This window comes from Hyunsoonleella aquatilis, assembly GCF_014270105.1.
In the GTDB taxonomy this organism is placed as follows: domain Bacteria; phylum Bacteroidota; class Bacteroidia; order Flavobacteriales; family Flavobacteriaceae; genus Jejuia; species Jejuia aquatilis.
The window spans coordinates 576,714-634,384 of the sequence record NZ_JACNMF010000001.1; the positions used below are offsets into that span (position 1 = coordinate 576,714).

The 57,671-nt window shown below is 35.8% G+C and carries 42 protein-coding genes (2 of these 42 cut by a window edge); 18 read left to right on the plus strand and 24 right to left on the minus strand.

Annotation, left to right across the window (positions count from 1 at the left end):
• The 7 genes from H7U19_RS02485 to H7U19_RS02510 form a co-directional block, all read left to right on the plus strand.
• Window positions 1-590: the 3' portion of a hypothetical protein gene (locus H7U19_RS02485; protein WP_186558252.1), read on the plus strand. The gene continues 43 nt to the left of window position 1, outside the view; the window shows 590 of its 633 coding nt (coding positions 44-633); its start codon lies beyond the left edge, outside the window; its stop codon occupies window positions 588-590.
• Window positions 591-598: 8 nt separating this feature from the next.
• Window positions 599-1,135: a peroxiredoxin family protein gene (locus H7U19_RS02490; RefSeq protein WP_186558253.1), complete on the plus strand. Its 537-nt coding sequence runs from the start codon at window positions 599-601 to the stop codon at window positions 1,133-1,135.
• A gap of 18 nt (window positions 1,136-1,153) precedes the next feature.
• Entirely contained in the window at window positions 1,154-1,444 is a 291-nt protein-coding gene (locus H7U19_RS16970) for a cysteine peptidase family C39 domain-containing protein (protein WP_281386117.1), read from the plus strand.
• Window positions 1,445-1,455: 11 nt separating this feature from the next.
• On the plus strand, window positions 1,456-3,339 hold the full coding sequence (locus tag H7U19_RS02495) for a peptidase domain-containing ABC transporter (protein WP_281386118.1): 1,884 nt from the start codon (window positions 1,456-1,458) through the stop codon (window positions 3,337-3,339).
• A gap of 246 nt (window positions 3,340-3,585) precedes the next feature.
• Window positions 3,586-3,780 (plus strand): hypothetical protein, encoded by a 195-nt coding sequence (locus H7U19_RS02500; RefSeq protein WP_186558254.1) that lies wholly within the window; start codon window positions 3,586-3,588, stop codon window positions 3,778-3,780.
• A gap of 67 nt (window positions 3,781-3,847) precedes the next feature.
• Entirely contained in the window at window positions 3,848-4,261 is a 414-nt protein-coding gene (locus H7U19_RS02505) for a hypothetical protein (RefSeq protein WP_186558255.1), read from the plus strand.
• Window positions 4,262-4,291: 30 nt separating this feature from the next.
• On the plus strand, window positions 4,292-4,483 hold the full coding sequence (locus H7U19_RS02510) for a hypothetical protein (RefSeq protein WP_186558256.1): 192 nt from the start codon (window positions 4,292-4,294) through the stop codon (window positions 4,481-4,483).
• A gap of 60 nt (window positions 4,484-4,543) precedes the next feature.
• On the opposite strand, the gene H7U19_RS02515 is transcribed toward H7U19_RS02510, so the two are convergent.
• Entirely contained in the window at window positions 4,544-5,728 is a 1,185-nt protein-coding gene (locus H7U19_RS02515) for a pyridoxal phosphate-dependent aminotransferase (RefSeq protein WP_186558257.1), read from the minus strand.
• 32 nt (window positions 5,729-5,760) lie between these two features.
• Window positions 5,761-6,855, minus strand: a complete 1,095-nt coding sequence (locus H7U19_RS02520; protein ID WP_186558258.1) for a fatty acid desaturase family protein — start codon at window positions 6,853-6,855, stop codon at window positions 5,761-5,763.
• Between the two features lie 148 nt (window positions 6,856-7,003).
• On the opposite strand from H7U19_RS02520, the gene rsmG reads away from it, so the two are divergent.
• Window positions 7,004-7,633, plus strand: a complete 630-nt coding sequence (rsmG, locus tag H7U19_RS02525) for a 16S rRNA (guanine(527)-N(7))-methyltransferase RsmG (RefSeq protein WP_186558259.1) — start codon at window positions 7,004-7,006, stop codon at window positions 7,631-7,633.
• 12 nt (window positions 7,634-7,645) lie between these two features.
• Here rsmG and H7U19_RS02530 read toward each other — a convergent pair whose 3' ends face one another.
• From H7U19_RS02530 to H7U19_RS02565, 8 genes are all read right to left on the minus strand, one after another.
• Complete coding sequence (locus H7U19_RS02530; RefSeq protein ID WP_186558260.1) at window positions 7,646-8,620, minus strand: tetratricopeptide repeat protein; 975 nt, start codon at window positions 8,618-8,620, stop codon at window positions 7,646-7,648.
• A gap of 133 nt (window positions 8,621-8,753) precedes the next feature.
• Entirely contained in the window at window positions 8,754-9,707 is a 954-nt protein-coding gene (locus H7U19_RS02535; RefSeq protein ID WP_186558261.1) for a tetratricopeptide repeat protein, read from the minus strand.
• 113 nt (window positions 9,708-9,820) lie between these two features.
• The gene (locus H7U19_RS02540; RefSeq protein ID WP_186558262.1) at window positions 9,821-10,822 is read right to left on the minus strand and encodes a DUF3500 domain-containing protein; all 1,002 of its coding nucleotides are present in this window, start codon (window positions 10,820-10,822) and stop codon (window positions 9,821-9,823) included.
• 83 nt (window positions 10,823-10,905) lie between these two features.
• The gene (locus H7U19_RS02545; RefSeq protein WP_186558263.1) at window positions 10,906-12,144 is read right to left on the minus strand and encodes an RNA polymerase sigma factor; all 1,239 of its coding nucleotides are present in this window, start codon (window positions 12,142-12,144) and stop codon (window positions 10,906-10,908) included.
• Window positions 12,145-12,492: a YciI family protein gene (locus H7U19_RS02550; RefSeq protein ID WP_186558264.1), complete on the minus strand. Its 348-nt coding sequence runs from the start codon at window positions 12,490-12,492 to the stop codon at window positions 12,145-12,147.
• Window positions 12,493-12,720: 228 nt separating this feature from the next.
• Window positions 12,721-13,569: a fumarylacetoacetate hydrolase family protein gene (locus H7U19_RS02555; RefSeq protein ID WP_186558265.1), complete on the minus strand. Its 849-nt coding sequence runs from the start codon at window positions 13,567-13,569 to the stop codon at window positions 12,721-12,723.
• 54 nt (window positions 13,570-13,623) lie between these two features.
• Window positions 13,624-14,403 (minus strand): SDR family NAD(P)-dependent oxidoreductase, encoded by a 780-nt coding sequence (locus H7U19_RS02560; protein WP_186558266.1) that lies wholly within the window; start codon window positions 14,401-14,403, stop codon window positions 13,624-13,626.
• Window positions 14,404-14,457: 54 nt separating this feature from the next.
• Window positions 14,458-16,125: a hypothetical protein gene (locus H7U19_RS02565; RefSeq protein WP_186558267.1), complete on the minus strand. Its 1,668-nt coding sequence runs from the start codon at window positions 16,123-16,125 to the stop codon at window positions 14,458-14,460.
• Between the two features lie 434 nt (window positions 16,126-16,559).
• On the opposite strand from H7U19_RS02565, the gene H7U19_RS02570 reads away from it, so the two are divergent.
• Entirely contained in the window at window positions 16,560-18,203 is a 1,644-nt protein-coding gene (locus H7U19_RS02570) for a sulfatase (protein ID WP_222597366.1), read from the plus strand.
• Between the two features lie 141 nt (window positions 18,204-18,344).
• Window positions 18,345-19,874 (plus strand): arylsulfatase, encoded by a 1,530-nt coding sequence (locus tag H7U19_RS02575; RefSeq protein WP_186558291.1) that lies wholly within the window; start codon window positions 18,345-18,347, stop codon window positions 19,872-19,874.
• A 413-nt stretch (window positions 19,875-20,287) separates the two neighbouring features.
• Here the strand turns inward: H7U19_RS02575 and H7U19_RS02580 are convergent, their stop codons facing one another.
• The 9 genes from H7U19_RS02580 to H7U19_RS02620 form a co-directional block, all read right to left on the minus strand.
• Window positions 20,288-23,050 (minus strand): alpha-L-rhamnosidase, encoded by a 2,763-nt coding sequence (locus H7U19_RS02580; RefSeq protein WP_186558298.1) that lies wholly within the window; start codon window positions 23,048-23,050, stop codon window positions 20,288-20,290.
• Between the two features lie 75 nt (window positions 23,051-23,125).
• Window positions 23,126-24,625, minus strand: coding sequence for a RagB/SusD family nutrient uptake outer membrane protein (locus H7U19_RS02585; RefSeq protein WP_186558300.1), 1,500 nt, complete (start codon window positions 24,623-24,625; stop codon window positions 23,126-23,128).
• Window positions 24,626-24,652: 27 nt separating this feature from the next.
• Complete coding sequence (locus H7U19_RS02590) at window positions 24,653-27,781, minus strand: SusC/RagA family TonB-linked outer membrane protein (protein WP_186558302.1); 3,129 nt, start codon at window positions 27,779-27,781, stop codon at window positions 24,653-24,655.
• A gap of 439 nt (window positions 27,782-28,220) precedes the next feature.
• Window positions 28,221-29,618: an FAD-binding oxidoreductase gene (locus H7U19_RS02595; RefSeq protein WP_186558304.1), complete on the minus strand. Its 1,398-nt coding sequence runs from the start codon at window positions 29,616-29,618 to the stop codon at window positions 28,221-28,223.
• Between the two features lie 21 nt (window positions 29,619-29,639).
• Window positions 29,640-30,485 carry an SDR family oxidoreductase gene (locus tag H7U19_RS02600; RefSeq protein ID WP_186558306.1) on the minus strand — a complete coding sequence of 282 codons (846 nt, stop codon included), beginning with the start codon at window positions 30,483-30,485 and terminating at the stop codon, window positions 29,640-29,642.
• A 12-nt stretch (window positions 30,486-30,497) separates the two neighbouring features.
• On the minus strand, window positions 30,498-31,349 hold the full coding sequence (locus tag H7U19_RS02605; protein ID WP_186558308.1) for an amidohydrolase family protein: 852 nt from the start codon (window positions 31,347-31,349) through the stop codon (window positions 30,498-30,500).
• A gap of 23 nt (window positions 31,350-31,372) precedes the next feature.
• A complete protein-coding gene (locus tag H7U19_RS02610) occupies window positions 31,373-32,410 on the minus strand; it encodes an L-rhamnose/proton symporter RhaT (RefSeq protein WP_186558309.1) in 1,038 nt (345 codons plus the stop codon).
• Window positions 32,411-32,479: 69 nt separating this feature from the next.
• Window positions 32,480-34,147, minus strand: a complete 1,668-nt coding sequence (locus H7U19_RS02615) for a PQQ-dependent sugar dehydrogenase (RefSeq protein ID WP_186558311.1) — start codon at window positions 34,145-34,147, stop codon at window positions 32,480-32,482.
• Window positions 34,148-34,209: 62 nt separating this feature from the next.
• The gene (locus tag H7U19_RS02620; RefSeq protein ID WP_186558319.1) at window positions 34,210-37,041 is read right to left on the minus strand and encodes an alpha-L-rhamnosidase; all 2,832 of its coding nucleotides are present in this window, start codon (window positions 37,039-37,041) and stop codon (window positions 34,210-34,212) included.
• Window positions 37,042-37,498: 457 nt separating this feature from the next.
• Between H7U19_RS02620 and H7U19_RS02625 the strand changes: the two genes are divergently transcribed.
• The 3 genes from H7U19_RS02625 to H7U19_RS02635 all read left to right on the plus strand — a co-directional run bounded on the left by H7U19_RS02625 (window position 37,499) and on the right by H7U19_RS02635 (window position 45,026).
• A complete protein-coding gene (locus tag H7U19_RS02625; protein ID WP_186558321.1) occupies window positions 37,499-39,031 on the plus strand; it encodes a sulfatase in 1,533 nt (510 codons plus the stop codon).
• Between the two features lie 332 nt (window positions 39,032-39,363).
• Entirely contained in the window at window positions 39,364-40,410 is a 1,047-nt protein-coding gene (locus H7U19_RS02630; protein ID WP_186558323.1) for a GntR family transcriptional regulator, read from the plus strand.
• Window positions 40,411-40,751: 341 nt separating this feature from the next.
• Entirely contained in the window at window positions 40,752-45,026 is a 4,275-nt protein-coding gene (locus tag H7U19_RS02635) for a hybrid sensor histidine kinase/response regulator transcription factor (protein WP_186558325.1), read from the plus strand.
• 457 nt (window positions 45,027-45,483) lie between these two features.
• On the opposite strand, the gene H7U19_RS02640 is transcribed toward H7U19_RS02635, so the two are convergent.
• Window positions 45,484-48,054, minus strand: coding sequence for a T9SS type A sorting domain-containing protein (locus tag H7U19_RS02640; RefSeq protein WP_186558327.1), 2,571 nt, complete (start codon window positions 48,052-48,054; stop codon window positions 45,484-45,486).
• 242 nt (window positions 48,055-48,296) lie between these two features.
• On the opposite strand from H7U19_RS02640, the gene H7U19_RS02645 reads away from it, so the two are divergent.
• On the plus strand, window positions 48,297-48,983 hold the full coding sequence (locus tag H7U19_RS02645; RefSeq protein ID WP_186558329.1) for a GNAT family N-acetyltransferase: 687 nt from the start codon (window positions 48,297-48,299) through the stop codon (window positions 48,981-48,983).
• A gap of 152 nt (window positions 48,984-49,135) precedes the next feature.
• Here H7U19_RS02645 and H7U19_RS02650 read toward each other — a convergent pair whose 3' ends face one another.
• Window positions 49,136-51,556, minus strand: a complete 2,421-nt coding sequence (locus tag H7U19_RS02650; protein ID WP_186558337.1) for a CehA/McbA family metallohydrolase — start codon at window positions 51,554-51,556, stop codon at window positions 49,136-49,138.
• A gap of 154 nt (window positions 51,557-51,710) precedes the next feature.
• Here H7U19_RS02650 and H7U19_RS02655 point away from each other — a divergent pair, with 154 nt between their 5' ends.
• Window positions 51,711-52,502: a DUF481 domain-containing protein gene (locus tag H7U19_RS02655; protein ID WP_186558339.1), complete on the plus strand. Its 792-nt coding sequence runs from the start codon at window positions 51,711-51,713 to the stop codon at window positions 52,500-52,502.
• 32 nt (window positions 52,503-52,534) lie between these two features.
• On the opposite strand, the gene pruA is transcribed toward H7U19_RS02655, so the two are convergent.
• Entirely contained in the window at window positions 52,535-54,163 is a 1,629-nt protein-coding gene (gene pruA / locus H7U19_RS02660; RefSeq protein ID WP_186558341.1) for an L-glutamate gamma-semialdehyde dehydrogenase, read from the minus strand.
• A gap of 209 nt (window positions 54,164-54,372) precedes the next feature.
• Between pruA and H7U19_RS02665 the strand changes: the two genes are divergently transcribed.
• From H7U19_RS02665 to H7U19_RS02675, 3 genes are all read left to right on the plus strand, one after another.
• Window positions 54,373-55,098 (plus strand): NRDE family protein, encoded by a 726-nt coding sequence (locus H7U19_RS02665; protein WP_186558350.1) that lies wholly within the window; start codon window positions 54,373-54,375, stop codon window positions 55,096-55,098.
• Window positions 55,091-56,083 (plus strand): DUF6695 family protein, encoded by a 993-nt coding sequence (locus H7U19_RS02670; RefSeq protein WP_186558352.1) that lies wholly within the window; start codon window positions 55,091-55,093, stop codon window positions 56,081-56,083. Before H7U19_RS02665 ends, H7U19_RS02670 begins: the two co-directional genes overlap by 8 nt.
• Window positions 56,084-56,152: 69 nt before the next feature.
• A complete protein-coding gene (locus tag H7U19_RS02675) occupies window positions 56,153-56,452 on the plus strand; it encodes a GIY-YIG nuclease family protein (RefSeq protein WP_186558354.1) in 300 nt (99 codons plus the stop codon).
• Between the two features lie 177 nt (window positions 56,453-56,629).
• Here H7U19_RS02675 and apaG read toward each other — a convergent pair whose 3' ends face one another.
• On the minus strand, window positions 56,630-57,016 hold the full coding sequence (apaG, locus tag H7U19_RS02680) for a Co2+/Mg2+ efflux protein ApaG (RefSeq protein WP_186558367.1): 387 nt from the start codon (window positions 57,014-57,016) through the stop codon (window positions 56,630-56,632).
• 83 nt (window positions 57,017-57,099) lie between these two features.
• Window positions 57,100-57,671, minus strand: partial view of a type IX secretion system plug protein gene (locus tag H7U19_RS02685; protein ID WP_186558369.1) — the final stretch only. 673 nt of this gene lie beyond the right edge of the window; 572 of the gene's 1,245 nt are visible here — the last part of the coding sequence; its start codon lies off the right edge, out of view — the gene reads right to left on this strand; it ends in the stop codon at window positions 57,100-57,102.

The following is a 57,671-nucleotide window of genomic DNA, read 5'->3' on the forward strand; positions in this document are numbered from 1 at the left end:
TATTTCTGTTTTTTGGCATTTATTCAGACTATATTATAGGAACTAAAGAAATGGTCAATGAGTTATTTTTGGAAAAACTTACTCAAAGTCAATCTCAAGAATTTTTAGAAAGTCAGAAAAAATGGAAATACCTCAGCTATGTAGCCGTTCCTTTTTTGCTACTGATTAAAACATCCGTAATATCCGTCATCCTCCACGCCGGCTGTTTCTTTTTTGAAAGGGATTTATCCTATAAAAAGCTGTTCAACATAGTGGTCAAGGCAGAGTTTGTGTTCCTGTTGGTTATTGTGTTTAAAACACTTTGGTTTTATGTGTTTCAACAGGACTATACGTTAGAAGACCTGCGGTATTTCTATCCGCTTTCAGCCATCAATATATTTGGTTATGATGATTTGCAACCGTGGTTTGTATATCCCTTGCAGGTACTCAACCTTTTTGAGTTTGCGTATTGGATCATATTGGCCTATTTGTTAGGTAAAGCCATAAACGAAAATACTGATAAGGGGCTGACTATAGTTGCCAGTAGCTATGGTATAGGCCTTCTTATTTGGGTGGTTGCCGTAATGTTTTTCACGTTAAATATGAGTTGAAAATCCGAATGAAGAAAATATTCAAGTTTGTTATACCGATACTCATCTTGGTTGTTCTATTCTTTTTGGGCTACAGTGTCATTGGCAAAATACAGTATAAAACTGAGGTTGAAAGCCTATTGCAGACCATTCCAGAGTTTCAGTTTGCAACGCTAGAGGGAATGGATTTTAGCAATTCAAATTTAAAACAAAACCTACCTACTGTATTTATCTACTTTAATACCGAATGCGGGTATTGCCAGCACGAGGCCCAAAACATAGGTAGCAACATCCCGCAATTTAAGAATGCCCAATTAATTTTTGTGTCCACCGAAACAACCGAAGCAATAGCCCAATTTGCCAAAACCTATCAATTACACAACACGCCAAATATTACGTTTTTACATGATACAGCTTATCATTTTTCTAATCGATTTGATGCTACATGCGTTCCTTACGTTTTAATATATAATGCCAAACAAGAGTTGGTTAAAAAGCATAAAGGGCAACTAAAAGCCGAAACTATCCTCAAATTAATAGAGGACAACCAATCAGTTAAAATATAGAGGAAAATCACCTTGCTCATGAAACGACAACTCCACAGCAAGCTTTCAAAACAACGTTTGGATAGCACCTTTGTATTGCAGCACGGCCAAAGCGATTGTGGTGTGGCTAGCCTGTTATCGCTCGTCCAGTTTTATGAAGGTTCGGGTTCCATTGAAAAACTTAGGGAGTTAAGTGGTACTACAAAACAAGGCACTACGCTATTGGGGCTATATCAGGCGGCCAATAGCATTGGATTTACTGCCGAGGGCAACGAAGCCGATGTTCAGGCTTTGATAGACCACAATGCACCAGTGATTTACACCTTGTAATCGAAGACAGGTTGCAGCATTATGTGGTTTGCTATGGTTTTGAAAACAATACATTTATAATTGGCGACCCCGCAAAAGGCATTGTGTATTACACAAAAAAGGAGCTGGAATCTGTTTGGAAATCCAAAACGTGTTTAACATTAGCGCCTAACCCCCAATTTGAAAAGTCAAACGACATCAAAGACCAAAAGAAAAAATGGTTTATCAATGTATTGAAAGAAGATTACAAACTTTTGGTATTTAGTTTGTTGTTAGGGGTTGGTATTGCCATTTTAGGTATGGCGATGGCCATTTTTTCGGAAAAGTTGATTGATGATATTTTACCATCCAAAGACTTAAATAAGTTGATTACCGGTATTATTTTGATTACGGTTTTGTTATTGGTAAAAGTGTTTTTTGGAGCATTAAGAAGCTATTTTTTAATACGGCAGACCAAAGATTTTAATAACAGGATTGTCGATGGGTTTTACTCGGCGCTACTGCATCTACCAAAACCATTTTTTGATACCCGTAAGATTGGGGAACTTGTAGCCAGATTAAATGATACGCAACGTGTGCAACGCGTCATAAGTCAAGTGGCAGGTAGTGTTATTATTGATGTTTTAGTTACTATTACTTCATTAGGTTTTTTGTTCTACTATTCTTGGGTAACCGGTGTAATCGCCTCGATTAGTTTGCCTTTTTATTTTCTGCTAATCTATAGTTTTAATACGCCTATTAAAATGGCCCAGAAAGAGGTAATGCAAAGCTATGCCCATAGTGAAAGCAACTATATTACGTCTATGCAAGGTATCGCAACCATAAAAAATAACAATAGGCAGGGTATTTTTAAAACCCTAAACCAAATTATATATGGTAATTATCAGAATAGCCGATTCAAATTAGGGAAAATTAATATTAGGCTTTCTGTTTTTTCGGGGATATTCGGTGTGCTTTTTTTAACAGGAATATTGACCTATGTATCCATGCAAGTATATCACGGAACGATGCAATTGGGTGAGCTTATGGCGGTTTTGGGAATTTCAGGAAGTTTGTTGCCTTCGGTAGCTAATTTGGCATTAATAGCCATACCTATAAATGAGGCTAAAATTGCTTTTAATAGGATGTTCGAATTTGCGTCTATTAAAAAAGAGCAAACTGGGAATGTGGCTATAGTTGATTTCAATTCTTTAAAAATTGAAAATCTTTCCTTTCGTTATGCTGGGCGGAGTCAATTGCTGAATAACCTCAACCTAGAAATTTATAAAAATGAATGTGTTGCCATAGTAGGCGAAAGTGGATGTGGCAAGAGTACTTTAGGGCAAATCATACAAAAATTCTATGCATTTGAAGGAGGAACTATTACCATTAATGATAGTATTAAATTCAGTGATTTAAAAACTGAAGGTTGGAGGGATGTTATCGGTGTAATTCCCCAGGACATATCGGTTTTTAATGGCACTGTAATCGATAATGTATTGATGGGAAAAGAAGATAGGCCAGAAGATGTCCTAAAGTTTTGCGAAACCCATGGATTCCATAAATTCATTGCAGATTTACCCCAAGGTTATGGTACGATTTTAGGAGAAGAAGGGGTGAATTTATCAGGTGGGCAAAAGCAATTATTAGCATTAATACGCGTACTTTATAAAAAGCCTAAATTATTGCTTTTAGATGAGTTTACATCTGCAATGGATCGTAGAACAGAGCATTTCGTGATTCATTTGCTGAATAAATTGAAAAGCGAAATGAGCATTATTTTTATTTCGCATAGGTTACATTCGTTAAGAACAATTGCTGATAGGATTTATGTAATAGAAAACGGAACCACAGTAGTATCAGGAAACCACAATAAACTCATGGAAAGTGAAAATTTCTATAGTGAATTTTGGAATCAGCTATTGGCAACAGTATAAAAAAAGACCTCGAAAGCTTTTTGGTGGCTGAGCGACTTGTGCTGAGTTAAGTCTAAGCAATTTGAAGAGCCTCTAAACAAATGCAGGAAGATATCAGGAATTCAAATATTGTATAAAATATTGTAATTTAGGCTTTAGTCTGAGGGTTTATGGAAAGAATCAAAAATTGAGTGAAAATTCTAGCCGATATGAGTAATTGTAAATCCTTAGCACAAAGTGTTTATAATTAAACATCAAAACAGATTTATGAATTATAAAGGAAAAATAGTTGTTCAAGTGATTGCTTCGATATTAGTAGGGCTCTTAGTGGCTAGATTTAGCCTGGATGGAGAACTTACTTTTAAAAATGCGTTCTTTAAATTTGACGTAATATGTCATATCTTAATGATTGTTGGCTTTTTTATGATGTCACTAGGAAAAAAGAATGCAATTGATAAATAAAGCCTTTTCCAAAGCATAGGACAATGTAAAATTAAGTATTTAGCAACTTTAGTGTAAAAGCATTCAGATGAAAGAAATCGAAATATTTAGAGAAAACAATTTTCAAACCATGCACAGGCCTTTCAAAGTCTATGTAGATGGTGATTTCATTGATTTTATTGAGCCAAAAGAAAAGACGAAAAAGTTCTTAATAGAGCCTTCTTCTAAAGAGTTAAAAATAGAGGTGGATAAGTGTAGCTCCAATAGTGTTAAATTGAATGCTGATAATTTGAAACTCAATGTTACCAGTCAAATCCAAAATGGGTTGTTCGTATTTATTTATACCACTTTTTTCGGCGGTTTAATACTTATGATGCTGGATGTTCTCAACAATCTCTACCTTTCTTTTGCCTTGTTGTTGCCCTTTGCAATAATTGTATATTGGCAGACATTGGGCAGAAAGAACTATTTACGAATCTCTAAAATGAATAGGGATGTCTAAAAGGAGCCTTTTATGTATTAATCTAACAACATGATGACAGCAAAACAATTGAAAATTTGCCTTTTTATTACTTCATTCATTGTGGTTGCGGGAACTATTTTGATACTTGCCGACTTAACGGATTTAATTGCTATCCCTGGATATTTTGATGTGGTAATATATGTTCTTTTGGCCTTCATTTCCATTCTTTTAGTTTTGATTAAAAAGAAAAGTAAGGCATAAAAAACACCCGTTAGGTTTCAAAAACCTGACAGGTCTGGATAAAAGTTTATAAAAGAGGCTTTAACTCACCACTTCTTTAATACGCTTAATAGCCTCAACAATCTCATCTTGAGAAGCAGCATAAGAAATCCGGATACAATCTGGATTTCCAAAAGCATCTCCGGTAACGGTGGCTACTAAAGCTTCTTCCAGCAAATACAATGAAAAATCGGTGGCGTTGTTAATGGTTTTGCCTCTAAGTGTTTTACCAAAGAAATGGCTGATATCAGGGAACACATAAAATGCACCATCCGGCGTGTTCGTTTGAAACCCTTCAATATCATTCAACAAATCCAGAATCAAATCACGACGCCCTTTAAAAGTGTCAATCATATATTGTACACGGGATGGTGGCTCCATCAAGGCGGTAATCACCGCACGTTGGGCGATACAGTTAGTGCCACTGGTACTTTGACCCTGTAGCTTATTACAGGCCCTAGCAATTTTTTCTGGGGCACCAATAAAACCAATACGCCATCCGGTCATTGCAAAGGCTTTTGAAACACCGTTTACAGTAATCGTTCTATCGTACATTTCAGGAAACTCTGCAATACTCGTATGGCCTTTGCCATAATTGATATGCTCATAGATTTCATCGGAAACCACATAAATTTCAGGATATTTAGCTAAAACATCAACCAAAGCCTTTAGTTCTTCTTTGCTATACACCGAACCACTTGGGTTACATGGCGAACTAAACCACATCATTTTGGTTTTAGGTGTTATAGATGCTTCCAACTGCTCGGCAGTCATTTTAAAGTCGGTATCTATTGAAGTTTCTACTTCGACAGGCACACCACCAAATAATTTCACGATATCGGCGTAGCTTACCCAATACGGACAAGGTAAAACCACTTCATCCCCATCGTTAAGCATCACCCCAGCCACATTAAACAGTGCCTGTTTAGCCCCCGTGGAAACTACCACTTGCGCCGGTGTATAAGTTAAGTTATTATCGCGCTTAAATTTGGTGATTACCGCCTCTTTCAATTCTCCATAGCCATCCACGGGCGTATAGGAATTATAGCCATCGTTAATAGCTTGAATGGCCGCATCTTTTATAAAATCAGGTACTTTAAAATCGGGCTCACCAAGGCTAAGGCCAATGATGTCTTTTCCTTCTCCTCTTAATTCCCTTGCTTTGGCTGCCATAGCTAAAGTGGCAGACGTGGACATGCTTAAAATCCTATCCGATAGTAGTTGCATTTTGGTTTAGTATGTTAATCAGTAAATATAAATTAGGCTAAACTAGGTCTATGGCCCAGCATTTTTAATTGATTGTAATGTTCGGCAACAGCTTGCCAAAAGGTATTGTATTCGTTGTAAGGTAGGCTGAACTCCTTTGCGGTTTCCTTAACTATTTTGGCAATTTTGCTATAATGAATATGGCTAATATGAGAAAACAAATGGTGCTCTACCTGTCTATTCAATCCACCTGTGTAAAAGCTGACCAACCAACTTTTTGGAGAAAAATTGGAGGTCGTAAACAATTGGTGAATTGCCCAAGTATTTTTGATATTACCCTCATTATCAGGTAAAGGCATTTCGGTATTTGGCATAACGTGCGCCAATTGGAAGATGACACTTAAAATGATGCCCGCCGTGTAGTGCATAACAATAAAGCCGATTAGCACTTCCCACCACTTAAAGCCTAGGCTCAATGGCAATACCACCCAAATGAAATAGTACACTATTTTTCCAATGACAAGTTTAGTCCATTGCGTGGCCGGATTAGGCATTTTCCCATAAGACAATTTTCGTTTTAGGTATCTGTAAGTTTGGGTAAAATCAGTGGTAATGGCCCAATTTGCAGTCAACAAGCCGTATAAAAAGAAAGCGTAATACTTCTGATATTTGTGAAAGCGGTACCACTTTGCATGCTTTGAAAATCGGATAATCCTTCCTGCGTCAATATCTTCATCATGTCCATGGATGTTGGTATATGTGTGATGTAAAACATTGTGCTGTACCTTCCAATTGTAATCGTTTCCGGCCAAAATATATATACTGCTCCCCATCAATTTATTCACCCATTTTTTGCTGGAAAACGAACCATGATTGGCATCATGCATAACATTCATGCCCACGCCCGCCATTCCAACACCAACAATCACCATTCCTAAAATTTGCGCCCAGCCGGGCAAATCAAAAGTTAAAATCAAAACTACTGGAACAATCAACAAAGCAAACATCACAACAGCTTTAGTGTATAATTTCCAGTTGCCAGTACGCTTAAGGTTATTCTCCTTAAAATAGTCATTCACCCTCTTGTTCAGGGTTTTAAAAAATTTTGCAGGATCTTTTCTTGAAAACGAAAGTGCTTGCTTACTCATAATACTACTTGGTTTAATTTGATATGTATAGCAATATAAATATTAAAAATACATCCTGCAAAGATAAATATTAATCGACGCAACAAAGCACATTTTTTGTCAAAAAATTTGTCGCGAAACCTCTATTTTTGTGCAAAATATAACAACTATGGAGTTGCTTTTAAAGTATTTTCCTAAATTATCAGAAATCCAAATCCTTCAGTTTCAACAACTGGAAAGGCTATATAAAGAGTGGAATTCGAAGATTAATGTAGTGTCCAGAAAAGATATTGATGAGTTGTATTTACGGCACGTTTTGCATTCCTTGGCTATTGCAAAAATAATCTCCTTTTCTGATGGATCAAAAATTATGGATGTGGGTACTGGCGGAGGTTTTCCGGGTATTCCATTGGCTATTATGTTTCCAAATTGTGACTTTCACCTAGTGGATAGCATTGCCAAAAAATTGAAAGTGGTGGATAATGTTGTTGAGGCCTTAGGGCTTTCTAATGTAAAAACGACGCATACTAGAGTTGAGGCTGTTACCGATACTTATGATTTTATCGTTAGTCGCGCGGTAACGGCCATGCCTGCTTTCGTAAAATGGACCAAGGGGAAAATCCAAAAGCAACATAATAATACCTTAAAAAACGGAATTCTTTATCTCAAAGGAGGGGACTTAACAGAAGAATTAAAGGAATATAAAACTGTAAAAATCTACAATCTTCCCGATTTTTTTGAAGAAGACTTTTTTGAAACAAAGAAAGTGGTACATCTGCCTATGAAATATAAACAGTAGAACTTCGATAGCTTAGAGGCTATTCAACTTATCAAAATATATAGCCAACATATTTCGCTCGTCCTCATACCAGGACGAGGTTTCAAATAAAGAGATGCTATCGAATTTATTACCCTTTGGATTGAGGATATTTTTAGCTTTATTATAGTGGGCTTTAGCTTTCTCCAAATCGTTGGCGTGAAAATGCGCGATGGCTGAACCGAACAAAGCCTCATAATCCAAAGCCTTAAAACTTAAGGCATTATCAAAACTTGAAATAGCACTATCATAATTCCGTGAAAAAAGTTCTGCCATGCCATGATAATAGTGCGCCGAGGCATTTTTATGGTCTAATTCTATAGCCTTCTGAAAGTCGTTTTTCGCCTCATCAAATTTATTGATTTCCAAATAGGCCAAGCCTCTATTATAGTATGAGAGGCTACTATTGTCAAGTTTGATGCCTGTATTATAAAACATGAATGCATATTTGTAATAGCCCAGTTTCAATAGGGTATAGCCCACATGGGTGTACAACATAAAATCGCTCGGGTCATTGGCCAGTAGAAAGTTAAATGACCTAAGTGCTGCTTTATATTTTTTCAAATTCAACTGAGTGATACCCAAATTGTAGTAGGCCTCATAAAATGTGCGATCCCAATTAATAGCTTCAACATAATCGCTATGCGCACCCTTAAAATCCCCCAAACTGAATTTGGCATTCGCTCTATTATAAAAGGAATCGGGATCAGGCTTTATGCTGATAACCGTGGTGAAATCTAATATGGCTCCAAAATAATCTTCCAGTTCAGATCTGTATAGCCCGCGATAAAAATGTGCGTTCAAATGTTTAGGATTCTCGGCAATGGCTTTGTCAAAAAAAGCGATGCTTTCATGAATGTCATTGGCTCTTAGCCCCTTTCTAAAGAGCTTGCCTGCTTGTCCGTAAGAAAAGAGCGAACAAAAAATTAAAAATGCGACTAAAATAGATACAGTTTTAACCTTTCCCATAGCATAAAGAAAATAGAAATTATACTTAGCAAAATTTTTCCTTGAAAATACGGATTTTTCGAGAAAAAAAATATTAAAATCTTCTTAAATATGCTTTTTTGGGAAATTCAGAGACGGCGTAACTGTCTTAAAACTAAAGGTTTTTAAGCTTTCCGTACATTTCCGTAAACATCTGTTTTTCGTTGACGTACCAGTAGGTATCCCTAAAAACGTTCATCCCATCGGTTTTTGAATTTACCGAAAGTATGCTTTTCGCTTTATTAAACGAAGTCTTGGCCTTTTCAAAATCCTCAGTATAATAATAAGCCATGGCCATCCCAAAGTGTGCATCGTAATCCAGATTATCTTTGTCAACAGATACTTCCCAGCTTTTGATGCTCGCATCATATTCGCCTAGCAAAAACTGACTCACACCCAAATAAAAATATGCAGGGGTATTGTTTCTGTTCCGATTTATGGCCTTGTAAAAATCGGTTTTGGCTTCTTTATAATAGTTGATTTGCAACAAGGAAACCCCTCGGTTATAATACGATTCGCTATCAGGTTTTATCAAAATACACGAAGCATAGTCCTTAAAGGCCAGTTTGTAATTTTCCAGTTCCATATAGGCTAAAGCTCTTTGCGTATAGGATTTTACATCCGTTGGGAATGCTCTGATGACTTTGGTAAAATCCTTGACGGCCTCTTCATACTTGGCCAGTTCAAGTTTCGTATTGCCAAGGTTGAAAAAGGCTCCAATAAGATCAGGGTCCATTTTAACAGCCTGTTCGTAATCAAAAAGTGCGCCTTCAAAATCCTCTAAAATAAACTTGCAGTTGCCCCGATTGTAATAACTGTCTGCATCCGGTTCAAAAAATATAATCTTGGTAAAATCCAGAATAGCCCCGTCATAATCCTCCAAGTTATATTTGGCAATCCCGCGGTAAAACAATGCATCCAAGTGTTTGGCATCAAGTTCCAAGGCTTGATCCAAAAGTTCAATTTGCTCTTGAGGATTGGGCAACCTTAAGGCCTGTCTCACCAATTTATTTGCTTGGCCAAAGGAAAGTAGGGGGAGCAGAACTAGCAGGAATATTTTTCTTTTCATTGTCAGGGTGCAATTTCAAAACTAAGATACATCAAAATTCAAACCAAAATCAATCTGATTTCAATTTATCTGTTCATAAAACGAAATAACGAGGTATTTGTTGTGCTATTAACTCAGTGTTTATGGGAAGTTTGATAATGTTCCTGAATTAAATCCCTGCCAAAATCCCCGTCAAAATCGCGCCAAACTATATGAATGTGATTTGCATTATTTTGAATGTTATCAAATTCTATAAGAAATGATTTGCCCTGAATTCTGTAATAATGGGGTGCGGTCAAGCTGATCTCTCCAGCCCAACCAAAATGGATGTCTTGTAGTTCTTCAGATGTGATGCGATTAAAAACCTCATTAAAGCGTTCCTCAACTCTATCGGAAAGGTGCAAACGGATCAAATTCAATAACAGGGATCGTTGTGTTCTGTTCAAGGTCTGCAATGGAATGCCCTCTATTTGTAAAGGGCTCACCTCTGGATCGTTACCAGTAATAATATCGCTGTAGGCTGAATTTCTTATTAAGGCACTTTTTCGTTCCTCTTCGTTTAGGGATGTCATGAATTCCAATGCCAAATCTTCTTCTGATTGGAACATGCGCTCACCTTTTCTGTCTCCAGAGCGAATAGTAGCAGGGTTGGCACCAAAAAAGCGGGGAGCAAGATGGGTCTTACCGTTTAAAACCGTAAAATTCAATGATACATGGTGGCCTTCAAAAGACCAGGCCCACAGAGGTTCTTTAAAAGGATTCCCATAAAAGCTGACATAATAAGCCCCAGAATCCCTTCTAACATAATCTCCAGATAGCTCTGCCAAAACATTCTCTAAATCGATAATTTTTAAGGTCGTATTAAACCCTGATTCACTTAGAGATGCCTTTAGCAATTCATGTAATAAAAGTTGTTGTGATGGACTCAATTGCTTAATAGCGATACCTTCCCGGGAAAACGAGGTGCTTGGAAAATAGTGCCAATCGGTTTTCTTTTCATCTTCAAAATGCAATAAAACATTTGATTTTTGTTCTTCATTTAAAGCATTTAAAAAAGTAACCGCCGGATGGTTTTCTGAACCTTGTGGAAATACCCAAAAAGTACCCAACAAAAAAATGACTAAAAAAGGTTTCATAATTGAAAATGGTTAACTCATAAGAGAAGGTTGACGGACTTAAAGTTAATAAAATTTCGCCTAAGTATTGAATGGAAAAGGCATCAAGGCATAAGCTCCTTTTTTTTCTTTTTCAAATAGGCCTTTTCGAGTTCGTTGGTCACATGACTTAGAGCCAACTCAATATTTTGAACGGCTAAGTTTTTTTCGCCGGTAGCCTCATAAAAATCCGCCAAAGTCCCATAATACAAATAGGCACGTTGTTCAAAATCTTCGGGTTTGATTTGGGAAATATAGCCTTTGGCTAGTTTATAGTCCTTAGTTTGAAGGCAGATTACTGCCATGGTCAATGCATGCGAAGGTGTAGGTTGTAGGGCATACAAACACTGATACCAATGCAGTATTTTTTTCCAATCGGTCGCCTCAAAAGTTTTGGCCTTTAAATGCTCAAAGGCGATGGCGGCCTCGTAGTGGTAGCCTGAAAATTCATTGGTTTCCACAGCTTTGTGCATCATCGTGTTACCCAATTTTATTAAAGGAAAATGCCATTTGCTGCGGTCCTGTTGCTTTAAATCCAGTAATTCGTTTTCGGCATTGGTTTTGCTTTCAATGCGGCAGGCGTGGAAACACATCAAGGCGCATAGGGCATAGGTGTCTGGGGTTCGCGTTAAGGTGTTTTTTAAAAGTAGTTGGGACAGTCGGAGGGCTTCAACACACAATTCCTTTCGGATTAAATTATCTTTTTGATTGGAATGGAAGCCCTCGTTAAAAATGAGATACAGCACTTCCATAACGCTTTCCAATCGGGGCTCCAATGATTTTCCATGCGGAATTTTAAATTTAATATCCGATTTTTGAATCGTCTTTCTGGCGCGGGACAACCGTTTTTTTATCGTGTCCTCCTTGGTCAATAATGCGGAGGCAATTTCTCTGATACTAAACCCGGAAACGGTTTTTAAAGCAAAGGAAATACGGTCGCGAGGATCCAGCGTTGGGTGGCAGGCCGTAAAAATCATGCGCAGTTGGGCATCGGCAATTTCAGTATCCAAAAACAGCTCGTTTATAGCGATGGCACCTGTGCCTTGATGGATGTTTGGGAGATATTTCTGTTCCGTTTTTAACTTTCGGAAGATATCCAATACCCTGTTTTTTGCCGCTTGGGTCAGCCATGCTTCAGGGTTATTGGGCTGTTGCAGTCGCCAGCTTAGGCTTGCTTTAATAAAGGTGTCTTGAACCGCATCTTCAATAATGTCCAGATGTTTCAGTCCAAAAATACGGGTCAATACAGAAACCATCTTTCCGCTATGGTGGCGGAAAAGATGGTCTATAAGCTTCGCATCCATTTACTGGTCAAAAACCATAATTTCACGAATCTCAACAACGCCTCCCAAATCATAATCGGGGTAATCTTCAGCAATTTTTTCCACGTCGTCAAAATCCTTGGCTTTCACGATATAATACCCACCAATAATTTCTTTTACTTCAGCGGCAGTCAAATCCGTCACCGTGCGGTTTTTACCAGAAACGCGACGTATCTGCGGGGTAAGTGCGTTGCCGTGGCTTACAATGCCCGCTTGGGTCATTTTGTCGTTCCAGGCAAACCATTTGCCCATGCGGTTTTGAAGTTCCTCTGGCGAAAGCCCCAATTCCATGTAATCGGCCTTCAAGAAAATCATCATAAAATCTTTCATAATTATATATTTTAAAGTTTATATCTGTAAGACGATTGCTAAAACAGAAAAGGGGACAACTTTTTCAAAAATAATTAATTAAGAAGTAGTTTTATGGTTTTTTTTGGTACTTGTCTACTGGCAGGCTATTGCACAATGGCGTGGTAGGGTTTTTAGTATATGCCATTCCCGCCTTTGGGCATAACTTCATAACACCTCTAAATTTATTGTGCACAAAAATTTTAAAGACTAAGCATTTACGCAAACTTGTTTCTGGCCTCCTAAACCCTCAATTTCAAGCTGGACTATATCTCCTTTTTTTAAATATTGGGGTGGATTAAAACCTAGGCCAACTCCTGGAGGTGTGCCGGTGTTTATAATATCTCCTGCTTCTAAAGTCATAAATTGAGATAAATGATGAATGACCTGACATACATCAAAAATCATAAAGCTGGTATTGCCTTTTTGTTTTTGAACTCCATTAACCGATAGTGTCATGTTTAGGTTTTGAACATCGCTAATCTCATCAGATGTCACTAAATATGGGCCTAAAGGATTGAAATTATCGCAAGATTTACCCTTGGTCCATTGGCCACCTCGTTCTAGCTGAAATGCTCTTTCCGATACATCATGAGAAGTACAATACCCTGCAATGCAGTCTTTGGCTTCTTCAATGGAGTTTAGATATCTTGTATCTTTTTTAATAATAACACCTAATTCCACTTCCCAATCTGTTTTTTCAGAATTTCTAGGGATGATAATATTGTCATAGGGACCAACTACAGTATTAGAACCTTTCTGAAATATAATAGGTTCTTCAGGAATAGCCATTCCAGATTCCTCAGCGTGATCAGAATAGTTAAGACCGATACATATTACCTTGCCTGGACGAGATACACAAGCTCCCCAACGTTCAGATTCATCTACATTGGGATAAATCGATATGTTTTTCAGACATTCATCCAACTTTTTAAGTCCTTCATTATTAAAAAAATCTTTATCCCAATCATTGAATACTGAAGATAAATCTTTACGCTGACCATTTATTAACAGCCCAGGTTTTTCTTGCCCCAGCACTCCAAAACGAATTAATTTCATTATTTTATTTTTAAAATTTGTAGATTATTTATTTGCCATACAAAGGCTAAGTTCTCAATTATTTAAACGGGTAAAACCTCCATCAATAGCGTAATCACTACCTGTAATAAATGAAGCTTCATCAGAACATAAATAGAGTAATAGGTTTGCTACTTCCTCTGGTCGCCCCATTCTACCAATTGGCTGTGACTTTGATAATTTTTCAAACATGGCCATTTCTTGACCCGGGTAGTTTTTCTTTAAAAATCCGTTTACAAAAGGTGTATGTACTCTGCCCGGGGAAATACAATTACAGCGAATATTATAGTCTAAATAGTCTTTTGCAACAGAAAGGGTCATGCCAACTACAGCGCTTTTTGTCATGCTGTAGGCAAACCTGTCCTTTATTCCTACGGACGCGGCTATTGAAGCCATATTGATAATGACACCGCCATAAGGTTTTAAAAATGGAATGGAAGATTTCATTACATAAAAAACACCTTTTACATTTACAGAAAATAGCTTATCAAAATCTTCAGTTGATGTTTTTTCTAGATTTCCTATATGAGCGATACCCGCATTATTAATAATGATATCTAGCTTTTTTTCAGAACCAGCGGCAGACTTAATCACATCATCAACCTCTTTCTTAATAGAGATGTCACATTTCTTAAAAACGGCCTTTCCGCCATTTTTTTGAATACCTGCGATGGTCTCATTAGCACCTTTTTCGTCCATATCTAAAATATAAACTAGGGCTCCTTGTTTAGCCAAAACGATACTAATAGCCTTTCCAATGCCACTGCTGCCACCGGTAACAATAGCCTTTTTATTTTTCAAACTAAATATATTCATTCTCTATTATAAAGCTATTGTGTTTACGGTATTGCTCTTTTTAAGAAAAGTACTTTACAGAGATTTTAGATTGAAAAAAATAAATCGGTTTTTACTCATTTCAGGAACCATGATTATTCCCTTTTTCGCATTGATGCCTAAGTCGGCAAATTGCGAAAAGCCAGAAATCACTTCTTCCGTATTTCCATCTTCATCAATTTTTAACAATCTTCCTCCTGTCCAATCTGTAGCATAATAGAACTTGCCATACTTTATAACACCATCGAAATTAGCTATTGGTAAGCCTTTGCCTATAGGTTTTACCTCCTTTGTTTTCAAGTCAATTCTCATTAACGTCCCTTTTCTACTGGTTTCAAAAGTGGCACGGTTGGTCATTGGTCCCCACGTAGCCACTATTAAATGTTGCCCGTCTATCCATAAACCATTTGGACACTCTAACACATCGTCCTTAATAAAAACCTCCACATTTTTATTTTTCGGTAGTTTGTAAATGGTATTTGTAAATGTGTCGGACACATAAATGTCTCCTTTGGGTGTGGACGCAACATCATTTGCGAACTCAGAATTTGGTAAATTTATTTTTCTTATAATTTTCCCTTTGGATATGTCTATTTCTACTAAAACACCTCTATCCGCAACATACAATAGGTTTTTATAGGATGCCATTCCTGTTGGCGCATCTAAAACTTCAATCCATCTATTTGATATAACATTTCCGTTTTCGTCCAGGCGGGTAAGCCATCCATAACCATCTTTTTCAATCGTTACTTTTTCTCCTCCAAGACTAGAAATAAACCAGGTTTTTGAAACATCATCCCAATACGCATTTTCTGGATTGTCTAGAATGTTATTTAGATTATTATTTAAAGTTTCGTAAGTGTCATCAACCAAAGTGTTCCATTTTTTAATAGATCGAGACAAGTGCTCTTTAGGGGCTTCTTCTATACCAAAAGTATGCAACATGGTTTTGCCTTGAAACTTTATTTTTTGCAAAACAGATACAAATATCGACACATCATAATCGCCATTATCCAAGGGTTTTATGGCATCGGACCAGTTTCCTTTATCATTATCAAACATCGTTACATTTGAACCTGAAATGGACGCAAACTTTAAATATGGAGCTGATTTTATAGCTACATCCAATAAGCGGTTGCCATTGCCAGCTCTTAATTCATGACACAAGTGTAATGTAAGATAGAGGTTTGGCGCATTCAATTCTTCAATATAAGGAATGGCTTCTTCAGCTGATTCTATAAAACAATTATCGTGTGGATAGATAACGATATTCTTGTTTAACTTTTGAGCTTCTGTTGTCATGTTTTTCAAAAGCGCCAAAGTTTTCTCCTTTGTAGCATCTTTTTTCAAAATGATAACCCATAAATCTGTTCCTTCAGGTAATGCAGTTAGTGCTTTACGCCATAACTTGTTTTCTTTCTCAGAATCATTAGAGGAATTAAACGGAAAATAAACTACAGGAATTGACAACTTTCCTGAAGAAAACGCTTTAGTATTTAAATAGTCTTGCAACTTTTTTATGTGTTCATCATTTTTTACAATAAAAGTAATACCGCTATAACCCAGTTTATCAAAAAGTTCTGCTCTCTCTGGTATGGTTAAACTATCCATCTTAAAGTCAAAAGCGTATAAGGATTTATCTATGCCTTGGGCTCCCAAACACATTGATATGATAAAGAGTGATAGTTTTATTAAAGATTTCATTTATAAGTACTTATTAGTGCATTAAATAAGATTGTTTTGAAATTTTACAGATATTCAATCTCTCATAAGGAAGAGCTAAATTATCGATAAAGATTAAAAAAACAATCATGCCCCTTCTGTGGAGCAACCATATTCGGCAGGATGGTTTTTTGGAATAGGTAACGTAATTTTATATGATATAAATTACCTGCTGAATGTTATTATGCACAAGTATTTTTTGTTTTTTCTAATATATCCCATTGCATTTTTTGCTCATGGTTCAAAAGCCTCTTTTAGCATAAATACTAAAGTGTATAATCAGATAGAATTAAGTTTTTAAAATGTTAATATTAACAAAACACAAAACTAAACAGACACTAATTTCATCATAACCAATGAAATATTTAAAACTAAGCAGTATTTGTCTTTTTGCGTTATTCTTTACAGGATGCGAAATGAAAGCAAATAAGGAAAATACAGAAGATAAAAACCCGTCTCGCCCTAATATTATCTTTATACTAGCCGACGATTATGGCATTATGGATAGTCAAGCTTATGCTAATAAATTTACAGGCACTCACCCAGACGAAATGTTCTATGAAACACCAAACATTGATAAATTGGTTAGTGAAGGCACATCCTTTTCGCAAGCTTATGCAAATCAATTATGCTCGCCTACAAGAGCAAGTATATTAACAGGTAAATATGCAGGGAGGCTAGGTTTTACCACAGCAATGCCGCCAAGAGCAACTTATTACAATCAAAATGAAGAAGTCCCTAACGGCTATTACTTACATGATGTTTTTGAGCACAAAGACCCTATAAAAATTGAGCAAGCACTCACTAACGGAATTTCTAATTCTGCCATTCCAACAGGCAGTGCACTTGATGGAGGAAGAGATGAACTGTCCATTGCCGAAGCCCTTAAAGACTATCATTCAGGCTTCATTGGAAAATGGCACCTTGGGGGCTTTGGCGCTAAAGGATATCAACCCAAAGACCAAGGTTTTGAGCCTTTAGCTTGGTTTGATGCTGGAGGGTCTACCTATTATAATTGGAGAAAAATATGGAATGATAGAACTAATAAAGCATTTCCAAAGGTTGCTCCAGAAGCTCTAGAAATAGGTGGCTCAGGAAAAGAAACTAATGAAACGTATTTAACAGACGACCTTACTGTGCAAGCGTTGCAGTTTATAGAAGACAGAGCCAAAATTAAGGATAAACCTTTTTTCTTATACTTTTCTCATTTTGCTATACATACTCCTTATCAAGGTAAAGCAGACGAAATAGCTCATTTTGAAAATAAAGAAAATAAAGGCTGGAATGGGCATAACGACCCAGTTTATGCTTCAATGATTAAGAGTTTAGACCGCTCCGTTGGAGATATTTTAGAGAAACTAAAAGAGCTTAATATTGAAGACAATACACTTGTTGTATTCATGTCTGATAACGGAGGGATTGATGCTGAAGTTACCCCAAACAATAAAGGGACTAATAACGACCCTTTTTTAGGAGGTAAAGCCTGTGTGACAGAAGGCGGAATTAGAGTGCCTTTGGTTTTTAAATGGAAAGGTAAGGTTCAAGAAGGGAAATGGGTAGATGTTCCAGTGGATTGTACCGATATTTACCCCTCTTTATTAGATGTAGCAGGTTACAACGCTAAAGATATTGTGGCTAAAAACAATCTTGATGGTGAAAGTTTAATACCGGTACTTTCCGATATTAAAAATGAAAAAAATAGTTACACCAAAACAACACACTATTGGCATTACCCTTTTAATGTGATTTACAATAGTCCTTTTGAGCCTTTCGCGCTTACGCCACATTCTGCAATTAGAGACGGGGATTATAAACTTATTTTCGATTGGTATGGAAGGTTGCACCTGTTCAATATTGAAAAAGACCCGTATGAGAAAAATAACTTAATAACAGCAAACCCAGAACTTAAAGATAAAATGTTTAACAAGTTAATGAGTTGGTTAAAACTGAATGTAGATGAGCGTTATTGGCCAATGGTTAATGAAAATTATAACCCCAAAAAAGAAGTTAGAGATACCCCATTTGTAGACATGTTTTCCTCATTTAAGGGAAATATCTAGTTCTAATATATTTAAAAAATACTATCGATGAAAAAAAAATGCCCGCACTATTATACTCTTTGTTCTAAAAAGAGGATTTTCATATTTCGGTATATTTTGTTCATTATTGCCATTTGTCTTACGGTAGGCTGTAAAACTGAAATGGCAAAAGAAAATGAGTCGCCAAACATTATTGTAATTATGGCAGACGATTTAGGGTATAGCGATTTAGGCTGTTATGGCGGAGAAATAAATACGCCCTCTCTTGATAAGTTAGCCATTGAAGGCATTCGTCTTCCTAATGTTTTTAATGCTGGTATGTGTGTAGCTTCAAGAAGTGCAATGCTAACTGGTAAATGGTGGCCTAGAGCAGGTTTTGGTGCTCAAAACGGTCCTAATATTGCTCAAGAACTAAAGAAAGAAGGCTATAGAACAGGTTTAATTGGAAAATGGCATTTAAATGACACACCTAATGAAAAAGGATTTGATTATTTCTTTGGGTTTTTAGGAGGGTTTTCTTCTTATTTTGAAGGCGGTAGAGATTATAGGATTAATGAAGAAAAGTATGGAGACTTTGGTAACGATTTTTATTCTACAGATGCATTTTCTGAAAGTGCAGTTGAATTTGTGAAATCTAATAATGCACAAAACAAAGCACCTTTCTTTTTGTTTTTAAGTTATCAATCTCCCCACAACCCATTGCAAGCTCCTAAGGAAGATATTATGAAATATCGCGGTTCTTATTTAAAAGGTTGGCAATCAGTTAGAAAACAGCGTATAGAAAAACAAAAAGTTTTAGGACTTATAGCAGATGGAGTTCCTCTTCCAGACTATCCTCAAAACTTACCAGACTGGAGTTCTTTAACAGATGCCCAAATGGATTTAGAGGACTTAAGAATGTCTGTTTATGCCGCTATGGTAGAACGTATGGATAAAGGTATTGGACAATTAATGGATGCTTTAAAGGTCACCAATCAAGATAAAAACACATTAATATTGTTTTTAAGTGATAATGGTACGGATTCTTTTTCGGTGCTTGATAAAGTATTACTCAAAAAAGGCCTTTTGCCTGGGGATGTAGGTGCCAACTATCAACTGGGTACAGGTTGGGCTTATGCAAGTGTTAGCCCTTTAAGGCTTTATAAAATAAGCCAACACTCAGGGGGCGTAAAGACTGGAGCAATTGTTAGGTGGCCAGAATCTATAGTAAAACCGAATACAATAAATACTGAAGCGATAAATGTAGTAGATTTTATGCCAACATTTTTAGAAGTAGCAAAAGCGTCTTCAGTATCGGAAGCCACCACATTTTCAGGTCGGTCTTTTCTGCCTTTGTTAAAAGGAAAAACATGGAAACGAGAAGCTCCAATGTACTTTCAGTTTATGGATAATCGTGCTATTCGCACTTCTGAATGGAGTTTAATTGAAGTAGATAACAAGGGCTGGGAATTATACAACACAAGAAAAGACCCTTTAGAAACTAATGATCTGTCTAACATTCATAAAGACAAAGTATTAGAATTGGAAAAAAAATGGCTTAATTGGTGGATAACTGAAAGCGGAGAATCTGGGTATCAACCTGAAAGCACTGAGGGTAACCCTCATTACAAAGCACAAGGTGATCGTGGCACAGGTGTTATGTACACGCCTTCTGCTATGCCTGAAGTATTGAGTGAAAAATATAGTTTTTAGGGGTAGTGGAAAATAAAAAAGGGCGAAAAAAAATTTCGCCCAAAAAAACTACAACTCTTAATTACTAAATATTATAATAATAACTATAAAGTAGAATAAAAAAAAGAAAAATGCATCCTGCGGTAACATGCAAAAAATATAGATATTCACTTTTTTTAAGAGATATATTTAGGGCTTTTCTGAACTCTGCTTAGTTGAAATTTTGGATATCATAGATTCATAATTACGAGACCACAGTTTTATGGCTTCTCTGTCATAAATTTTTCCTGTTTTATTACCGGCATCAAAACTTTTATTAATTCTATAGACTATATCGCAATAATGAGCCATAGCCGGATTAATAATGAAAATAGGGAAATCATGTTTTTCATTTTCAAACCATGCTACAATAGATAGCCTCTCTAAATTGCACCTTAATCAATTTTTATTTTGAATGCATATTTACCAGAACCAACTTTAAGTATTGTAAATTCTTCTTCTGACTGTAAAACCTTAATATCTGGGTTTTTCTTTAAAGACATATTACTTTCCTTAATGTTAGACACTTGTGATGTTGGTATATATACTTTAGCACTTGTATTTGTTGGTATTTCAATATTCATTATTAAATGATTTTTGTCCCAATTCCAAGCGGATGATATGGTACCATTAATGCTATTGTAACTCCCTTTTATAAAGTTCATCTCTTTACTTATGGCTGGTTTTATAATTATATTTCTATAGCCAGAATCTTCTGTGTCTATGCCTACAGCATTAATGAACATCCATTCTGCCACAGACCCAAAGGCGTAATGGCTGAACGAATTCATGGAGCTATTTAGATCTGAATTTGATGATTCGTCTTTGGTATAACTATTCCAACGTTCCCAAATAGACGTACTTCCATTTACAACAGAATATCCCCAACTTGGGTACTCGGTTTGCTGAAATAGTTTGTAAGCGATATCATCGAAACCGTATTTTGATAAAGCGAGCATAACATGTTTTGTCCCTAAAAAACCGGAAGAAAACTTAAAGCCATTCTTTTCAATTTTTTCTGCTAATCTAGAAGCACCCTTTTTTGCGAGCTGTTCTGGAAATAAATCAAAATATAAAGCTAAAGCGTAGGTGGTTTGTGTATCTTCAGAAGTGTGTCCGTTTTCTAGTATGTATTTTTTAGCAAAAGCGGTTTTTATGCTTTGGAATAAGGTTTTATACTTTTTAGCATCATCGGTTTTTCCTAATGCTTCTGCCATTTCAGCCATTAGTTTAGCATCATAACCATAATAAGAAGCACCAATAAAATCATGACTTGTCGCTTCATTTACCGATAGCCAATCGCCCCAATTATTCCCACCACCGGGCCTAATAAAATCTGTACTTGCATCAGCTTGAAATTCCATAAACTTCTCCATTCCAGCATACATGTATTCTAAAATTCGAGTATCGTTATACACTTTGTACATGTTATACGGAATGATAATACCCGCATCCATCCAAGCAGGAGCGTATTGATTTGGTCTTGAATACGGAAATGGTGCAAAATTAGGATAGGCACCATACCAGCGTTGGGCATCATCAACATCTATCAAGAACTTTGACATAAACGAGGCGACATCGGCATTAAAAGATGCAGAGCGCATGTAGGTTTGCGCATCTCCAAGCCACCCTAAACGTTCATCTCTTTGAGGACAATCGGTTGGAATATCAAAAAAATTGGCCTCTTGAGTGGTTTTTATATTTTTATAAAGCGTATTATTCATTGCATTAGACGAACTGAAAGTACTCGCATCAGTTTTAATAGAACTTAGAACTAAACCTGTAATAGCATCTAATGTTGGTTTACCAGGAAAACCAGTAACTTCTACATATTGAAACCCATGATACGTGAATTTTGGTTGCCAAACTTCTTCTTCCTCTCCTTTAAGAATATACGTGTCTGTCGCTCTTGCTAAACGAAGGTTTTCTGTTTGTATGTTGCCATCTCTTTTTAAAATCTCTCCAAACCTAAGTCTAATTTTTGTTCCCTTAGGACCTTTAACTTTTAACTCTGGTATACCTGCAATGTTTTTCCCTATGTCAAAAACATAAACACCGGGTTTGGGTTCGGTAATTCTAATTGGTTTTATGCGTTCAGTATTTTTAACTAGGTTACTGGGGTGTACCTGTAATTGTCCGTTAGGATAGGTGTATACTTTGGGGGTTTTCCAAGATGCATCATCGTAGTTTGGGCTATCCCAACCTGTGTTTTCCATAGTGGCATCGTAAACTTCTCCCATTAAAATATCGGCTTCACGTATAGCGCCTTGATTAGATTTCCATGATCTATCGGTAGCAATAATTTCTATACTGCCATCTTCATAATCTAAATGTATTTGCCCCATAAATGATGGATTAACACCATAAAACTCACGCACTTTATCTAACCGAACAAATAAGCCATAACCTATGTATCCAGCATACCAACCATCTGCAATAATAGCACCTATAACGTTTTCTCCTTCGTTGATGTACTTGGTAATATCATACGTTTGGTAATACAAACGCTTGTTATAGTCTGTCCATCCTGGGGCAAAATAATCATCGCCTACTTTACTTCCGTTTAGTCTTAGTTCATATAATCCTAACGCAGTAGTATATGCTGTTGCTTTTTTTATCTTTTTTTTAGGAGTGAAAGACTTGCGTAGATATCTTGCAGGCGGTAAGTATAAACTATCGTATTTATCTGTTTTATCATATCCTACATCATGGCCAATGAAAAGCCCTTTCCAATTTGAAAATTTTAGTAAGCCCATGGACCAGTAAGCTGTTTCGCTCCAACTAGATTCTGTATTAGATTCATCCCAAACCTTTACTTTCCAGTAATACGTAGTATTCGATGTTAAAGAAATGCCATCATATTCAACTTGATTGGTAATATTAGATGTGATTTTTCCACTATCCCATATATCTCCTTGGTTTTGATTTAGCTTTTTTTCAGAGGATGACACTAATATTCTATAAGCCGTTTGGTATCTATCTCTCCCTTCTCCTTTTAAAATCCAGTTAAATCGAGGGTTTAAAACATCAATTCCCTTAGGATTCTCAAGATACTCTGTTCTTAATCTATTAATATTTAATGATCCTTTGTCATTCGGCACATTATAAATACCTGTAAAAAGAGTAATTAGCTGAAAAAGGATAACTGTAATTTTCATAAAACAAAACTTTTTTAAACTATAAAAAAGGCTACTTTTCAGTAGCCTTTCAAAACTAAAACTAACTCAAAACTATTACCATCCGGGGTTATTCTCAAGGATTTCAGGGTTGTTATTAATTTCACTTACAGGTATAGGCCACAAATTAAAATTTGGGCTATATGCTGTATTTGTTGGAGACCATGTAACATTCTCAGGATGTTGTGATAAAACTTCTTCTACTTTACCTAACCTTCTAATGTCATAGATTTCCTGAAATTCAAAAGAAAGCTCTTTATAACGTTCTTCATATACATATTCAGCAAATTCTTCTTGCGTCATACCATCTGGGGCATCAGTTGCTTGTGCTCTAGACCTTACTCTGTTTAAATAACCATAGGCTATAGCTGTTGGACCATTTAAACTATTCTCAATTTCAGCAGCCATGAGTAGTGCATCGGAATATCTATAAACAATCATATCTGGATCACCATCAACTGCATTTTGATCAAGGTCTACATACTTATTTTGATATATACCTTCGCGCTCAGGATAGAAGCCGTCCCCATAGGTACGTGTAATGCCATCTCTATCTACATAAGAGTATGCCATAGTAACATCTCTACGCGTATCTGTAGCATCAAAAGAATTGTAAAAGTCCATTGTAAATCCACCATGGCGTTGACCAAGGCCAGGGCTAGTAAGTATCCTATTTCGAGACCCCCAAACATGTCCAAAAGCAGTGCCTTGACGTGTTGCAGATTGTGTTTGTTGGATAGCAAATATACGCTCATCGTTATTTTCTACCCAAATAGCATCTGCATAGCTTTCTAATAGTTTGTATCCTTGGGGTGTATCTTCTAAATCAATGACTTCTTGTATTTTAGTCTTTGCCAATGCCATAGCATTCGCATCCTGTAAAGGGAAACCTGCCATAGTTAAATATACTTTTGCAAGTAAAAACTTAGCTGTAGCCTGAATAGGTCGCCCTATTTGAGTTGCACCTCTCTTATCGCTAGGCAAGTCCATTTCAGCTTCTTGTAAATCTAAAATAATTTGTTGGTATACTTCTGCTATTGGTGTCCTAGGAAGTTGCGCCTCTTCAGCAGTAATAGCAGGCTTTAAGGGCATTGGAACAGCGCCAAAAAGTTGAACCAGATTAAAAAAAGACCATGATCTTAAAAATTTGGCTTCAGCAATTATTTCTTTTCGCGCTGTTTCTTCTTCACTTATAAATTCTCGCCCTTCTAATTCTGAAATAACGACATTAGATCTAAAAATACCTCGATAAAAGGGATTCCAAACACGAGGCAAAGAAATAGCATCTGTAGCATCAGTAGTATAATTAGCCCATTTTCTCCTCCAACTCACTTTAGATTGAATTTTTGGTGAAGGGACAACAGCCAAGGATGATAAGCCAAAATCATAGAGACTAATAAATCTGTTAAATGAATTATAAATTGAGGTCACTGCCACTTGGGCCTCTTCTTCATTTTGATAATAATTTGATGGGCTGATTTCTGAATAAACTACTTCTTCTAAATCAGAACAAGCTACAAGACCAGCTAGCAGAATTATATATTTTAATTTTTTCATTATTGTTTTATTTAAATTAAACTATTATTAGAAACCAATATTTATACCTAAAGTAAAAGTTTGAGCTCTTGGATAGGTTGCGAAATCAATACCTTGCGCAAGATTATTACCACCGCGAATATTGACCTCTGGGTCAAATCCTGAATAGTCCGTAAATGTTAGTAGATTGGTTCCTGTTACATAAATCCTTGCAGACGATATTTCTTTAATTTTAGTTAAAGGAATATTGTAACCAATACTTACATTTTTCAACCTTACGTATGACGCATCTTCTATAGTAGCAGAGTTAGGTGCAAAGAAACCTCCATTGCCTCCAGTGTAATTAGGGTAGCGAATATCATTTGTAGGGTTATCAGGGGTCCATCGGTTGTCATACCAATCTTTAAAAGCATTATTTACAATTCTACCTGTGCCCATAAAAGAGTTATTGAGATTCATAAGATCATTCCCAACAGAACCTTGAATAAACACACTTAAAGTGAAATTTTTATAAGTAAAATCGTTGTTCCAACCAAAAATATAATCTGGATTTGTATCACCTATAATACCCCTATCTAAACCACTTATGATACCATCGGGAACTCCATCTGGACCACTTATATCTTGGAATTTATATTGGCCGGGAGCCTGTCCGCCGAGTGTTGGAACCGTTGCTGTACCAGAAGTATCAAAATCACTTTCTTGTAATAAACCAATTACCTTATATCCATATAAAGCACCAAATGGCTCACCTACTCGCATAACGTTTGTAGGGTCTGTTACAATATTTGTGGCAGGTCCAGGGCCAAAAATATCTGCATCGTTATCCCCAAGGCTAACAACTGTTGTTTTGTTATTACTCCAGTTAAAATTAGTGTTCCACTTAAAGTTCTTATTGTCTACAATATAACCTCCTAATACGATTTCAAATCCTTTGTTTTCAATACTACCAGCATTGGCAGTAAGAGAGTTGATTCCAGCTGAATTTGGAAGTGGGAAATTTAATAATAAATCGTCTGTAGTTTTAGTGTAATAGTCTATAGAAGCATTAAATCTGTTTTTTAGAAACCCTGCATCCAATCCAATGTTAAACTGCTTTGTCTTTTCCCATTCTAAATCTGGATTTCCAATTCTTACAGGTGCTAAACCAGAATATAGATTATCTCCATATACGGCATTCGCTGTACCCAAAAGGGTTAAAGACTGCAATGGTGCTATAGATTGGGAACCTGTAATACCATAACTCGCTCTAAACTTCAAGTTAGACACGGTTTCTAATTCTTTTAGAAAATCTTCATTAGATAGAGTCCAGCCCACACCTATAGAAGGGAAATATCCCCATTTTTTGTTTTCAGCAAAAACGCTGGAGCCATCTGCACGAGCTGTTAATGATAAGTAATATTTTTTATCGTAGTTATAGTTAAATCTAGCGTAGTAAGAAGATAAAATTCTTTCAATCCTAGAACTTGTAGGTATAATAGGGTCTAAACCCAGACCAACATTATCGGTCTCTAAGTTATCAACTGGAAAATCATCTACGATAGTATTTAAACGGCGTGTATTATCAATTTGATAAGAATACCCTCCGGTTACATCAAAATTACTTTTCTCAAATGCCTTGTTGTAGGATAAATAAGATTCAATTAAATAATTACGATTGCTACTAACGTTATAAACAGCCCTAGAATTACGTAATTGTCCTTGCCTAGTTGTTTTAGGGAAATAAACTTCTCTTCTACTGTTTGAGCTATTCGTACCAGTTGAAAGGTTAAAAGTTAAATTTTCTGTTATTTTATACTTTGTTAAGATGCTTAAGATTAAATTCTCATTATAAGTTTCATTCCTTGTGTCTCTTAATTCTACCAAAGGGTCCGTAAAAAAATTGCTCGTACCATCACCTTCGTCGATAGGGTCATCAGGAGTTGCTGTTGGAGCGTTTTTGTAAGCTGAAAAAACAGATCCTGAATTTATGATGGAACCAGATCCTTCTCCAGATCTATTATTTTGCGAGCGCACATAGTTTACAGATGTACTAGTTGTTAAACGGTCAGTAAGGTTGTTATCTACATTTAGCCTGATATTACCTCTAGAAAAATCTGTATATTGTACAATTCCTTCATTTTTCAAGTAATTAGCCGATAAGAAATATCTTGACTTATTTCCGCCTCCAGATATAGTAAGTTGATATCTGTTGGTCATCGCTGTTCTCAAAATTCTATCCAACCAATCTGTGGTCGATGCGTTTTCAGGCAAGGGCCTATCAACCCCGTCAAACAGTATAGGCGTATTGTTTATAGTAGCTACTTCATTTCTCCATTCAGCATACGTTGGTCCATCTAAAACTTCTGGAAAATCTTTAATGTCACTAAATCCAGTTTCTGCAGTTAAATTAATTTGAGTAGCCTGCTCGTAATTCCCTTTTTTTGTAGTAACAATGATTACACCATTTGCACCACGAGAACCATAAATAGCTGTTGACGACGCATCTTTAAGAACCTCAACAGATTCTATTTCTGCAGGGTTCAAAAAACTTAAAAGGTTAGAGGAGGTTTGGTTACCATCTCCTGCTCCTGCAGCACTAGCTTCGCTTCCTGTAGGCATTGGATAACCGTCTATAACAATTAAAGGTGCATTATTTCCTAATATGGAGTTATTACCTCTAATTCTAATGGTAACTTCTCCACCAGGTTCACTAGATGTGTTGGTAATGTTTAATCCAGCTGTACGACCTTGAAGCGCCATATCAAAAGTTGGAACTGGCATTTTGGCAATATCATCTCCTTTAACTGACCCTACGGAACCAACTAAATCAGCTCTAGTTTGGGAACCATACCCTACCACAACAACCTCATCAAGACCCTGCGAATCTTCAGTTAACGTAACATTAATAGTGGATTGACTTGAGACCTCAACCTCTTTAGTGGTAAAACCTAAATAAGAGAACACGAGTGTTTGAAGACCAGACACTAACTTTATTGTGAAATTACCGTCAAAATCCGTTACTTGACCGTTTTTCGTTCCTTTTTGAACAATATTTACACCTGTTAATGGCATCCCATCTTCAGAAGTAACATTACCAGTTACGGTACGCTCCTGCGAATACATTCCAAGAGATACTAAAATAAGGCACAAAAACAGTGCTTTTTTGAGAGTTTTCCTAAGTTGTTTTTTCATCATTTACTTGAGTTTGGTTAATTTAAATTAGTTTATTCGTTTGGCGCTATTATCAAACTGGTGCTGTAAAACTATATTATTTCAAAGAAAATTCCATCCTGCCGAATCTGTACAATTTGTAGTATTTTTAATAAAAATTAATATGTAATATTTGTAAGAATAAATTTGTTTGGGTGAGCTTAGTATATTACATGAAATAATACATTGTTATATACATTAGGGATTTTAAGTAGATTTGTTGCTTATTTATTTTGAAGGATATATCTTTCGTTTGTTTTTTTTGGGTGTTAGAGTAATTATAATAGAGGAGAGGTTACTTTTATATAATTTTTGGACTTTTTAATATGATTAATAAAGTGTCGGCAAACCCCAAGAAAAAATATTTATATACTAAAACTTAATCTGCGATTAGTTATAGTATTGGATAATACTTATGTGTATTTTAATTCTCGTAATTAAGTACTTTGTTTCTGTTTAGAATGCCTCTTGAATCCATTGTAGTTTTAAGCAATTGCATCAATTGTATTTCTTCTTTGGAACGACAAAGTTTTAGATAAGGCTTTTTATGGGTTCCGATACCATGCTCAGCAGAGACAGAGCCGCCAAGAGCTGTTAATGGCTTATAAATAATAGTATTAATTTTATCTGTAAGTTCTATTGTATTGTTGTCTTTACTTATTAAAAAATGAATATTGCCGTCGGCTACATGGCCATGGGCGAAAAAGTTGTCAACTTCAGATGTTTCATTTAAAGTCTTAAAAACAGTATCAACATAAGTTCCTATTTCTGAAACAGGAAGGCTTATGTCAAAGTTTTGAACATTGTTACATTGGGAAACTAAAATATCTACATCTTCTCGAATTCTCCAAAACAGCTCTATGTGTTGCATTGATTGCGCTAAAGCAGCATCTAAAATAAGTTCACTCGTTAAAGCTTCTTCTAGTAATGATTCTAATCTTTGTTGGTCTTTTTCATAATCACTACCCAAACTTTCTATAAGTACATAGTATTTATAGCCATAGGATAAAGGTTTTGAAATATTTGTAGAAGGATCGGTCATGGCCTTATAATTACGCTCCCATAATAATTCGTAACCACTTAGGGTTCCTGCTAAGCCTTCATCTATAAATTTCAAAAATGCTACTACATTTTCAAAATCGTTCATGGCTACAAATGCACTATTTCTACTTTTTGGTTTTTGATGAAGCCTTAATACCGCTTTAGTGATTACTCCTAATGTACCTTCTGAGCCAATAAATAGTTGTTTTAAATCATAACCTGAATTATCTTTTATAATTTTTTTCATTGAAGAGATAATGGTTCCATCAGCCAGTACTACTTCCAGTCCTAAAACTAAATTTCTAGTCATTCCATATCGAAAAACACGAAGTCCACCAGCATTTGTTGCAATTACTCCTCCAATTTGAGCGGAACCTTGAGCACCAAAACTCATAGGGAATAATAAGTTTTCTTTTTCTACTTCCTGATGTATAGCTTCTAAAATCACTCCAGATTGTAAAGTTATTGTACGGCTGGATAAATCGAACTCTTCAATCACATTCATTTTTTCCATACAAATGACTAATTCATCGGCATTAGTTTCTGTACTCCCAGTAAGATTTGTTAATCCTCCATGTACTGCAATAGGTTGATGGTATTCATGACAAATTGTTAAGATATCTGATACGTCTTGAGTTGTTAATGGAAAAACAACAGCTTTAGCCCGCAAAGGTTTGTCCATTTCCCATATATGCTCATATCTTTCTTTGACACCTGCTCCCAAAAGAACTTTATCAGCTCCAAGTTTCTGTATAATTTGTTTAATATGTTCTTCAATCATAACCTTAAACTAACTTCTGAATTATTGAGAACCTGCATTTATAGTATTTTCTCCTAAGCCTTCGGGCCCTATTGATAGGTAACCTCCATCTACAGCTAGATGGGTGCCAGTAATAAAAGAAGCGTCATTACTAAGCAAAAACAGTACTGGTCTTGCAACTTCTATGGCTTTGCCCATACGTCTTAACATGTGAAAACGTCCCCAAATAGGATCCCATTTTTCTCGACCACCTCCATCTAAATTTGAAGCTTTGTCTGTTTCATGGGTCCATATCCAGCCTGGATCTACACTATTTACTCTTATATTATGAGGTGCTAAATCTAGAGCTTGACATTTAGTTAATTGGTTTACCGCACCTTTTGAAGCATTATAAGTCCATCTGTCTTTTTGTGCGATATGAGCAGAAATACTTGAAATATTCACAATAGCACCTCCACCAGATTTTTTCATGTAGGGATAAACCTCTTGTGCCATTCTTGCATAAGCCAATGGCCCTACTTCAAAACTTCGCATCCAATCTTTAGTTTCAGCATTGACCCCTGCTGCCGTAAAAGAAAAGGCATTATTGATTAAAAAGTCAATTCTCCCATACTTTGTTATGGTTTCGGTTATAGTAGTTTTGCAAAATGCTTCATCTCCCATGTCTCCCATTAAAAATGTTGTATCGTAATTATTTTTAATATCATCGCCCTGTTTTATTTTACCTAAATCGCTTATATCGGTAAATAAAACTTTACCGCCTTCTTTACAGAATTCTTCTGTAATAGCCCTTCCTAAACCAGAAGCACCACCTGTAACAATGGCAACTTTACCTTCAAACCTTTGCGGAACAAATTCATGATTGCTTTTATATAATGTATTGCTCATAGCTGTTTTTATTTATATGTTATAAAACTGAATTGCATTTGTTCTAAAAACTTTAGTACGTTTTTCTTCGCTTAATCCTTCTGTTAAAGAAACTGCAGTTTTAAACCATTTGGACCAAGAAGATGCGCGAAGTGCATGAGGCCAATCGCTACCCCATATTAATTTTTTCGGACCAAAAATATCAATCACTATATCCGCATATGGCCTTAAATCATCTATATCCCAGTGCTCTAAATCGGCATTGCAGACTAGATTTGAAAATTTACAATAGTGGGGTCCAGAATCAGCAAATGCTTTTAAATGTTTCTTCCAGGGTTGTAGTTGTTTGTTAACTATACTTGGGTTGCCTATATGGTTTAAAATGAGTTTTGTGTCTGGACACTTTTCTACAAGTTTTAGAACAGCAGGAAAGTGTTTTGGATCTATTGTTAACTCGAAGTGTAGATTGTTTTTTCCTAGGAGATTAACAGCTTCAACAAAATCGCGATGAATACAAAAATTCACATCTTCTTGGGGTTGAATTAATTGTCTAACTCCTTTTATTTTGGGGTTTTCTGCAAATTTTTCTAATACTTCTGCTACTGCATTTCCTGTATGTAAAGGTGCCCAAGGTATTATTGCAGAGAGCCTCTCGTCCTTTTCTGAAAGTGCTTGAACCCATTCCACTTCTTTTAAAAATTGAGAAGGTTTGCATTCGGCTTGAACAAAAATCATTTTTTCAATAGACTGTCCTGCTGTGGCAGTATTGTAATCAGACAATGAAAAAGTTCTATTGATTTTAGGAAATTGATTTAACCAAGGATAATCTAAATGCTTTATATCCCATAAATGAATATGCGCATCAATTATTGATGAATTTTTCATAGTTCTATTTTCATATTAAACTTTTATCCATTCATCACATAAGTTGAATATCCCAGTAGGGAAAAGGCTAAACACAATACTAAAATTCCTGTTATCATAATTCGGCGAGGTGCTACTCCAGAGTTTTTCCATTCACCACCTAAAGCGCCTGCTAAATTCCCTGCTAGAATAGATGCTAATATCATCATTGGAAAACCTGCATAAGCGCCATAAGGCCCCATGGAATTTGCGCCAATACCATAAATGATAATACCTCCAGGCCATGCTAAACCCATAAAAATTGCACCTATCCACTCTCTAGAAAAACTACCTTTAGATAAGTTTTTTAATGTGCCTTTTTTTAGCATCATGTAAAAACCATAAATAACATTGATTGAAAAATTAGCTGTAAAAACGAGGCTCCAAATAGCAAAACTAGTAGCATAATCTTGTACCTGCATCTTTGAAGCTTCCTCTGTTATTGGGGCGCCAATAATAAATGCAAAATTAACTGCAGAAGAAAGAATACCAGAGATTAAGCAAAAGATCAAACCCAAACGAAATGTTCCTGTTTTCTTATTTTCTACTACTTTACTTTCTCGTTTTCCTAAAGCCAGCTCTTTCTTTTTACCAGCAATTGATATTATAATTATCCCTACAATCATTATAAGAACAGCTAATATTAAAATACCACCACCTAGAGTAAATATTTTGTTAGGCTCAAAAACAGACAGAGGTACAATTGAACCGAAAACATTAATGAGTCCCATAAGTATAGAAACTCCCAGAGCCATCCCCAATGTTGCAATTGCACGCCCCCAATAGATACCCCCTATTCCCCAAGCAAAACCACATAACACAACACTTATTAAAATTGAATTAGGTATAGATGTGTATAACTGAGACAAGTCTTCTACGAAAAAATAAGATAATGGCCATGGTAGCAATAGAAGTGCTAGGAGCGACCCAACACCCCATATATTCTCAAACTCCCATGTTTTTACTTTAGTAACTGGTATTGAAAAAAGACCTTCTAAAATTCCTCCCAATGCTACGAGTAATACACCTACTAAAAATGCCATGTCCATATACTTAGCTATTTATGGTATTTATACTGCAAAGTGGTTTTGACGGCGCGTATAAATTCATCACTATTCATTAATCATTCTATAAATCTTCCCGTCTGCTTTGGTAAACATATACATGTTTCCATCACAATCTTGACCTAGTCTGAGATCTATACGACGTTTATTGGTAAGCTGTCTAAAATCTGTTTGCTTACCTTTAAAAACTATATTCAACTTTTTAATATTCCTTTTTTCAGTGTTGGTTTCTGAAGGGTCTGCTATATAAACAGTACCCTCTGGAATATCTCCAAAAATGTATTTTCCCTTAAAAGGTGTAGTATTGGAAAAGAACCCACCGCTAATAGCTGAACCATCATCATGATCATATTGAATTATTGGATATGTAACACCAAAATCGACATCATTATCCGGTAAAGGATAGGCTAAACTTTGATTTCCATAAGGGTCTACTAAAAATTTGCCCTCTCTAATGGGCCAGCCATAAAACTTACCTGGTTCTATAATGTTTACTTCCTCCACTATATTATGCCCAATATCGCTAGCATACATTTGCCCTTCTTCATTCCAGCTAATTCGATTAGGATTTCTTAATCCATAAGCCCAAACTTCCTTGTTCTTTTTATTTACATTTACAAACGGGTTATCTTTTGGAATACTATATTTACCATTATCACTATTACTACCACTAGGATCTATTCTCAAAATTGTGCCCCAAACTTGAGCCCCACCATGCAACGCTATTTTTGGAAAACCATAAGCAACACTACCTCCATCTCCAACTCCAATGTATAACATCCCATAGTCTGAATCATTTTTAGAGCTATGTGGATTAAAAGTAATTTCCTGAATACCATGCATTATAGTAACAAAATCAATGCGCAAAAGTTCTCGAATTGAACCCTCAAAGACTTTACTTTTAGGGTCTTTACTTTTCCATTCTTTAATGACCCATTGTAGTTTTACGGGAATACTGTCCGGAAGTGAAAAATCAGCCTTCGTTTTATGTAATTTTTCAGAATGTGCAGTATAAAATAATCCGTTTTCTGAAAAATCTGGATGAAAAGCAAAGCTCCCAAACCCTGTACCTAATCCTGGTTCATGTATAAAGCTATTATGATATCTAGATATTGAAGCATACAGTTTTGGCTTATTATCCTTCAATTCATAAAGCATTCCTCTTAAATCGTTGATAAAAACCCGCCCGGAATTAGTAGTACATGCCAACTTATTTATTCGAGCCAACTGACCGTTTTTCGAAGAAGCAGGTACTTGTGCTACAAACTCTATATGAGCGTTATCTTTGGAATTCACAAGTGTGTCTTTAATTGGATTGTCTATAACGTCTTCGAAATTATTATTACCAGACGCTTTCTTCTTTAAATAAGAATTCATATAACTTAGAAGTTCGTCAAATTCCTTTTCGGATAAATATGAAAACTCCGGCATAAATGTTTTATATTTTTGATGTAAAGCTTTTGCCCTGGGATCCTTTTGAGATATCATCTTAAATGGATTCTTAATAAATTCTTTTATCCAGGCTTCACTAACCTCTTTTGTAATACCACTTAGGTTAGGCCCTATTGCGTCCTTTTTAAAATTATGGCAGTGACTACATTTTTGCTCAAAAATTAGTTTTCCATTTTGTATATCCTCTGTGTTAATACTTATTGTACTACCATATTCATGTTTTGGCTCCGATTTACAGTTGCAAAGCACTACTGCTAATAGCAAAATGTAGAAGAATTTTGTTTTAAACACTGTCTTAATGTTGTTCAACCTCTTAGAAATAAAAATTATATTTCAGATTGAAACTTGTAGCTTCCTGACCCAATTTCATACACCTTATAGTCTCCTTCTTGTTTTACGAACTTTATAAGTTTTGAATCGATTTCGCTACCAGATTCAGATACAACACTTCCTTCTTTAGATGGTATGTAAACAGAAGCTTTAGTATTTACTGGTATTTCTACTTTTAAATTAAAATTGGAACCATCAATCGACCAAGAAGAAACAATGTCTCCATTAATGGAAGCGTATTTTGCGTTAACATCAGTCAACGTCATATTACCTAGTTTTGGCTTTATTACTATGTCATTAAAACCAGCACCTTTTGTATTAATGCCTGCAATATCACTAAATAAGAATTGTGAAAAGGCACCGAAGGCATAGTGATTAAAAGAGTTCATTTTGGCATTCATTTCTCCATTAAAACCATCTTCCGGAGTGTAACTATTCCATCGTTCCCAAATTGTTGTAGCACCATTTTTTACTTGGAAGCCCCAACTAGGATAGTCCTTTTTTAACAGAATTTCGTAAGCTAAATCGGAGCGTCCAATAGAAGATAATGCTGGTAATAATTGCCTAATACCTAAAATACCTGAAGATGGTAAATTATTGTTTTCAGCTAATAAATCTACAAGATGTTTTCCTGCTTTTTCTTTTAGTTCAGGAGGTAGTAAATCAAAATAAATAGCTGTTGCATACGCTGACTGTGTGTGACCTGTAAATCCTCTTTCGCCTTCAAAATAACCTTTCGCTTCTCCGTAAACAGCTTCATCTATTTGAAACTTTCCATCTTCATCTATATAGTGCTTTATAAATGCACTAACCGATTCGTTATATAATGCCTTATAATAGTCTGCCTTTTCTTGTTTGCCAATAGCACCACTCATTTCAGACATAATCTTTAACGCATATTGATAATGCATAGATGCAAGTATATCATGTGAAAGATGCTTTTCAGTCATAGACAACCAATCTCCAAAACCACCTTCAGGTCTTGCTTCTGGCCATGAATGCTCTGGGTAAAATTTATCTACTTTACTTTTTTCTATGTGATAATCCATGAATCGGGTCATAGATTCATAATGGTTTTCTATAACTTTTGTGTCGTTGTAAAATTTGTAAGTATTATAAGGAACCATTACACCAGCCTCCATCCATCCTGGAGAAAACCAAACCAATTTAGGGTAAGGTCGAGGCGCAAAAACAGCATAGAGTCCATTATCATACTGCGCATCACGAACATCTGCGAACCATTTTGCATTAAATGCACCTATGTTGGCATTATAAAGTGCAGACCTAGAGAAAATCTGTACATCTCCGAGCCACCCTAAACGCTCATCGCGTTGCGGACTATCTGTAGGCACTTCCATAAAATTAGAGTGCTGTGTCCATAGAACATTTTGATACATTTTATTTAAAACCTCATCAGAAGAAGTAAATGAACTTTCAAATGGAATTGATGACCCAAAAGGGATACCCGTAATTGTCTTTTTATTAGGTTTTGCTTTGAGGCCTGTAACCTCAACATATTGAAAACCATGATAGGTAAATTTAGGTTCCCATATTTCTGTGCCTTCGCCTTTTAAAATATAGGTGTCTGTAGCACGTGCAAACCTTAAATTTTCAGTCATTAATCTGCCATCATCATGTAGCCTTTCCCCAAAACGGATAACAATGGTGTCATTTTTATCCCCTGAAACTTGTAGTCTTGCATGTCCTGCAAAGTTTTGACCTAAGTTAAAAATGTATGTGTCTTTTTTAGGCTCAGTAATTTCAATAGGTTCAATTTCATCATATACCTGTATGCTATTCCCAGGATATGCCTGAATAACACCTTCTGTCCCTTCGTGAATAAAAACAGGGTTCCAATCTGTATCATCATAGTTAGTAGTATTCCAATTTGGGAGTTCCAAATTAGCGTTATAGGCTACTCCCATAAGTAAATCGGCATAAATAAAAGGCCCTTCATTCGCCTTCCAGCTTTCATCAGAAGTTATAATATCTTTTTCGCCATTATCATATTCAATTTCTAGTTGAGAAAGTAACCCAGGGTGTAAACCATATAATTCTCTATTTCTAGGTTTTGATAATACTTTTGGGCCAACATACCCTGCATACCAAGCATCTCCTAATATAGCTCCTATGGTGTTTTTCCCCTCAGTTAAATGAGAAGTTACATTGTAGGTTTTATAATAAATACGCTTGTTGTAGTCGCTCCAACCAGGCGCTAATAAATCTTTCCCTATTTTTTCGCCATTCAAAGACATTTCAAAAGCACCAAGTGCGGTTACGTAAAGCGTTGCATTCTTTATTTTAGCTTTGGTGGTAAATGATTTTCTTAAATACGGCGGAGGCGGTAGATGTAGTGTGTCCTTTTTATTTTTATCAGTTGTTTTATAACCAATCCATTTTGCTTTCCAGTCAGATTTTTTTAGCAAACCCATAGTCCATATGTTTACTTCGCTCCAAGCCGAAGCAACATCGTTTTCATCCCAAACTCTCACTTTAAAATAGCAGTGTTGTCCAGATTGCAATGCTTTACCTGCATAGCGTACTTGTGAGTTTTGCCCTGACAATAATTTTCCAGAATCCCAGAGTATGTTATCATCTGTGTTCAGTGATTCTTTTAAGCTAGCTACTTTAATTTGGTAAGCCGTTTGTTTTTTGTTTCTTTCGTTTGACGACATTGTCCAACTTATACTAGGATTTGCATCATCAATACCTAATGGACTCTCAAAATAATTAACAGTTGTTTTGTTTATTGATATGTTATTCTCTGCTTTTTTTGAACAGGAATGAATCAGAATTATAGACAGAAATATGAGTACTATTTTTTTCATTTATCTTTTTTAATTTGAATACTAAAGCGTCACTAAGAAGTAATTGTAGTGCAACAAACTTATTACTAAAAATAGATTTTTGCATCCTGTCGTTTCTGTTGGGAGTTTATGTAAACAGGTACTTTTTGATACTTAGAAAAAGAGGAAAACTGCTATAAAACTTAAAGAAAACCAACAAATTACAAACTATACATTAACCATGAAATGGAATGTTTTAACTGAACAAACGCAACTGATGTTTTTTTTAAAATATTTTGTGAACCACTTAAATTTTGATGTTAGTAATATTTAAGATTTGAAACTTTCAGGATTAAATTTTCATCTAAATTGAAAAGCAAAAATCATGTTCTTTTCACAGAAGCAACAGGATGCTTTTTCATTAGATTTACATTAATATTGTTACAGTTAAATTACCTAAATCAATAAATGGATTTAGTTTCAATTTAAAAAAAGCATAATGAAATACCTGTTTTTTTTACTATTCCCATTACTCTTAACTGTAAATGCTTATGCACAAAATAAGCCAAATGTTGTGTTTATTTTGGCCGATGATTTGGGGTGGAGTGATGTCACATTATACGGAAAAACTAAACTCTACGAAACGCCAAATTTAGAACGATTAGCGTCACGAGGTATGACCTACACCAATGCCTACTCTGCAAGCCCTTTGTGCTCTCCAACAAGGTCTAGTATCTTAACAGGACAAACACCTTTGCGTACAGGTATTACTGCGCCAACCGCACACCTAAAAAAAGTAGTGCTAAAGGCATCACTTGAAGAAAACCCAAATAGCGGGAATAAAGCAGTGAATTGTGTATCAGTATCCCGATTAGACAATAAACTACCCACTCTGGTAAAGCAATTTAAAAAAGCAGGCTATTCTACGGCACATTTTGGAAAATGGCATTTAGGGAGCGAACCCTATTCGCCTTTGCAACATGGCTTTGATGTTGACATCCCACATTGGCCCGGTCCTGGGCCTGCAGGAAGTTTTGTAGCGCCTTGGAAATACCCAAATTTTAAAGAAAAATATCCCAAAGAACACATAGAGGATAGAATGGCAGATGAAGCTGTTTCTTGGTTAAGACATGTAGATAAGTCTAAGCCGTTTTTTATGAATTATTGGCAATTTTCTGTGCATGCCCCTTTTGATGCAAAAGAAACTTTAAAAACATATTATAGTTCTAAAGTGGACCTTACAGACTTACAGCACTCTTCCACATACGCCGCTATGGTACATTCTTTGGATCAAGCTGTAGGAAGGTTGCTGGATGAGATTGACAGACTAGGCATTGCAAATAATACCATTATTGTTTTTACAAGTGATAACGGAGGAAACATGTACAACGGCATTACAGACGTATTGCCTTCTGGAGAAAAATATATTACTCCACCAACAAGTAATAGACCTCTGCGAGGTGGAAAAGCAACCATGTACGAAGGCGGTATTAGGGTGCCAACTATTATTTCTTGTCCGGGTGTAACAACGCCTAAAACTAAATCGGACCAAATAATCCAATCTACCGATTTTTATCCAACACTTTTGAATCTAGCAAATATACCTCTTCCCAAAGATCATATTATTGATGGTATGGATATAACACCTACCTTAAAAGGAAAAACCATTGAAAGAGACGGAATTATTACATTTTTTCCTCATCAACCAAAGGTGCCGGATTGGTTGCCAGCTTCAATTTCGGTTCGTTCTGGAGATTGGAAGTTAATTCGAATTTTTCATTTAGGTAAAGATTTTAAACATGCTTATCGACTCTACAACTTAAAATGGGATATTGGAGAACATAATGATCTCTCAAAATTATACCCTGAAAAAATAATAGAACTGGATAAAATAATTGAAAATAGTATAGCTGAATCTAATGCTGTAATACCTATCCCGAATACGACATTTGACTCTTCTAAATTCGCTCCTGAAACCATAGGTATACAATCCGGGGGGTATAAAGGTGTAAAAAGGGTAGAAGTCAATTAAATAACTTTTTACTTGTTCTGTTTCATAGTATATGTAGTGAATAAAATTCACAACTTCTTAACTATTATGAATAGTTGTACTAGTTGATTTCTACTCAAAAAGACTCCTATTCAATTTAACTTTTTGCTTATAAAGGCAGTCCGGATATATACATTTACCCCCTAAATTAAAAACATTTACCCCTGTAAAAGGCCCATTTATCCCCCTATCAAAAACATATCTCCTTAAAAAAAAAGCAAGAACATTATAATATTGTAGTATACGGTGTTTACTGGCATGTAACACGTTTACCAACTATTTACTAACACTCTTACTTTTTAAATTTTACTAAAATGGAAATAGCAGAACTTATTAAAATTGATGACTATTCAAGAGAGTCTAAATATGAGCAAATTGTTAAATCTATAATTCATAATATTTCCGTTGGAAATTTAGTTATGGATCAAAAAATTCCATCAATCAACAGTTTTAGTGAAAATTTATTTGTGTCTCGTGATACAGTTGAAAAAGCATACAACATTCTAAAAGAGCGCAATGTAATTTCTTCTATAAGAGGTAAAGGGTTTTATATAGCCAGAACAGAACTTATATCTAAGGTTAATATTTTGTTTTTAATTAATAAGCTAAGTGATTATAAAATGAAAATTTATAATGCCTTTGCAGATTCTATTGGAGAAAATGCACATGCAGACCTTCACATTTATAATGGAGATGAAACACTATTTTTAAATCTACTAGACAAGCACAAATTATCTTATGATTATTATGTGATTATGCCACACTTTAAAACGGAGAATTTGGAACACACTAGCATGACTCCAAAAGTATCTCATGCCTTAAAGAAGATACCAGAGAACAAACTTATTTTAATGGATAATGCGTTAGAATCAAATCAAAATCAAATTATAACAGTATATCAAGATTTCGAGAAGGATATTTATGGCGCATTATCAGAAGGATTGCACATATTAAGCAAATACCAAAAAATAATATTAGTTTATCCCCAAGAATCAATTTACCCCTATCCTAGAAGGATTTTTCATGGCTTTAGAAAATTTTGTGACACACATCAATTTGATTTTGAGGTCATAGATGAAGTATCTGATGACATGACCATCAATAAAGGAGATTTATTCATTATTATCGAAGAGTCGGAGTTAGTCACTTTTGTAGAACAAGCAAGAGAAAAAGAATTTAAACTTGGAGAAGATATTGGCGTTATTTCTTATAACGACACACCTCTTAAAAATCTTTTTGGAATTTCGGTTGTAACTACAGATTACAATGTTATGGGAGACATAGCTGCCAAAATGATTTTAAACAAGGAAAGAGGGAAGTATAAAGTACCTTTCAATTTTATTCAGAGAGCGTCTGCTTAAATAATAGTTTCAGACTTTTATTTAACTATAAATAAAACTTAATTATTTGGTTTAAATTAGGATTGTCTTCCACAAAATAATCTTAGTGTGCCATTAGTTGAGTTTTTTGTTTTTTAACAACTGATCATTGAGTTAATAGGATTGTCTTTAATTCTTAAATTGTTTCAATAATACAACTATGATTTTTTTTAAAGTTTTGGCTTCATACTTGCGATTTAAAGTTTTCAACTCATAAAGATCATTAGAGTCTAAAAATAGTCTAATAGTATTTGTGTTTTGAAGTTAATTTAGAAATGCTTTATACTTATATTTAACGAGGCTTTGTAAGTTATTTAGTAAATATGATTAAAACTATAAGAAAGTTTTATTTAGTTGGCTTTTTCTTAATAGTCTACACCTCCACGTTTTCGCAATGGCAATTACATCAAACTGGTGCAGATGAGGGTTTATCTCACAACAGGGTTACTAGTATTATTCAGGACAAGAACGGTTACTTATGGTTTGCTACTTTAAATGGGGTTAACAAGTACGATGGCTATTCCATGAAACATTACAATTATGGAGCAGGGGATAAGGGCTTAAGCAGTAGTGTTATATTTAAATTATTTGAAGATAAAGATGGTTTTATTTGGGTAGGCACAATATCTGGACTTAATAGAATAGATCCAGATACAGGAAAAATTGACACTTATTTTGAGGTAGGTGACATCCCCGATTTTACAGGTAGAAACAGGATATACCAGTCTGAATCTGGAATTTTCCTTATTAATTCTTTAGATGGTCTAAAGTTTTTTGAAATTGATGATCAAGGAAAACTAAAATATGAGTTCTTTTTGAATAAATATGGTGGGGTTAAATTGAATATTGAAAATATTAAGCCTTCTGCAAATGGTAAATTTTGGTTGTTAACACCTTCTAAAACTGTTAAGCTACATCAAATCGATATTATACGAGATGGGACAACTCCCAAGTTGTCTATTGAAGCTACAGATTATAGGGACTCATTGTTTGATAGTGAAAGCACCGTACTTGATATATTAGAATACCCAAAAAATATGTTTTGGGCTATAAATGAAGACCTTGAGTTGCTAAATATAAAATTAAACACCGATTTAAAAGTTGTTGAATCTAAAAAAATTGAACTTAAAGCGAGTGTGAACCCTAGTCAATTAAAAGAGCAACGCATCATTAATATGTCTGGAGATAAAGACGGAAGAATATGGATTGCTGGGAATAGGTTGCTTCTAAACTATAACGTCGAATCTGGGGAAATTAGAAATTTATCAAACGATAAACAATTAAAAAATGTTATTGATAATCAAGATTTTCAAAAAATTTTTATTGACAACTCCAATGTGTTGTGGTTGTGCGCTTTAACCAATGGTTTGTTTAAAATGGATTTAGAAAGTCATTCTTTTTACAATTCAACCGAATACTTGGATAATAAATATTCATCCCGGTTGTTTAAATCACAAATAGTTACAATCTGTGAAGATAAAAAGGGGAACTTTTGGTTTGGAACTGAAGATGGGATTATTACCGCACTAGATAAGGATGTATTTAAAAACAACCCATCCAATACAACGGGGTCGCCCATAATTTATTTAGATTCAGTTAAAGGCATAAAAACATATAAAGCTACAATGTTTCCTGAAGTAAAACGCTTAATAAGCGATAGTGAAGGGGCTATATGGGTAGGGGCTTTAAACGGTCTGTTTAAAATTCAGTACAACGAAATATCTGAAACTTATAATATCAAAGAAATTGATGATATAGAAGATGATTTTGGGAATATTATTGATAATCGTGTCTTTGCAATTAAAGAAGATAGACAAGGAAATATTTGGTTTGGCTCATGGGAAAAGGGTGTAATAAAAATGACTTTTAACAAGCAAACCAACTCTTATTATGCGGTTAATTATAATGCGTCCAGTAAAGATTCTACGAGTTTATCTAGTAACAACGTTAGAGATATTATAGAAGACGACCAAGGAGTTATATGGGTAGCTACGGTTAATGGTTTGAATAAATTAAATCGCTCCTCAACAGGTGAAGTAACTTTTGAAAAGTTTTATAATAATCCGGAAGATTCAAATTCTTTAAGTAGTAGCCATATAGTGGATATTCATCAAGCAAAAAATGGGGACCTTTATATTGGAACTTATGGAGGAGGGTTAAACCGTTTAACTTACTCTAATAAAGATGATTATAAATTCACTCATTATACGGTTGAAGATGGTTTGCCTAGCGATGTTGTTTCTCAATTAAAAGAGGATTTTAAGGGAAATATTTGGTCTATTCACACAAGGCAAATTTCTAAATTAAACCCTAGTACAGGGAAAATAATATATTTTGAAAAAGAAGATGGCTTTAATGTCGATCAGTTTGTGGATAATGCCATGGAATTTACGTCATCTGGAATGATGTTATGTGGCGGTGTGGGTGGATTTACTTTTTTTCATCCTAATAACTTAACTGTTAATACTCAAAAGCCACAGGTTACCCTCACAGATTTTAAATTATTTAATGAATCTATTGGGGTTAATGAAAAGATAGATGGTAAAATAATTTTAAATAAGGGGTTAAATGAAACTGAAAAAATCGTGTTACCATATGATTTAAATTCTTTTGAATTTGAGTTTTCAAGTATGCACTTTTCTAACCCTAAAAAAAACAGGTATAAGTTTGTTTTAGAAGGGTTTGAAGAGAAGTCCCATAGTACGACAGGTCAAGAGCGCAAATTTGCATCTTACACAAACGTGCCTCCTGGAGATTATGTTTTTAAAGTATACGGTTCTAATAGCTCATCGATTTGGAGTGATGTGCCCAAGGAAATAATGATAACAATTACACCACCTTGGTACCTAACAACTACTGCAATTGTATTTTTTATTTTCCTTTTAGCAGTCATTGGTTTTATCGTAAATAGAGTAAGATGGAATCAGATAAAACTAAAAAATCAAATAAAACTTGAGAGTGCTTTACATGAAAAGTCTGAAGAGATGAATCAAATGAAATTAAGATTTTTCACGAATATTTCTCATGAATTAAGAACACCACTAACACTTATAATAGGCCCTCTACAGCAAATTATGGAGGGAAGTAATGATGCCAAATATTTACAGCGTTTAAATGCTATAATGTATAAAAATTCAACACGACTGTTAAAGCTAATTAATCAATTATTAGACTTTAGAAGTGCAGAATCTGGCAATGTAAATTTAATAGTAGAGGAAGGCGATTTTGTAAGTTTTCTAACTGAAATTTATAATGCTTTTGAAGAAATTGCAATAGAAAGACAAGTGAACTTTAAGTTTAAATCTAATAAAAAATCAATTGAGGGTTGGTTTGATAATGACAAAATTGAAAAAGTGGTGTATAATTTACTATCGAATGCTTTTAAGTTTACACCTTCTGGTAAAAGCATTACGCTAAATGTAGATAAAAAAAATATTGACGGTAAAGATTGCGCTATTATAAAAGTTGTTGATGAAGGAGTTGGAATATCTAGCGAAGATTTATCTAGCGTTTTTGAAAGGTTTTATCAAGTTAAAAAAGAAAGCAACAGCATACAAACAGGCTCTGGTCTAGGCTTAGCATATACAAAGCGCTTGGTGAAAATCCATAAGGGCACCATTTCTATGGATAGCACTGTAAATAAAGGCACAACCTGTACAGTTTCAATTCCCATATCAAAGGATGAATATGAAGATGATTCTATGCTCGAAATTCGGCCCAAGCAATATGATTTTAGTTTTGTTAAAAATGAAGTTAAAGATTTTAAAAACGACTTAATAACGCCTCCAAAAGCCACAAAAAAAGTTAAATATACAAAGGACACTCCAACATTACTAATAGTTGAAGATAATGCAGATTTAAGAGAATATTTGTCTAATTACTTTGAAAACTATTACAAAGTAATAAATGCTAAAAACGGAAAAGAAGGATTGGATCTCGCCTTAAAAATGGGACCAGACATAATAATCTCAGATTTAATGATGCCCATAATGAATGGTGTTGAGATGTGTAAAACAATTAAGAATGATATAAACACAAGTCATATTCCAGTAATAATACTTACAGCAAAATTAGGGTTAGAAAATGAAAAAGAAGGTCTAGAGGCAGGTGCCGATGAATTCGTATTAAAACCTTTTAATATGGAGATTCTCCGACTTAGGGTTAACAATATTTTAAAAACCAAACAGCAATGGGCTGAAAAATTCAAGACAAAATCTACGCCCTCCAGTTGGAAAGAATTGTCCAGTAAACTAGATAAAAACTTCTTGAAAAAATCCTTTAAGTTTATTGATAAAAATATAGATAATTCAGATTATTCCGTAGAAAAATTTTCGTTAGACATTGGTATGAGTCGCTCTGCACTTCATAAAAAGATAAAGTCTATTACAGGACAATCCGCTTCAGAATTCATAAGAACTATTCGAATAAAACGGGCGGCAACACTAATGCTTTCTGGTCAATATTCCATTACGGAAGTTATTTTTATGGTAGGCTTTTCAGATGCAAAGTATTTTAGAACATGTTTTAAAAAGCAATTTGGACAAACACCAAGCGAGTACATTAAAGATTTTAAAGGAAAAAAAGAGGGCGAAAAATAATTAATTTAAGTTTTATCTTATGTCCTTTTTGGGCGTTACCCCGACCGAAAGCGTCGGGGTCGGGCCTGCCTGCCGGCAGGCAGGCTTTCCGCTATATCTTTTGCTTTCTGTCATTCCTGCGAAGGCAGGAATCCACCTTTAAATCAGTGATAATTTGTAAAATTTCCGCCAAACTTTAATAAAGCAAAAGGATGCCGCTACAATCCCTAACGCGGGCATGCTTGCTGGGGTTGGGTACAAATTTAAAAGTTGGGGTTTTCTGCTTGGGTTGTTGATTTTGGGGATTCGTTTAACGGCTCTGTATAAAGTTTGTTGCGTGTTTTTATGCTAAAAGTAAGCAAAATATTACCGATTAGAAAGTTCGCGAGAACTTTCGCAAATAAGCAGTTAGCTAGCAATAAAATTTATACTTTGTTGTAGCAAGTTTTTTTAATTTATTATCCTAGTGTTGTAAGATTTATTTTTTAATTATTTTATAAACCCATTTATTACCATAAGTACTTTCTTTAATGACAAAAAAGTAAATTCCGCTATTGAAAGAAGAAAGATTTAGGTTGTTTTCTGAAGTTGTTTTTTCAAAAATTAATTTACCATTTTGAGAAAATAATTTTATGTTATAGATTTCATTTTTCTGACTACTCCAATTAACAGAATTTACGAAAGGGTTAGGATATACTTGTAATTTATTTGAAGTATTATCATTTTTAATTTCTTCAATTCCTAAGGTTTCTGAATTATTTTTATAGACAGATATTAATCCATAAAATGAAGAATAGTTGTTAATAAATAAATCATCTTTACCATCATCATTATAATCATACAAAAGTAAATCACCTCTAGTAGAGGGGTCTGATTTTTCATTAATAGAGCTGTAAGAGTCTATTTGCACTTTGGTAAAACTTACGTAGTCCGGTGTTGTGTAATAAAAAATATTGTTCATATAAGAATTGTGATCATAGTTCCATGCATATATTTCATTAATACCATCGCCATCACCATCACTAAACTCTAGATCTTCAATGTTCAAATTTTCAATAATAATTGATTGAAAGTTATTTTGACTATCATTTTTGAAAAATAGTAATGGACTACCGCTATTTTGACCCCTGTTTATGTCATATAAAAAAAAATCTAAATCTCCATCTTGATCAAAATCCTTAATTTTTAAATGACTTCTACTATAATTTCCAGTAATTGTTGCTATCCTATTTCCAGAAAATTGTCCATTAGAATTCTCTAGAAAATACATTTCTTTGTTTTCAAAATAAGAATTCAACATTAATAAGTCAACTTCACCGTCATCATTAAAATCATCAAAAGCGAATGTAGATGTTGAAATATTATCAACACCAGTTATTACTATAGGTTGAATCGTACCAAAATCGACTCCACTGTTGTTTTTCGCCCAATAGAACCCACTATTTTCTGTGGAATCAAGACTATTGTATGCTAGAATTTCAAAAATATTATATATAATTAAATCTTTAAAACCATCACTGTCAATATCGGCAAAGGAAACATCAGTCACTAAAAGGTTATTTGGAAGGTTAATGGATTGAATAAATTCAAAACTATCATTTCCTAAATTTTTAAAAAGTTTAATATTATCTGTTAAACTTTCAAAATCAATTACATCTCCTATACCATCATTGTTAAAGTCAATTATATTATAATTTGGGTAAGAGGTGGTATTAGGACTAGCAGCTACACCAATTAAATTTTGCATTTCGCTCAATTCATTGTTAGCAGTTTTTTCAAAATAAGCTAATCCAGATTTACCCACGCAGATATCTTCTATACCATCACCATTCATATCAATAACAGAAAAATCATTTGGTAAAATAAACTGTTGAACACAAATAGTCTTGTCTAAAGGGTCATTAATATTATTATTAATTAGTATCATTTTATTTTGGTTAGAGCTTGTTGTATATGTGAAATCTAAATTATAATCGTTATTTAGGTCTAAAAATTTAAATTGATTTAGGCTAAGTGTATTTATTTCAAAATTAGCCAACACTGTCTCAGCCGTACTAAATACATTATTTTGTACGTTGAATTTATATATATTATGGTGGTTATCTGTAGTCAATAAAGCAACATAAATTGCATAAACTCCATTTTCTTTATTTTCAATATAAATTGAATTATGATTGTTGTAATTAGTGTTTAAGGGAATATTATCGACAACTATTATGTCATTCAACACTATATATTGGTCAGTATTTTTGTCAAAATCAAAATATTTTGCCCATACCGATCCATTTTTCAAGTATAATATATCTTTATAACCATTTCCATCTAAATCTATTACTCCGAACGATTCTAGCGAAGATGTAGCTTGTAGGGCAGTTGGTTGAATAAAGTCATCAGAATCTTCATCGAATAAATGAATTTTTAATTTATTATAATCCCATATATAGAAATCTAAATCACCGTCATTATCAAAATCCTCAATTTTATTTATATAATTAAATGTGCCTACTGGAATTAAAAATTTAGCCGGTTCTAACCCACCTAATTGATTGTTGCGTAGCAAGTAAGCATCTCTAGTATTGTTGATAAGAATTAAATCCATGAAACCGTCGCTATTGTAATCAATTTTTATGGGTTTAAGTGTATGCGAGTATGAACCATGAAAACTTTGAACGGTTTCCTCTTCACTAAATGTATCATTTTGTAAATTATATAAAACACCTATAGTGCTAAATTCCTGGTAAGTTATTAAATCGGGAAAACCGTCATTGTTTAAATCTAAAGAAATAATAGGGTTTTTTCGAGTATCTAGCAAAATCGATGGATTGGCATTAAAATTACCATTTTCATTCTTCTGAAGTAAAACATTTCTTGAATTAGGAGCACCATGTTTTATTATATCCAAATCATTATCATTATCGAAATCGTCATAAATAATATTGACACTTAAATAGTTATAATCATAAAGATTAATCTTATCTTCAAAACTAATTTGCCCAAAGATTGTGTTGAAAACAAACAGCATTGAATTAAAAAGTAGTATTTTTTTCATTTCTTGAAATGGAATTTTATATTAATATTTATAATTCGTTATGGTCGAATTTTTGTAACGATACTCTTGAAATTTGCTACAATACCAAGATAAGCTTGCGTTTTAATGAAGTTTACCGAATGTTAAACGAAGTTCGTTATTTTTTCTGACAAAGTCAAGCTTTTTTAAATCAAAACCAAGCGTTAATTTTGTAGAAATTTCAACATTTCAAATTACATTTGAGGTTTAAGCCAGTAACAAATTTGACCCACTTTCAAAATACATTACAAAATCCCGTTTGGCATTCCCTAAACGAGACGCATCAAAAGTTTGCCGTTTCATACGATGAGGTCGCATTTTATGACCCGGAGATTTGTCCCTTCGGCGGATTTACGGATGCCACCAAAACCGCAGAAGCATTGACGGCCTATTCCAAATTGACAGATAGCTTTTTCCTGGTTTCTGAAAAAGACGTTCCGTCCTATGATGAAACTTTTGTGGTGCTAAACCAAAAAATGGAAGGTTGCCAAATGGTTTTAAAAGAGTTGATTGAGGTGGAAATGACCGAAACTATTGTGCCATTAACAGAGGCACATATTGAAGATATTTATGGTTTAATCTGGTTGGTGATGCCCGGATACTACAAAAAACGTACCTTTGATATGGGGGAGTACTATGGCATTTTTAAAAATGACAAATTGGTGGCCACCAGTGGCCAGCGCATGCAAACGGATGATTTTATAGAAGTCAGCGGTGTCGTTACCCATCCTGATTATACCCGACGTGGTTTTGCAAAACAGCTCACGGTGCATGCCACCAAGGAAATTTTAAAAACGGGCAAGCATCCCATTTTGCATACCACCAAAGGCAATCCTGCCATTGGCTTATACGAAAGCTTGGGTTTTGAATTGACCCAGGAGATGAATTGGTGGTATTTTAATAGGAAGTAAATCGATTAAGGCTATTTTCAAAGAACCGTGTCAGTTCGAGTGATTTCGAAGCATGAGAAATCGTATCGAGAACCACATTATGCAAGAAATCAATGTTCTCGATATAAATTTCACTCATTCCAATCGTGAAATTCACTCGAACTGACATTGAATTATTGATTTATAATACTTTCCAAATGTTGCTTCGCCTCCTCAAAATGCCCCTCCAATTTCGGAATAGGATTATCCCCATAGCCTCGCTTTAAGCGTTGTGTGGATACACTTAGCAATCTTAAAAGCTTATTTGCAGATGCTTTGGCCGCTTCTTTATCTGTGCTCCCAACCGAATTAAACCAAACCGGACTGCTTTCAGCAAAAGGGTAGCTATCCATCAAGGGCCAATCCACTACGCCACCCGAAACCCGAGCCGTTACCCAACCGCCTTTTGGCACATCAATACTCCCTTTATATGTTTTTGATCCTGCCTTGGTATTCCCTTTTTTGGACCAAACTATTGCACCGTTCACAAAAATTTCAACCAGATCAAAAGGCGTAGGGGAATGCACATCCAGAGTCCATTTTATTGTTTTGCTTTTGGTGTTGATGACCTCGCCAACTTCTTTGCCGTCTACCTCGAATAGGATTTGTGGACCATTCGTCACAAAACTGCGTCCATTTTTTAGAGCTTCCAAATAACTGGGAATGGAGAGATCCCCATCAGGTTTTACATAAACCCGAGTGACCCCAATGGCCATCGTTCGGTACAAGTCGTTCATTACATCACTGCCCCCGGAAATAGCCAAAGGTTGCCCGATATTCAAAATTTCGTGCCACAAATTAGCGGTTCCAATTTCATCACTCCATAAACAGCCCACCTCTATCAAATCGCTTTTCCCTAAAACGCAATCGGCAATCAGTTCAATGGGGATACGCCTTGCACCATTTTCGGTAAATGGGTCGCGTACACTTACCGGGTGGACGTAGCCCCCCAAGGCATTTTGGTTTCGGGCAAATTCCAACGGTTCGGCGTTTAAGCGGTCGTCCCGCCCGTACACATCATAATAGGGCCCCCAAACCCACGGCCAGTAAATATCTTTTGTTCCAAGGAGACCCAAATGCCCCAGGAAATGGGAGCGAACTTCTTGCCCAAATTGAATTAAAGGTGGTTCGGTACGTTTCCAATCCCAAATGGATGGTTGCAAAAAGCGGTTGCCCAAATTGGCCAATAGCGGAAAAGCCACATCCATGTTTTCGGCCTTTAAGTCCAAAACGATGTCCTCGGGATCGAGTTGGTTCGTGCCTCCATAATTCAAATGAAAATGATTGTCGCCAGAATACCAGCCATTGGCTTGGGCATTCCAAATGGTTTTCAAATTGATTTCTGCGGATTGTGAATCAGTGCCCACCGTACTTTTGATAACTGTTTTTTCAGTGGATAATCCGTGGACAGCTGTTATGGTGAGTTCGCCATGAGGTGCTTGTAATTCAATTTCGCCATCGGAATAAAAGAAAACCATGCCGTTTTGCCCTTCGGAATGAATAATCCCCGTATTGGGCACCACGGGATGCCCATTGGCATCCACAACACTCATGCGGACGGGTGTGATTTTGCCATCCACTTTACTAGTGATTTTAAGGGTTCCTGTTGGGGCATTCCATTCCCAAGACTTGATTTCCAACAACTCTGGCTTGCCACCGCTCACTCGAATGCGCTTTATTTCAGAAAGCTCGTTTGTATTGGTTTCGGAATAATAAATCCATTGATTGTCGCTACTAAACTTTGGGTTTAACGGTAGTGTGTTGCTTTTTGTCAACAATAAATTGCTTTCGGGGTATTTGATATCCAATAGGCGAAGCTCGTAATCATCATCCTGTGGCCAGGTGTATGCCAAAGTTCGTTGGTCGGAACTCAATGAAAATGAGGCTTGCGACATAAAATTTTCTTCAGCCAAAGCCAAGGATTCATCATTGTCCAAACTATACACTTCGATAGAATCATAAGAAAACCCGGTTTTCTTCAGATAAATCATATATTTTGAATTCAGCGGAATGGGCAAACGCTCGAGACTTTTGGCCTTTGTGAGAACCGTTTTGGTTTTGGTAGCCAAATCCAATTGCCAAATATCCAATGAGCCATTTTCCGCGGAAGCGAAATAAACCGAAGCACCGTCAGGTGAAAAAATCGGATCTAAATCCAAAGCTTTGGTATCTATCAAGAGGAATTCTTTGTTTTGAGCCATATCCAACAACATGATTTTGGTATCCAATCCTGTATCACGAACAAATACAATGTGTTTCCCATCTGGCGACCAATTGGGCTTAAAATCCATGGCTCCAGTGGAGGTAATTCTGCGTGCCGATTGCGTATTCAAATCCATCAGCCACAACCAGCCTTTTGCCGAAAACACCACTTCGTTCCCCGATGGAGATGGTGCGGGACCCGTTGCCCCCGAATTCATCACGGGCAATTCATAACCCTCCAAATACACATGGTGTCCAAAGCCATCTACCTGGGGGTAACGGTTGGTCCATTGGGCGGTTATATATTGTGAGCTTAATAAAAAAAGGATGAGATAAAAGGAGGGATACTTCATAATTAGTTGCGAAAGTTACTATTACTGCTTACTAAGGTAAGACAATTTTTGTTGTGTATTTGTATGGTTATTTCCCTGATTTAGAAACTATATGGGTACCAATCAATGGATATCTTTGTAAGTATAAAAAAGGAACAATTTCATATTGAAAAAAATGAAAAACGTTTTTTGCACCTTAGTTTTTATCCCCATTTTTTTATCTGCACAAATCAACGAAAGTGATACGCTTAGTTTAAAAGCGAACCTAGCAATTACTGGTTTTTGGCAAGGGGGTAATGTAGAAACCTTAATTTTCAGGACAAACTCTGAAGTTAGTTTTAAACCTTGGAAAAACTGGATTTTTAAAACTAGGAATTCCTATGTGTATCAAGAGTTTGGAAAGGAAAAGGCAGATGAAGATATTTTGAGTCTTAACTTTCTGTACATTAATCCAGAACGTAAATTTTACCCTTTGTTTTTAGGTTTTTTGAGCACTAATTTTAGGCGGGAAATCGATTTGCGGTATCTCTATGGTGCAGGGGTAACCTATCAAGCTTGGAGCCAAAATGGAAATTGGCTCAAATTTTCGATTTCAAGTGAATTTGAACGTACGGATTTTTCCAAAACAGACTTTAATCGCAATAATTATGACGGTTTGCAATCCATCAGTACGTTACGGGGAACGTTTTGGGTAAACGGGAAATACCTCTTATTTAAAAAGAAGGTGATCTTAAATCATGTCAGTTATTTTCAACCTTCGCTGGAGGAAGGTGATAATTTTCGTTGGCAGGCCGATATTGGACTGGAATTACCAATTTGGGATTTTTTAAACTTTAAGGTGAATTATTTGCATACTTATGAAAGTATCGTTGTTGAAGGTCAGCAGAAAGAAGATCGATTTTTGACGTTTGGGTTTACGCTGAAGACTTTAAAAAAAATAGAAAAAAAAAGAGACCAATTCCATTAACTGATCCCTTCTTCCTTAAATATAATACTTCATTATTCCCCCAAAAACGGATAGCGATAATCCGTAGGGGTTACAAATGTTTCCTTTATTAACCTTGGCGAAACCCATCGCAATAGATTTTGTGCACTTCCTGCTTTGTCATTGGTTCCTGAGGCCCTTGCGCCTCCAAAAGGTTGTTGGCCTACGACTGCCCCAGTAGGTTTATCGTTGATATAGAAATTGCCTGCACTGTTTTGGAGGGCCTCGGTAGCCTCGGTTATAGCATATCTGTCGGTAGACAAAATAGCCCCAGTAAGTGCATATTCACTGGTTTCATCAACCAATTTTAAAGTTTCCGAATAGGTATCGTCCTCGTATACATAAATGGTAATCACAGGTCCAAACAGTTCAGTACACATTGTGGTGTATTTGGGATTTGAAGTCACCAATACGGTAGGTTCGATAAAAAAGCCTTTGCTTTTGTCGTAGCCTCCGCCAATCAAAACATCAACATCACTGTCTTTTTTGGCTTGGTCAATATACTTAGCCAATTTGTCAAATGAGCCCTCGTGAATCACGGCTGTAATAAAATTGGCCATATCTTCTGGAGATCCCATTTTAAAGGATTTTACGTCCTCAACAACAAAACCTTTAACTTCATTCCATATACCCTTTGGAATATAAGCTCTGGAAGCGGCACTACATTTTTGCCCTTGGAATTCAAAGGCGCCTCGCGAAATGGCTGTAGCAACTTGTTTCGGGTTTGCCGATTTATGGGCGATAATAAAATCCTTCCCTCCAGTTTCCCCAACAATTCTTGGATAGGTTTTATAGTTGTGAATATTATTCCCGATTTGTTTCCAAAGTTCCTTGAAAATAAAGGTAGAACCTGTAAAGTGCAACCCTGAAAAATCAGGACTTGCCAATATGGTATTCGTAATCATCACAGGATCTCCAAATACAACATTGATGACTCCCGGAGGCACTCCAGCTTCCTCAAACACATCCATAATCACTTTTGCAGAATAGACTTGACTATCGCTTGGTTTCCAAACCACCACATTGCCCATTAAAGCCATGCAAGCTGGCAGGTTTCCGGCTATAGCCGTAAAGTTGAATGGTGTAACGGCATAAGTAAACCCTTCCAGTGGACGATATTCCACACGGTTCCAAGCATCATTGGTGCTTTCGGGTTGCTCGGCGTAGATGTCCGTCATAAATTGCACATTGAAACGCAAAAAATCCACAAGCTCGCAAGCCGCATCAATCTCCGCTTGATGGATGGTTTTGGATTGCGCAATCATTGTGGCCGCATTTATTTTAGCCCGGTATGGGCCAGCAACCAATTCCGCGACTTTCAAAAAGATACCCGCTCTCTGTTCCCATGGTATTTGACTCCACGATTTTCTAGCCTCCAACGCTGTGGAAATAGCCTCATCAATATGTTTTTGCTCAGCTAGGTGATACGTGCCAACACTATGTTGGTGATCGTGAGGAGGGGACATGGTTCTGGTGTTTCCGGTTGAAACGTATTTACCATTAATGTAAAGCGGTACATCAATTTGACTGTTAAACATGGTTTTGTAGGTCTCTAAAACAGCCTTGCGTTCTGGAGTTTCAGGAGCGTAGGATTTAACAGGTTCGTTAACTGCAATTGGTACATTAAAAAAGCCTTTTCCCATGATTAATTCGTTTTCGTTAAAAAATTTTCAATGAATTGGGTGCAAATTTACGAATTATTAAATTACAATTTACTGCTCAAATACCTTAAAATGACGTTAAATTTTATTAATAGCTCTGTTTTTTGGTTATGAATTTATGTCCACTTCATGAATATAGTTTTTGTTTATTTTTTTGTAAGTTGCTCCAAAGTAAATAGACTACAGATTTCATGTGTACTGTTACGATAGTCCCAAAAGGGAAAACCGATTTTATTTTAACATCCAACAGGGATGAAGCCCCAGAACGGGTATCACTAGCTCCAGATTTTTATACTGAAAATGGCACCGAAATGTTGTTTCCGAAGGATGAACTTTCAGGAGGAACTTGGATTGGGATAAGCGAAAAAAAACGTGTGGTTTGTGTATTGAATGGTGCATTTGAGTTTCACCAGCGCAAATCAAAATACCGAAAGAGTAGGGGCATTGTAGCCAAGGATTTTATGGTTGCAGATCATATTGTTGACACCATGGGGAGCTATGATTATGATGATATTGAGCCTTTTACGATTATAATTTCAGACTGGAATCACGGAGTGAAATTTTATGAATTGGTTTGGGATGGTGCTACAAAACATATCAAGGAATTGCCTTTTAAGGCGCACATTTGGTCGTCTTCTACATTATATAATGGAGTGATGAGAACTGAACGTCAAAACTGGTTTAAAGATTTTAAAGCGCATCATATTCTTGATGCTAACTCAGTGATGACATTTCATAAAACCTCAGGGAAAGGTAATTTGGATTACGGGGTGATTATGGATCGCGGTTTTGTAAAAACCACTAGTATCACCCAAATTGAAAAGACGAGCGGTTCAGTAGAAGTGCGTTACGCAAATCTTCTCAAGGACATCAGTACTTCCAAAACCTTTAAATTTCCTCAACCGGTCAATGGCTAATACGGGAATAATCATCACCATGGCCTATCCCGAAACCATTGTTATGGTGGCTGACGAATGGTATTCACCTTTTTTAAGATATTTGGGAATTGGTAAAAAAAACTACCTGCGCGCGGGGCATGCCGCATTGGTCTTGATTAATAAAGCCACGGGCGAATTGGAATACCATGATTTCGGACGATATATCACACCAGAGCCCACAGGTCGCGTTAGGGGAAAGGATACGGATAATGAGTTAGATTTTCCATTGGTCGCCAATATAGAAAATGATACCATCACTAATCTCAATGAGATTTTAGAATTTTTGGGAACTCACCCAAAGTTAACCCATGGCGATGGAAAATTAGTGGCTTCTATATGCAATGCCGTGAATTATCAAAAGGCTCGGGAGCATATCACTAAAATGCAAAGCAAGCATTTTATCCGCTATGCTGCGTTTATCAAAGAGGCCTGCAATTGTGCACGCTTTGTGACAGATAGTTTGATTGCTTCGGTAACGGATGTCAAGATTAAAAAGGCTTTGGTCAAGTCGAAATGGTTTACGCCGAGTACGGTGGGGAATGTGGTTTTGGCCGATACTGAAAATTATGTTTATGAAGTATCCGAAACTGGTAAAATTTTGGAATTTCAGGGTTCTCAAAAAAGTGAAAACGTTCGGAATTTTTTGGATAAACTGAAAGACCACCAAGTGAATTTTGTTGGCACTTTGGAACCAAAACACAATAATGAAAAATCGGAACATGCCCAGTGGTTATCCGGCATTGCTGCCGGTGCTTGGTTCGAGCTGCGCAAAAATGGAAGTGCCACCGATTTTGGTTTCCGCCGTATTTCACCTTATGGAAATATTGATTGCGATGCCGTTTTTAGAGTTCAGGAAACGGGTTTTGACTACGATGCCCCTTATGAATTTGTACACTATTCCAACTGCAAGTTTTTTAATGTGAAGCAGGGGGAGAGGGTGTTTCGGTTCGAGCGGGTAGTCTAATGGTGGCCGTCATTCTGAGGGAGGTACGACCGTAAGAATCTGTTTAATGATAAACTCTAATTTATCCCCATGAAACAATCCCATGTTTACATCATTACCAACAAGAACAATACGGTTTTGTACACTGGTGTTACCAGTAATTTGGTTAGACGTATGTATCAACATAAAACTAAAGCTTACATAGGTTTTGCTTCCAAATATAACTGTGAGAAACTGGTTTACTATGAGGCTTTTGATTCGATTGATGCAGCAATTGAAAGGGAAAAGCAGATTAAAAAATACAAGCGCTACAAAAAGATTAATTTGATTGAAAAAGAAAATGCGTCTTGGAAAGATTTGTCGGATGGGTGGTTATTTTATTTTGGTTAGTGCCGCACTCGGGGCCAAAAGATGGCTACGGTCGTGCCTCCCTCACCATGACGGTTCATTGGCTAACTTTCTGCAACTTGCTTTGCGTTAGGGATTGAACGGCCTGCTTGAGCTCCTCTCGCGATAGCTATCGGGAGAGAGCGAGTAGTGAAAGCCCGACCCCTTGTGGGTAACGCCCTAATTTATAGCAAACGGCGCGCTCAATTTAAACGTCGGTATCGTTACCTGAAATTTTTGTGTGGTGGTAAAGTTTACCATGTTGTAGTAGCCCTGCATCGCTCCAAAGGGGGAAGTCAACAAACAGCCAGAAGTATAGGTGTGAGACTCGCCCGGTTTTAGCACGGGCTTTTTGCCTATAACGCCTTCGCCCGTAACGGTTTCTAAATTGTTAAGCGCATCTAGGATTTCCCAATGGCGGGCGTACAATTGCACAGAGTCCTTGCTTTGGTTCTCGATAGTTACGGTGTAGCCAAAGGCATACTGGATTTTATAGTTTTTATAAAACGTGCCTTCAAAGTTGGTTTCCACCGAAATTTTTATGCCTTTTGTAACTTGTTGAACCATGCTAGGGATTGATATACAACGGTTTTGGGTTGCTAAAATAGCAATTTTAAGGTTTCGGCCTGTAAAAAAAGCGTTAAAACGGGTTAATTGGTAATATTTACCGATGAAACTTCGTTAAACCCAATGAGCCTGTCATATCTGCCACCCAAATCGCGGTAATAGACCAGTACTTTGTAATTGTTTTCGGTTTGCCAAAAGTTGCCACCGATGCGCCCTTCGTCTAAAGTACCGTCAGCATTGACTACCACGTATTTGTAGTTGTAAAAGCCTTGCTTAAGCGGGAAGTTGGTTTCGTACGCGCCCCGCTCTTCATTGTAAAACATTTCGTTGTAATCGTCCAACGCATAATTGTTGTAATTGCCATACACATAAATACGCTCGCCATTGGTCAGGTAAGGGTGTTTCAGGGAAAAATGTATTTGCACATAATCTGCTTCGATAGAAACATCATCACGGTCGATAGCAGTTATTTTAAACTGTCCGTTGATGTCGGGATAAAACGTGTAGGGTTGGTTGGCTCGCGGCAAATTGGTAAACAAGTAACTATGGTAAATGTCCTCTAAAGCTATAAACTGCACACCCATGGAAGCAGCACGAACGTCCTTGGTTTCAAAAAACAGATATTCGTTACCCCCGTAAAACGCAGTTTCGTCCA

What these genes read in the sequence shown, in the direction of transcription:
- H7U19_RS02490 (WP_186558253.1), top strand. Translation starts at nt 599, where the DNA reads ATGAAGAAAATATTCAAGTTTGTTATACCGATACTCATCTTGGTTGTT.
- H7U19_RS16970 (WP_281386117.1), top strand. Translation starts at nt 1,154, where the DNA reads ATGAAACGACAACTCCACAGCAAGCTTTCAAAACAACGTTTGGATAGC.
- H7U19_RS02500 (WP_186558254.1), top strand. Translation starts at nt 3,586, where the DNA reads ATGAATTATAAAGGAAAAATAGTTGTTCAAGTGATTGCTTCGATATTA.
- H7U19_RS02505 (WP_186558255.1), top strand. Translation starts at nt 3,848, where the DNA reads ATGAAAGAAATCGAAATATTTAGAGAAAACAATTTTCAAACCATGCAC.
- H7U19_RS02510 (WP_186558256.1), top strand. Translation starts at nt 4,292, where the DNA reads ATGATGACAGCAAAACAATTGAAAATTTGCCTTTTTATTACTTCATTC.
- H7U19_RS02515 (WP_186558257.1), bottom strand. Translation starts at nt 5,728, where the DNA reads ATGCAACTACTATCGGATAGGATTTTAAGCATGTCCACGTCTGCCACT.
- H7U19_RS02520 (WP_186558258.1), bottom strand. Translation starts at nt 6,855, where the DNA reads ATGAGTAAGCAAGCACTTTCGTTTTCAAGAAAAGATCCTGCAAAATTT.
- rsmG (WP_186558259.1), top strand. Translation starts at nt 7,004, where the DNA reads ATGGAGTTGCTTTTAAAGTATTTTCCTAAATTATCAGAAATCCAAATC.
- H7U19_RS02530 (WP_186558260.1), bottom strand. Translation starts at nt 8,620, where the DNA reads ATGGGAAAGGTTAAAACTGTATCTATTTTAGTCGCATTTTTAATTTTT.
- H7U19_RS02535 (WP_186558261.1), bottom strand. Translation starts at nt 9,707, where the DNA reads ATGAAAAGAAAAATATTCCTGCTAGTTCTGCTCCCCCTACTTTCCTTT.
- H7U19_RS02540 (WP_186558262.1), bottom strand. Translation starts at nt 10,822, where the DNA reads ATGAAACCTTTTTTAGTCATTTTTTTGTTGGGTACTTTTTGGGTATTT.
- H7U19_RS02545 (WP_186558263.1), bottom strand. Translation starts at nt 12,144, where the DNA reads ATGGATGCGAAGCTTATAGACCATCTTTTCCGCCACCATAGCGGAAAG.
- H7U19_RS02550 (WP_186558264.1), bottom strand. Translation starts at nt 12,492, where the DNA reads ATGAAAGATTTTATGATGATTTTCTTGAAGGCCGATTACATGGAATTG.
- H7U19_RS02555 (WP_186558265.1), bottom strand. Translation starts at nt 13,569, where the DNA reads ATGAAATTAATTCGTTTTGGAGTGCTGGGGCAAGAAAAACCTGGGCTG.
- H7U19_RS02560 (WP_186558266.1), bottom strand. Translation starts at nt 14,403, where the DNA reads ATGAATATATTTAGTTTGAAAAATAAAAAGGCTATTGTTACCGGTGGC.
- H7U19_RS02565 (WP_186558267.1), bottom strand. Translation starts at nt 16,125, where the DNA reads ATGAAATCTTTAATAAAACTATCACTCTTTATCATATCAATGTGTTTG.
- H7U19_RS02570 (WP_222597366.1), top strand. Translation starts at nt 16,560, where the DNA reads ATGAAAGCAAATAAGGAAAATACAGAAGATAAAAACCCGTCTCGCCCT.
- H7U19_RS02575 (WP_186558291.1), top strand. Translation starts at nt 18,345, where the DNA reads ATGGCAAAAGAAAATGAGTCGCCAAACATTATTGTAATTATGGCAGAC.
- H7U19_RS02580 (WP_186558298.1), bottom strand. Translation starts at nt 23,050, where the DNA reads ATGAAAATTACAGTTATCCTTTTTCAGCTAATTACTCTTTTTACAGGT.
- H7U19_RS02585 (WP_186558300.1), bottom strand. Translation starts at nt 24,625, where the DNA reads ATGAAAAAATTAAAATATATAATTCTGCTAGCTGGTCTTGTAGCTTGT.
- H7U19_RS02590 (WP_186558302.1), bottom strand. Translation starts at nt 27,781, where the DNA reads ATGATGAAAAAACAACTTAGGAAAACTCTCAAAAAAGCACTGTTTTTG.
- H7U19_RS02595 (WP_186558304.1), bottom strand. Translation starts at nt 29,618, where the DNA reads ATGATTGAAGAACATATTAAACAAATTATACAGAAACTTGGAGCTGAT.
- H7U19_RS02600 (WP_186558306.1), bottom strand. Translation starts at nt 30,485, where the DNA reads ATGAGCAATACATTATATAAAAGCAATCATGAATTTGTTCCGCAAAGG.
- H7U19_RS02605 (WP_186558308.1), bottom strand. Translation starts at nt 31,349, where the DNA reads ATGAAAAATTCATCAATAATTGATGCGCATATTCATTTATGGGATATA.
- H7U19_RS02610 (WP_186558309.1), bottom strand. Translation starts at nt 32,410, where the DNA reads ATGGCATTTTTAGTAGGTGTATTACTCGTAGCATTGGGAGGAATTTTA.
- H7U19_RS02620 (WP_186558319.1), bottom strand. Translation starts at nt 37,041, where the DNA reads ATGAAAAAAATAGTACTCATATTTCTGTCTATAATTCTGATTCATTCC.
- H7U19_RS02625 (WP_186558321.1), top strand. Translation starts at nt 37,499, where the DNA reads ATGAAATACCTGTTTTTTTTACTATTCCCATTACTCTTAACTGTAAAT.
- H7U19_RS02630 (WP_186558323.1), top strand. Translation starts at nt 39,364, where the DNA reads ATGGAAATAGCAGAACTTATTAAAATTGATGACTATTCAAGAGAGTCT.
- H7U19_RS02635 (WP_186558325.1), top strand. Translation starts at nt 40,752, where the DNA reads ATGATTAAAACTATAAGAAAGTTTTATTTAGTTGGCTTTTTCTTAATA.
- H7U19_RS02640 (WP_186558327.1), bottom strand. Translation starts at nt 48,054, where the DNA reads ATGAAAAAAATACTACTTTTTAATTCAATGCTGTTTGTTTTCAACACA.
- H7U19_RS02650 (WP_186558337.1), bottom strand. Translation starts at nt 51,556, where the DNA reads ATGAAGTATCCCTCCTTTTATCTCATCCTTTTTTTATTAAGCTCACAA.
- H7U19_RS02655 (WP_186558339.1), top strand. Translation starts at nt 51,711, where the DNA reads ATGAAAAACGTTTTTTGCACCTTAGTTTTTATCCCCATTTTTTTATCT.
- pruA (WP_186558341.1), bottom strand. Translation starts at nt 54,163, where the DNA reads ATGGGAAAAGGCTTTTTTAATGTACCAATTGCAGTTAACGAACCTGTT.
- H7U19_RS02665 (WP_186558350.1), top strand. Translation starts at nt 54,373, where the DNA reads ATGTGTACTGTTACGATAGTCCCAAAAGGGAAAACCGATTTTATTTTA.
- H7U19_RS02670 (WP_186558352.1), top strand. Translation starts at nt 55,091, where the DNA reads ATGGCTAATACGGGAATAATCATCACCATGGCCTATCCCGAAACCATT.
- H7U19_RS02675 (WP_186558354.1), top strand. Translation starts at nt 56,153, where the DNA reads ATGAAACAATCCCATGTTTACATCATTACCAACAAGAACAATACGGTT.
- apaG (WP_186558367.1), bottom strand. Translation starts at nt 57,016, where the DNA reads ATGGTTCAACAAGTTACAAAAGGCATAAAAATTTCGGTGGAAACCAAC.